Source organism: Streptomyces sp. NPDC050416 (assembly GCF_044458845.1).
GTDB lineage: Bacteria > Actinomycetota > Actinomycetes > Streptomycetales > Streptomycetaceae > Streptomyces.
The window spans coordinates 338,754-396,424 of record NZ_JBITII010000005.1 but is presented as its reverse complement, the minus strand read 5'-3'; the positions used below and the strand labels follow the sequence as shown (position 1 = coordinate 396,424).

Sequence of the window (57,671 nt, the reverse complement as noted above, 5' to 3'; positions counted from 1 at the left end):
GTCGGTCGGCTCCCCGACCGGCGCGCAGAACGCCGTCCTCCTGGGCTGCCTCCTGCTGGTGATCACCACTGTGGTGAACATCCTCGGCATCCGCCAGATGGCCGCCGCCACCAGCATCGGCGTGGCGGTCGAGATCGTCGGCGTGATCGCACTGGTGCTGGTTCTCTTCTTCCTGCCCGAGCGGGGCCCGGAGGCGGTGGCCCACACCACCGGCTGGGCCGGAGACGGCGGCTACTTCGGGGCCTTCCTCGCGTCCTCGCTGATGGCGGCGTACGTCATGGTCGGCTTCGACTCGGCGGGCGAACTGGCGGAGGAGACACACAGCCCGCGCCGGACCACTCCCCGGACCATCCTGCGGGCACTGGTCCTCTCGGGCGTCGGCGGTGCGCTGCTGATCCTCTCGGGACTGATGGCGGCGAGCAGCCTGACCGACGGGAACCTCGCCACCGGCGGCCTCTCCTGGGTGCTCACCGACCGGCTCGGAGACGTCCTGGGCCGGCTGCTGCTGTGCTGCGTCGCGGTGGCGGTGTTCGCCTGCACCCTCGCCGTGCAGACCTCCGGCGCGCGGATGATCTACTCCATGGCCCGCGAGAGCGCCCTGCCGTTCCACCGGCACCTCGGCAAGGTGTCGGCCCGTACCGGTACGCCGATCACCACGTCGGTCGTGGTGGGCGTGGGCGCCGCGATCGCGCTCGTGGTCAACCTCCGCCAGTCGGCGATCTTCACCGCCCTCGCCAGCCTCTGCATCGCCATGCTGTACCTGGCCTATCTGGGCGTGACGCTGCCGCAGTTGGTCGCCCGGATCCGGCACCGGGGGCTCCCTGCGGGCGTCGACGAGACGGGCCGGCCGCTGTTCTCGCTGGGGCGCTGGGGCCTGGCGGTCAACACGCTCGCCGTGCTCTACCAGGTCGGCATGACGGTCAACCTGATCTGGCCCCGTCCGGAGATCTACGACCTGACCGACGGCACGTGGTGGCTGCGGTGGAGCGCCCTGCTCTTCATCGGGCTCAGTCTCGCCGTCGGCGCCGCCTACTTCCTCGCCCGCCGGCTGCACCGCCGCATCGAGTTGAGGCACGTACCCCACACGCACGTCGAGCCGCCCGCCCAGGAGGCCGCAGCCGTCGCCGAGCCCGCCTGAGCCGCTCGGCGGCCCTGCGGCCCTGACGACGCGACCGGACGCACCGACGACGTAACCACGAAGGGATGACGGGACATCCATGACCACAGCCGAAGAGCCGACGGCCACCGCACCGCACGACCAGGACCCCACCGGGCAGCCGTCCGGGGACGCCACCGCCCAGGACGTCACCGGGCGGTCCTCCGCCGGAGTCCGTGATCTGCACCTGACCGACAGTGTCCGAAGTGCCCAGGACGACGCCCGCGCCCAGGGCGGGCAGGCGAGCGACTGGATGCCGTACCTTCCGGCGTCCGGCAGCCCGCACTGCCCGCCGGGGGTGGACCCGGCCGCCCTGGTGTGGGCGGAGACGGTGGCACCCGGCGGCTACACCCACAAGGTCCTCGCCCGTGGCACCCGGCTGCGCTTCGACGACCCGACCGGTGACGCCTGTGCCCACCTGCTGCTCTTCAACGCCCTGGAACCGGTCGAGCGGCTCAACGTCGCCGACACCCAGAAAATCCCCTGGCAGGCCTACCTGGGCGAGAACCACCCGCTGCTGTCCGGCGACGGCCGGATCCTGGCCGTGGTCACCGGTGACTCCTCCGGCCGGCACGACGCCTTCTGCGGCACCACCACCGACGCCTGGAACGAACGCAAATACGGTGACGCCAGCCCCCACGGGCCGTCCCCGTCCGGCCGCGGACTCTTCCTCAAGGCGGCCGCCAAGCACGGCCTGTCCCGGCGCGACCTGCCGCCCGGCCTCTCCTTCTTCCAGGGCGTCCGCGTCGAGGCCGACGGCGCCCTCGCCTGGCGGGGCAGCGCCGGCCCCGGCACGCATGTCGAACTCCTCGCGGAACTACCTCTGTTGGTGCTGGTCGCCAACGTGGCCCACCCGCTGGACCCGCGCCCCGGCTACGTCGTCGGGCCGCTGCGCGTGCACGCCTGGCGGTCCGTCGCCACCGGCCCGGGCGATGCGCGGTTCACCGCCACGCCCGAGCTGCACCGGGCGTACCTCAACACCGTCGACTACTGCGAAGCCCGGGGGCTGTGACATGGCGACCACGCAGACCGAGAGCACGTCGACCACGTACTCGACCACCTCGGGCGGCACCCTCGCCTCCACCGTCCCGGTCGGCGCGGTGTACGCCGAGGGCTCCGCCCTGGACTGGGGGGCGAGCCTGGTGGAGGGCGCCGTCGTCCTGGACGAGGAGGTGGCCCCCAACGCGCCCTGGTCGGCGGTGGTGAAGGAGGGACACGTCCTGACCATCGTCGACGTCGGCGGCAACCAGTCGGCCGACTGCCTGCTCTACAAGGCCGACGACCCCGAGGAGCGCTACAGCGTCCCCGACACCCTGGCCTGGCAGAGCAACGCCTATGTGCGCACCGGAACGGTGCTGCGCAGCAACGAGGGCCGCCCGCTGATGACCGTCGTCGCCAACGAGATCGACCGGCAGGACACCATCGGCGGCGCCTGCGGCAAGGAGTCCAACACCCTGCGCTACGGCCACCACGTGATGTTCCATCACGGCTGCCGCGAGAACTTCCTCGCCGAGGCCGGCCGGCGCGGTCTGGGGGTGCGGGACATCGTCTCCAACCTCAACTGGTTCATGAACGTGCCCATTGAGGCGGACGGCGCGCTGGGCATCGTGGACGGCATGTCCGCGCCCGGCCGCCGGGTCGCGGTGCGCGCCGAGACGGACGTCCTGGTGATGGTGTCCAACTGCCCGCAGATGAACAACCCCTGCAACGACTTCAACCCGACCCCGCTGCGGATGATCGTCGTCGACCCGCACAGCGCCGGCAGCCCGGCGAGTCCCGTCGCGGAAAGGGCCGGGTCCGCAACCACCCCGGAGGACGCCGCGTGAGTCGCCCCACCGCTGTCCTCGTCGCCAACCGCGGTGAGATAGCCCGCCGAGTCATCCGCACCGCCCGGAAGATGGGCCTGGGCACCGTCGCCGTCTTCTCCGACGCCGACCGGGCCGCCCCGCACGTCCGCGAGGCCGACCACGCCGTCCACCTGGGACCGGCGCCCGCACGCGACTCGTATCTGCGCGGCGACGCGATCATCGAGGCCGCGCTCACCCATGGCGCCGGAATCATTCACCCGGGCTACGGCTTCCTCTCCGAGAACGCCGCCTTCGCCCGTGCCGTGGAGGAGGCCGGCCTGCGTTTCGCGGGCCCGACCGCCGACCAGATCACCGCCTTCGGTGAGAAGCACACCGCCCGCGCCCTGGCCAAGGCGGCCGGAGTTCCGCTGCTGGCCGGGACGGAGCTGCTCGCGAGCGCCGAGGAGGCCGTCGCCGCGGCCGAGTCGATCGGGCTGCCCGTGATGGTCAAGGCCACGGGCGGTGGCGGCGGTATTGGCATGCGGGCCTGCGCCACCACCGACGAGGTGCGCCAGGCCTTCGCCGCCGTGGCGGCGCTCGCGGCGTCCAACTTCGGGTCGGCCGGGGTGTTCCTGGAGCGCCTGGTGCGCCCGGCCCGCCATGTCGAGGTGCAGGTCTTCGGCGACGGCACCGGCCGGATCGCCGTGTTCGGCGACCGCGACTGTTCGCTGCAGCGCCGCAACCAGAAGGTGATCGAGGAGGCCCCGGCTCCGGCCCTGCCCGGCCATGTCCGCGAGTTGCTGCGGGACTCGTCGCACCGGTTGCTCGCCTCGATCGGCTACCGCGGCGCGGGGACCGTGGAGTTCGTCTACGACCCGGTGCGTGAGGAGGCCGCCTTTCTGGAGGTCAATACCCGGCTCCAGGTCGAGCACCCGGTGACCGAGGAGGCGTACGGCGTCGACCTCGTCGCACTCATGCTCACCCTGGCCCGCGACGGCAGGGTCGACGACGCGGTGTTCGAGCGGGAGTGGACGCCCACCGGACATGCCGTGGAGGCCCGTGTCTACGCCGAGGACCCCGGCAAGGACTCGGCGCCCTCCCCGGGCCTGATCACCCGGGCGGCCTTCCCCGGCCAGGGCGCCGACGAGATGCCCGGCGTCCGCGTCGACGGCTACGCCGAGACCGGCCTGGAGGTGTCGCCGTACTACGACCCCATGCTCGCCAAGGTGATCGCCAAGGGCCCCGACCGCGACACCGCGTTCGACGTGCTCGGCCGGGCCCTGGCCGCCAGCCGGGTCGACGGCGTCGTCACCAACCTGGGCCTGCTGCGCTCGCTGGCCGTGCGGGACGAGGTGCGCGGGGCCGTGCACAGCACCAGCACCCTCGCCACCACCGCCGACCCCGAGCCGCGCATCGACGTCCTGGTGCCGGGAGCGATGACCACCGTCCAGGACCTTCCCGGCCGGCTGGGCCACTGGCATGTCGGCGTGCCACCGAGCGGGCCCTTCGATCCCGTCTCCTTCGCCGAGGCCAACCTGGCCGTCGGCAACCCGGCCGGGGCGCCCGCGCTCGAGGTCACCGCGGGCGGGCTGACCCTGCGCTTCTCGGCCGCCTGCGTGGTCGCCGTCACCGGCGCCCCCGTCCCGGTCACGGTGGACGCCACCGCGGCGGCCCTGTGGGAGCCGGTGCCGGTCCCGGCCGGTGGCACCCTGGTCCTCGGCGCCTGCCACGGCCCCGGCTTGCGCAGCTATGTGGCCGTCCGGGGCGGCCTCGACGTACCCGAATACCTGGGCAGCGCCTCGACCTTCACCCTCGGCGGCTTCGGCGGGCACGGCGGGCGTGCCCTGCTCGCCGGAGATGTCCTGCGGCCGGGGGCCGGAGCAATCGCCGGTGGCGGCCCGACCCCGCCCGAGCGCCGGCCCGCAATTCTCTCCCACTGGCGGATCGGTGTCACCGAAGGCCCGCACGCGGCACCCGAGTTCTTCACCCGCGAGGACATCGACACCCTCTACGCCACCGACTACCGGGTGCACCACAACTCGGCCCGCACCGGTATCCGACTGATCGGGCCCAAACCCCAGTGGGCCCGCCAGGACGGTGGCGAGGCCGGGTTGCACCCCTCCAACATCCACGACACGCCGTACGCGGTGGGCGCCCTCGACTTCACCGGCGACACGCCGATCATCCTGGGCCCCGACGGGCCGTCCCTCGGCGGTTTCGTCTGCCCCGCGGTGGTCGCCAGCGGCGAACTGTGGAAGCTGGGCCAGCTCCGCCCCGGCGACACCGTCCGCTTCGTACCGGTCAGGGAAGCCGAGGCCGCCGCCCTGGACGCCCGCCGTGCCTCACCAGCGCTGATCAGCGCGGGCGGAGACGGTGACGACGGCATACTCGGCCGTCTGGAGGCCACCGACGACCGCCCCAGCGTCACCTACCGCCGGGCCGGCGACGACAACGTCCTCGTCGAGTACGGCCCCATGGTGCTCGACCTCGGCCTGCGGATGCGCGTGCACGCCCTGCAGGAGGCCCTCGCCGCGCACGCGCCCGACGGGATCATCGACGTCACCCCGGGCATCCGCTCACTGCAGATCCACACCGACGCCCGCCGGCTGAAGGCCGGCGACCTCACCGCCCTGCTGCGTGAACTGGAGGACGAAGTCGCGCCCACCAGCGAGCTGGTGGTCCCCTCCCGCACGGTGCGGCTGCCACTGAGCTGGGACGATCCGGCGACCCGGCTCGCCATCGAGCGGTACATGGCGGGCGTGCGCGACGACGCCCCCTGGTGCCCGTGGAACATCGAGTTCATCCGCCGCGTCAACGGCCTGGACACCGCCGACGACGTCTACCGCACCGTCTTCGACGCCTCCTACCTGGTGCTCGGCCTCGGCGACGTCTATCTCGGCGCCCCCGTCGCCACCCCGCTCGACCCGCGGCACCGCCTGGTGACCACCAAGTACAACCCGGCACGCACCTGGACCGCGGAGAACTCCGTGGGCATCGGCGGCGCCTATCTGTGCATCTACGGCATGGAGGGTCCCGGCGGCTACCAGTTCGTCGGCCGCACGGTGCAGATCTGGAACCGGTTCCGCAAGGGCGGACTGTTCGAGGACTCGCCGTGGGCGCTGCGCTTCTTCGACCGCATCGAGTGGTATCCCGTCACCGCGGAGGAACTGCTCGAACTGCGCGCCGAGACCGACGCCGGCCGCGGCGCCTGCCAGACGGAGGAGGGGGTTTTCTCGATCGCCGAGTACGACGCCTTCCTGTCCGCCGAGGCCGACTCGATCGCCGCGTTCCGCGAACGGCAGAACGCCGCGTTCGAGGCCGAGAAGGAGCGCTGGCGGGCCGCCGGCGAGTTCGACCGGGACGACGATCCCGGACCCGCGGCCGCGAGTGCCGCCGCGGTCACCGTCCCGGATGGCGCGGTCCCGGTCACCGCGCCGTTCACCGCCACCGTCTGGCAGACCGTCGCCGAGCCGGGCGCCGTCGTCGCCGAGGGTGACCCGATCCTCTCCCTGGAGGCGATGAAGATGGAGTCGAAGGTGAGCGCCCCCGCCGCCGGCACGCTGGAGATCTACGTCAAGCCCGGTGAACAGGTCGCCCCCGGCCAGGTCCTCGCGGCGGTGAGGGCATGAGCGCCATGACACCGGCCGCACGCGTCGAGGCCGCCTACGACCGCATCGAGAGCGCCGGCCGGCCCGAGATCTGGATCCACCTCAGGCCTCGCGAGGAGGTGCTCGCCGAGGCGGCCGGGATCGACCCGGCGCTGCCGCTGGCCGGCCTGGTCGCGGCCGTCAAGGACAACATCGACGTGGCCGGCCTGCCCACGACCGCGGGCGCCCCGTCGTACGCCTACCGGCCGGGGGCCGACTCGCCCGCGGTGGCGCGGCTGCGCGCGGCCGGCGCCGTGGTGCTCGGGAAGACCAACCTGGACCAGTTCGCCACCGGCCTGGTCGGCACCCGCAGCCCCTACGGCGTGGTCCGCAACGCCTGGGACACGACCCGCATCTCCGGCGGGTCGTCCTCAGGCTCCGCCGTAGCGGTCGCGTTGGGCATCGCCGACATCGCGCTCGGCACCGACACGGCCGGTTCCGGACGGGTGCCCGCCGCCCTCAACGGCATCGTCGGGGTCAAGCCCACCAAGGGCCTGGTGCCCGTGACCGGGGTGGTCCCCGCCTGCGACACCCTCGACTGCGTGACCGTCTTCGCCCGCGACCTGCGGCTCGCCCGCATCGCCGCGGAGATCGCCGAGGGCCCCGACCCGGCCGACCCGCTCTCCCGCACCGGCCCCCAACTCCCGCCGCCACCCGCGCGCCCCAGAGTCGCCGTCCCGGCTCCAGAGCATCTGGAAGGCATGGCCGAAGGCTGGCGCGAGGCCTTCGGCGCCGCGGTCGCCCGCCTGGCGAGCACCGGAACGGAAATCGTCGAGGTCGACATCACTCCGCTGCTTCAGGCCGCAGAACTGCTGTACGGCGGCGCGTTCGTCGCCGCGCGGTACGCCGCCGTGGGCGAGCACCTGGAGAAGCACCGCGACCTGATCGGCACGGACCTGGACCCCACCGTCGCCGCCATCGTGCTGGCCGGCCGGGAGAAGACCGCCGCCGACTGGGTCGCGGACACCGCCCGGCTCGCCGCCCTCGGCGCCGCCGGACGCGCGGCCCTCGACGGCTGCGCGGCGCTCCTGACCCCGACCACCACCTGGCACCCCACCCTCGACGAGGTGGCGGCCGATCCGGTCGGTGCCAATGCCCGGATGGGGCGCTTCACCAACTTCGCCAACCTGCTGGACTACGCCTCGCTCGCCGTTGCCGCCGGGTTCGTGGACGGCCTGCCGTTCGGCGTGATGTTCACCGGCCCGGCGTTCTCCGACCGTGCCCTGGCCGTCCTGGCGGAGCGGCTCGCCGACCCGGGGCTCGACCTGTTCGTGGTGGGCGCCCACCTCACGGGACAGCCGCTCAACGCCCAGTTGGTGCAGACGGGCGGCACGCTGGTGGGCCCGGCGCGCACCGCAGGCGGCTACCGGCTGTACGCCCTGGCCACCGAACCGCCCAAGCCGGGCCTGGTCCGGGTGCCCGAGGGAGGGCAGGACGCCGGGCCGGGCCGGGGCAAGGGAGCGGACGGCGGGGCGGGACGAGGTATCGAGGGCGAGATCTGGCGGCTGCCGGCTTCGGGGTTCGGGGCGTTCACCGCCGCCGTTCCCGCGCCGATGACCATCGGCACCGTCGAGTTGGCCGACGGGCAGCAGGTCAGCGGCTTCCTCGTGGAGCCGTACGCCGTCGAAGGCGCGCCCGACATCACCCACTTCGGCGGCTGGCGGGCCTACACCGCGTCCGCGTGACCGTCGGGCGAGAGGGCCGAGCCCCCAGTGCCGAGCACGGCAGAGGTCCGCCACCCAGGTGGCAGGATGGAACCATGTCGATCACGCGTCCCCGCCAGGGCAGGCCCCGGCACACGCCGCCGTCCGACCCTGGAACCTCGGCCCGGGAACAGATCCTCGACGCCGCCGGGGCGCTCTTCGTCGAACGCGGGATCGCCAGCACCAGCACCCGGATGATCGCCGAACGCGTGGGCATCAGGCAGGCCTCGCTCTACTACCACTTCGCCACCAAGGAGGAGATCCTCGCCGAGCTGCTGGCCACCTCCGTGCGGCCCAGTCTGCAGATGGTGGAGCGGATCCAGGCACTGGTCCCCGAGCGGGCGACTCCGGCCGCGGCGCTCTACGCGGTGGCCGCGATGGACGTACACACCCTCAGCCGCACTCCGTACAACATCGGCACCCTCTATCTGCTCCCGGAGGTGCGGACCGAGCGGTTCGACGCCTTCCGGGCCGAGCGGGGCCGGCTGCAGGAGAGCTACGGCACCCTCGGCGCCCTGGCGGCGGCCGATGGTGTCGCCCGCTCACTGCCCGCCGAGCGGCTCGGCGAACTGCTGATCCAGTTGGTGGAGGTCGTCATCCAGATACGGCGTTCCCGTGAGCCGGAAGCGGCCGACACGGAAGTCATCGCGTCGTCGTGCCTGCGGCTGTGCGGGCTCGGCGAGCCGGAGGTGGCCGCCGCCAGGGACGAGTCACAGGTCCTGCTGAGCCGCTTGGAATGATGGCTCCGGCGTGTAACAGCTGCCTGACTCCAGGCAGATTCCCTTGTGCGGTCCGGTGCTGACCGGCATAGCCCTCCGACCGTCTCCGGGCCGCGCGTACTGCATGGCGGTCGACGCCGGTCGACGCCCGCGCGCCGCTCCGCCGGCATGCGGTCCACGTTCAAACGTGCGGCGACGCCGACCGCCTCGGGGGGATGCCGCGCGTTCAGCGGGGTGATCCGGGACGCGTCCGCCTGTGTCCGGGTGGCCTCCGTCGCAGCGGCGGCTCGCAGGGCTCCCTGAATTACTTCGGCCCGCCCTACAACCCTCGGTGTCCCCCGTGAGTCTCCCTAGAGCCTCCCCCCGCTTCATTTCGCAAATGCCATCCGGCATTTGGCACACTCGGAGCGTTCATAGTGATAACCGGCATCAACGGCGTACGTATCCGCAGAGCCGCAGCTGTCGCCGGCGCCGGCGCGCTGCTCGCGGGCGGCGCCCTGACCGCGCCCGCGCAGGCGGCGACCGCGCCCTCGGTCAGCGCCAAAGGCGCGTTCATGCTCAACAGCGCGACGGGCTCCACGCTGTACAGCAAGTACGCCGACACCAAGCGGCCCATGGCGAGCACCACCAAGATCATGACGGCTCGTGTCGTGCTGAGCACCCCCGACCTGAACCTCGACCGGAAGGTCACCATCAAGCAGGCTTACCGGGACTACGTCACCGCCAAGGGCGCGAGCACCGCGGATCTCAAGACCGGCGACAAGGTCACCATCCGCCAGTTGCTCCATGCGATGCTGCTGCCGTCCGGCTGCGACGCCGCGATGGCCCTCGCGGACACGTTCGGCACCGGTACGACCGTCTCGGCGCGGACCAAGTCGTTCATCAGCAAGATGAACGCCAAGGCGGACACCCTCGGCCTGACCAACACGCACTTCGACTCGTTCGACGGCAACTCGACGCAGAACACGAACTACACGACGCCGCGCGACCTCGCCAAGCTCGCGCGCAGCGCGATGAAGTACTCGACGTTCGCGGGCATCGTGAAGAAGCCGAAGACGGTCCAGTACGCGACGACCAGCACCGGCGGCACCCGCACGTACACCTGGTACAACACCAACCAGCTGCTGGGCTCATACAGCGGCGCGATCGGGGTGAAGACGGGTACCAACACGCCGTCCGGCCCCTGCCTCGTCTTCGCCGCGACCCGCAACGAGAAGACGGTCATCGGCGTGCTCCTCAACGACCAGTACCGCTACACGGACGCCGCCAAGTTGCTGGACTACGCCTTCGGCACCAGCTCGGCGAGCACCATGCGGCTGCGCACCCTGCCGACGGGCGCACAGAGAGACTGACCTGGGCTGACGGCAGTGTTCACCGTGGGGGCCGGCCCCCACGGTGAACGGGGCCGGCCGGTCGCCGGTCTGCTGAGTGACTATTTCTCCCAGATCCTGCGGTATGCCTCGCGGTAGCCCTCCGAGTCCCAGGACAGTGCGCCGCCGCTGGTGGCGGCGGTGGTGACGTGGACGGGGGCGACGTATCCGCTGGCCGGCTTGCCGGCGAAGGCACGGTTGAACTCGTCGATGATCTGCCAGCCCTGTTCGGACAGCGGTTCCGGCACGGTGGCGGCCTGGAACTCCTTGCTGTTGATGCGTTGGAAGGCCGAGGGGTCGCCGTCACCGGCTCCGATGTTGTGCGGGGCACCGTCGCCCTGCCTGCCTGCGGCACGCAGGGCGGGGGCCGCGTGGTCGAAGTACAGGTCGTTGATGGCGGCGGAGTGGGTCCACCTGTCGCCGAAGCGGGAGGCCAGGGAGGCGACCCTCTTGGTGGTGAGGCTGCCCGCCTGCGGGATGGGGACGTTCTCGTAGCTCAGCAGTTTGACGCCGGAGCAGGTGGCGAGTTCCTTCTTGATCAGATCCGACTTGCGCTTGGCGAAGGGGATCGAGGCGTCGGTGAACAGGACGACGCCCGCGCGACCGTTGGACCGGGCGATGATCCAATCGGCGCTGATCTCCGCGACTTCCTCGACCCTGGTGGTGATGTTGCTGAACAGCTTGGGATTCTCGCTGGGGCCGGGAGCCGCGACGGCGTGCCAGCCGATCAGCGGGATGCCGTCCGCGTTCGCCTGCTCGACCTGTGCGGTGATGGAGGTGGGATCGAAACCGCCGATGACGATGCCGTCGGGTTCGAGGGCCAGGGCCTCGGCGAAGGCGGCCTTGATTCCGGCGGGCGTGCCCTGGCCGTTGAGGGTGCGCACGCGCCAGTCGATGATGCCGGCGGCTTCCTGGACGCCCTTGGCGACGCCCGCCACGCCGGGATTGGTCAGGGTCTGGGCGATGTAAACGATGGTCTTGCCGGGGACGGCTCGGGGCCCGCTGGTCGGCCCGGACCAGGGGGCATTGACGTCCTCGGCCGTCTTGACGGCCCGCTTGGCCTCGGCGAGGGCGGTGGGGCATCCGGGGCTGGACGAGCCGCCGGGGGAGGCGGCGACGGATCCGCCGGTGGTGGAGGCGCTCTCGCAGCCGGTGGTGAGGGTGATGGCGGCCGAGGCGAGGAGGGCTGTGGCCGTCACGGCCGCCTTGCGGGTGGGGTGCACGGGGGGTCTCCAACACGGTTCGAGAGAGGGCATGGCCGGGTGGGGAGGCGGGGCGTGGGTCGGCGACGGTTCCCGCGCGTGGTCACAGTCGTGAGGATCAGGCCGGCGACGGGAGGAGAGGACCGCGAGGCCGGTGGGCGACGATGTCCGGCGGTGGCCCGGGTGGCGCCGGGCGGCGGCGCGTGCCCGAGCCGAGGGGCGCGTTCGACTGGCCGGTCCGCGCCAACGTCCGCACTGAGCACCGTGGATCGATCAGCGGTGTGCCGTACGACGGGCGCCTCACCGGGCGAAGCATTGCACTCGGGAGATACTTCGCAAACATTCCGTCATTGATTCTTTATGACCCAAACTTTGTCATGTCATGGTAAAAGCGGTACTCTCGCCCAGCTGGTTCCAGACACCTGGCGCGATCTCATCGTTCCTATCAGCGACGAAGACCGCGAAAGTGTCACGTCCGGTGCCGACCGGTCGGCGGTCCGTGAGCACGGCGTCCCCGTCACCGCTCAGCAACACATCGAAGGAGGCCCGGGTGTCCGCCACCACAGGGAACCCACCGCACGCGCCGGACCCGCCCAGGCATGCCCGCCGGACTCCGCGGTTTCGCCGCAGGGCGGCGACCGTTCTCGACCGGTGGCCCTTCCGGCGTAAGCTCAACGTCCTGGTGATCGCGCCCATCGCGGTCGTCGGTGTACTGCTCGGAGTCGGCGCCTACGGCCAGGTGCAGCAGGCCCGGGACGCGGGCCGGGTTGCGGACCTGGTTCGTGACAGTGAACAAGTCGCGCGGCTCATCACCGACGTGCAGGCCGAGCACCGGCAGGCGCTCCTGCTCTCCGTGCAGTACGACTCGGCCCGCCCCGGAGCCCCACTGCCGCCGACCTCCGACTACCGACGGGCACAGCGGAGCACCGACGCGCAAGCCGCCGCCGTGCGTTCGGCGTTCGCCTCCGGCCTGCCGCCTGAGGAGGCGCAGGCCCTCGACTACATCCGCGGCCTCGGTGTCCTGCGCGAGAAGCTCGAACGGGGCTATGTCCCCGCCGCCAACATCGACCCGGCGTACGCCTCCGCTGTCGAGTACCTGATCGACGGCATCGGCCTGGGGCGCTACTCCGGCGCCTCGTCGTCCTCGGTCGTGACCATCCTGGACACGGTGCTGCGCGCCGACGCCTCGCACGCGGCCTTCGAGAGCGCCGTGTTCTCCGCCCAGACCAGGGACGCCAACGCCCTCACCGAGTACAGCCGGGCGGTCGGCGCCCGCAAGCTCTACGACCACCAGTTGGACCGGTTCGAGCGCATCGCCACACCCGCGCAGGTCCTGCGCATGGACGGCATGCGGCGCAGTGCCGAACGGTACGGTGTCGAAGCCCGGTTCGCGGAGCTCCAGATCGATCCCGGGGCCCTGCAGGGCCGGACGCCGACGCAGCTGCGCAAGGCGATCGCCGATGGGACCCGGCAGTCCGAAGCCCGACTCGGCCTCACCAGGTCGCTGATCGAGCAGACCGCCGCCCGGGCCGACGCCGTCTCCGCGGATGCCTTGCGGAACGCCGTCTACCTGCTCGCTCTGACCCTGCTCGGCTTCGCCGCCTGGCTGACCTTCTGCGTCCTGATCCGGCGTTCGGTCGTGCGTCCCCTGGAAGCCCTGACCCGCTCCGCCCAGGAGGTCGTCGACGTGGCGGGCGAGGAACTCGCCCGGGTCTCCGACGACGAGTCCGCCGACAGCACCCCCCTGCGACCGAGGTCGATCCCGGTCCCGGTCCGTGACGAGATCGGCGAACTGGCCGAGGCGTTCAACCAGGTTCAGGTCACCGCCGCCCAGCTGCTGGAGCGGCAGGTGCTCAGCCGGCGCAACGTCGCCGAGATGTTCGGCAACGTCGGCCGACGGGTAAGCAATCTGACGACTCGTCAGCTCATGCTGATCGACGCCGTCGAACGCGAGGAGACCGACCCCGAACTGCTGGAACGGCTGTACAGCATCGACCACATCGCCGTACGCCTCCAGCGCAACGCCGACAGCCTGATGCTGCTCGCCGGAATCAGGGAGACCGGCGCGGAGGCCTGGCCGACCCCCCTGGCCAACGTCATCAGGGCGTCGCTCGGCCAGATCGAGGGCTACCAGCGGGTGTCTCTGCGGCCCGAGACGGAGGTCACGGTCGTGCCCGACATCGTCGGTGACCTGACGCTGATGCTCGCCGAACTGCTGGAGAACGCGGTCGCTTTCTCGCCCTCCCATACGCCCGTCGAGGTGGCCGTCCGCCCCGGGACCGACGTCACCGAGGACGGCGGGGCGCTGATCGAGGTCATCGACCACGGCCTCGGCATGAGCGCGGAGCGCCTCGCCGAGGAGAACGCCCGGCTCGTGCGCCGGGAACGGCTCGACCTCGTGCCGACCAGGGTGCTCGGCCTCTTCGCGGTCGGCAGTCTTGCCCGGCGGTGGGGCGTGCGCGTGTCGCTGAGCCGCACGCCGGGCGGCGGGGTCACCGCAACCGTCTGGATTCCCGCCTCGCTCCTGCTGACCATGAGTCCCGAGGACCGCGCGGACGCCGAGCAGCTCCTGGACGCCGATCAGCCCGCGGACGTCGAGCAGCCCGTGGGCACGGGCCCGATCGGAGCCGTGGCGGCGTTCCCGGTGAGGACCGGGCAGGAGACCGCCGCGCCCGCGCCGTCGCCCGTACCGGTCTCCGGCGCCGGGGCCACCGGGCGGTCGGCGGCCCCCTCGTCGCACGACGCGCTTCCCCGGCGCCGCCCGGCGCGCGCCACCGCGGGACCGGCCATCACGGAGCGGACCATCACGGAACGGACCGTGGAGGACGCCGGCGGGCAGCGGTCGGCGACCTCGGGCGAACGGCGTGCCGCAGAGGACTCACGGCCCCTGCGGCGGCGGGTACGGGGCGCGACACTCGCCACGACCTCGTCGCGGGGAGACCGGGGGGCGCCGACCGTGCGGCAGCCCGCCGACGCCGAGGCCGTCCGCTCGGAGCTCGACGAGTTCGAGGCGGCCGTACGCAGGGCGGAGCGGGACAGTGCTCATGCCCGGACAGAACCAGCACCATCGCACCATCAGCAATCCGAGAAGGAGTCCGGCAGTGACCACGTCGACAGCTGACAGCAGTTCCGAGCGGCCGGAACCCACCGATCTGCGCGCCGCCGCGGCCGATTTCACCTGGCTGCTGGACCGGTTCGCCACGGAGACCGCCGGCGTGGTCGACGCCATCGCCGTGTCGTCCGACGGCCTGCTGATCGCCGTCTCCCAACTGCGTGAGCACGCCGACTCCGAGCGGCTCGCCGCGATCGTGTCCGGCCTGACGAGTCTCGCCGCGGGCGCCTCCGGCAACTACGGGCTCGGCAGCCTCAACAAGGTCATCATCGATCTGGAGGGCGGCCATGTGCTGGTGTCGGCCATCGGCTGCGGCGCCGTCCTCGGAGTGGTGACCTCCAAGGAGGCGAAGCTCGGCAACATCGCCTACGAGATGACTCTCTTCGCCAACCGGGCCGGGACCGCGCTCACCCCCCAGCTGGTGCTGGAGCTGAAGAACAGTGTCGGCGCGGCCCCGGCCGGCTGACCGTCCCCCGCCCGGGGCACGGGTACAGGCACTTCGGAAAGGGAGCGTGATGGCCGTCGGCGGACCACCACACGACGCAGCGGGGCACGCCGGGGGCTCGCCGGACCCGGCCGTCGGCCGCGCCCCCGCGATCCGGCCGTTCCTGCTGACCGCAGGCCGGGTGTCGGGGGGCGGCGCGGCGTTGCCGATCCCGGTCGAGACCCAGCTGGTGTCGACCTCGGCCGGGCTCGCCGTCCTGCACTCGCTCACCTTCGAACATCACGACATCATCGCGGCCTGCCGGCGGCCGCAGTCGGTGGCGGAACTGGCCGCCGGGCTGCGACTGCACCTCAACGTGGTCCGCGTGCTGGCCGAGGACCTGCGTGCCGCAGGACATCTGGCGGTCCACCGGCCGAACGCCGGGACCGCCCAGGATCTCTCCGTACTGCGAAGGGTTATCGATGGTCTTCGTGCCGTCCCCGACTCACGGGGGACACTCCGTGACACCAGTTGAACAGCCGCCGACGCCGGTCAAACTGGTCATCGCCGGCGGCTTCGGCGTCGGCAAGACGACGACCGTGGGCTCGATCTCCGAGATACGGCCGCTCACCACGGAGGCCGCGATCACCGAGGTCGCGGCAGGAGTGGACGATCTCACGCACACTCCGGGCAAGACCACCACCACGGTCGCCATGGACTTCGGCTGCATCACCATCGACCCGACGCTCAAGCTGTACTTGTTCGGCACCCCGGGCCAGGACCGGTTCGGCTTCATGTGGGACGACCTGGTGGAGGGCGCCCTCGGCGGTCTGGTGATCGTGGACACCCGCCGACTGGACGACTGCTACGCGGCGGTGGACTACTTCGAGCACAAGGACGTCCCTTTCGCGGTCGCCGTCAACGCCTTCGACGGGGAGGTCGAGCACGACCTCGACGAGGTGCGGTGGGCACTGGACATCGCCGAGCACGTTCCGCTGATCGTCTTCGACGCACGGAAGACGGGCTCGGTCCGCGATGCGCTGCTGGTCGTATTGGAAGTCGCCCTGGCCCGGGCCGAAGCCGCCGCGGCGCCCTGAACGTGAACGCGCCCGGTGGAGTTGTGGATGGCGACCACGCACGCCACGGCTATCACCATGACGGAGACCTACCGGTCCTGTGCTCCGCGCACCGCTGGACTCCCCACCGTACGGTGGGGAGTGACCACACTGTCCCCGGACAAGCCCGTCCCCGGGCGGCCGAGGCAGACGACGGGCAGGCCCCCGGTGTGATGCGCCTTGAGACGGGAGTGGTCGGCACCGACAGACGGCACGACCACCAGGTGACACTGAGCAACCGTGTGCGGATGCCGTCGGGGCAATGGAGCGCGCTGCGACGCGGGTCGGCCAGCACCGAATCAGCACGCCACGAACCCCGTGCTGGTTCCGTGCTGACTACGAGGGCCGGAATAATAGAAGACCGCAGGTCCTAGCCTCGAACGAATGAGTTGTCGTACCACTCGATGGTGGTGCCGATGAGGCTGGCGGTCACGATGCGTTTGAGGCTGGCGGGGGGTGGGGGAGCGGTCGCGGGGGTGGACATCGGCACCACTTCCTGGCGGTTGGCGGGGACGGATTCGTGTCGCCATACCGTAGGAATGCGCAGGTCAGACGCACATGTGGCGGGGCAACATAGTTCGAGGGTTGGCTATGCGTGTGGCCACCATGCCGACTCATGGAAAGGCGGATCAGGAGGTCGACGGGGGGCGAAACGAGCGCCGCCCGGGACGCCTAGTCCAGGGCGAATTCGACGGTGCGGTGCTGACTCCCGTGCTGGGTGCGGCCCCTGTGCTCTCTCGTGGTGGCAGGGGTGGGGCCTACTCGTCGTATGGCATCAGCCACGCGCGACATTCAGCGTCGGCCGGACCTTAACGAACCGGCGATCTCACCGGCCAATGTGCTCTTCTCGCTGCGCGTGGAGTGCCTGCTGTGACCGACTTTTCGCCGTATTGGCGGGCTCCGGTCCTCGCCGGTTTCCGACTGAACGAGACCGGGGATGCCCAGCCCAGGTCGACGGCGGGGCGTTGGACCCGTCGCTGGGTTTCGTCGCGCCTGGCGCTGAGGAAGGTGAGGGTGAGGTCGATGGTTTCCGTCTCGCCGACTCAGGCGTAGAGGCGTGGGGTGCTTTCCTCTCTCAGTGTGGCTCTGTCTGAGCTCGCCTCGTACGCGCAGAAACAGGACTCCTTAACGCTTCCTGGCAGCCGAGGGTGCGGAGCTCGATGTCGGGCTGGCAGTGGGTGCAGGCGGGCAGTCCGGAGACCGGGAACCGACGGGCTTCGTCGCGGTCTACGGGGCGGCCGCGGTCGCCGGCGTGGACCTGGACGGGCGAGCGTCCGGTGCCGATGCCGAGTTGGACGATCCACTCCGGCCTTGTGGGCCGGATGCGCCGATCGTGTTCGTGCTCGGCGTCCTGACGCTGGGGATCGGCGATCTTGTTGTCGGTGCGGGCCAGCCACATCGTGTGCCGCGCCCCCAGGGTGAGCAGTCGCTCCAGTGTCAGGTGGCAGGTCGTCGAACACGTTCCGTCCCGGGGCTCTTGCCGCGTCGAGCCGCACCCTCGGTCAATTCGAATTGACAGGCTGTCGGAGGAGCCCTAGCGGCAGATCCTGGAGCAACTCGCGGAGCTCTCCTCGGTGGTGGAAATCCTGCCCGGAGTTGCGGATCCGGGACATGCCTGTGGGTCCCGGATGCATCCGGAACCCACAGGCATGTTGCTGTGTGGCGGGTTACCAGCGATACCAGCGGCCCTTGCGGCCGCCCGTGTCCGCTGAGCGCATGACGAAGCCCAGCAGCCAGACGACCAGCACGATGACGGCGATCCACCACAATGCCTTCAGCGCGAAGCCCGCGCCGAAGAGGATCAGAGCCAGCAGAAGAACGAGAAGCAGGGGAACCATAGTTATCAACCTCCGTCGCTCCTCGTGCCCGGCCCATGCAAGAACACACGGTCGATTTCCCTGGTTTCTCCACTGTTCTTGCGGGCACTGAACCCGGATTCTCCACAGTGTTCACCTCACCGCCGGGCCGGTGGGCGGCTGTCGGTTCAGTCGAGTCCCAGGCGGCGAGGCCGCAGGTACCGGCAGTCCATGACACGGCCGACGCCTTCCGTCGGCGCACGATCGACTGCTGAGCGGCGAGTTCTTCGTGCTGCGCTGACGACGCCACGCACGCCCGCCTGGAACGGGAGAACGCGCAGCTGCGGCATGCATCGACTCCCACGCGACAGTGGACCAGGCCATCGGGGTGCTCACCGCGATCCACCGGCTCGTGCCGGGCGCCGGGTTGGAGGCGCTGCGTGAGAGGTGTCCCAGCACACAAACCAACGCGACGCCGTGGCGGGGGCACGGCGTGAGTCAGGGGGCCAGGGCCTGTTCGACGGTGGAATGGCAGCCGATGACCTGGTCCAGGCCGACGAGCTCAAGGACCCGCAACACTGATGCCTTGGCACCGGCAACGCGTAGCCATCCCTGGGCGTCACTCATGCTCTGGTGGGCGGCGATGAGGACGTTGATCCCACTGGAATCCATGAAGGTCACGCCGCTGAGGTCCACCACGGTCCGCGGCCGCGTCACGCTTCCGTAGGACAGCAGGGCCTCGACGAGCTCGTTCGCGACGGCGTGGTCGATCTCGCCGCGCAGGGTGACCACCCGGATGCCGTCGGCGGCGGTGTGGTCGATTGACAGGCCGGGCCGGGGTGCTCCGTGGGTGTCTGTCACCGTTTCCTCGCCTGCGCGCTGATGGGGGGCCTCATCAAGGCCCTGCACAATGTTCGTTGGCAGCCTGCCCCGATACTACGGTGAACTCCCGTTCGGTCCTTTGTGTATCCGAGCTCAAGGGGCATGCGAGGCAGAATCCGGGGTAAGCGCACGCGGATGAACGGGGGAATGGGTGGATCCGGCGGAATCAGTCCCCGATGGTGAGGGCAGCGTGGTGCCTGGTGCCCAACCGATACAGGACACCGTTGCCCTGGACGGTGACGGATCCTGTATTGCCGAGGCACGTCACCGGGCGGTGAACTTCCTTGCGCGCGTCCAGGCTGAACACGGCCTGCCAGTGTCCGCACGCGCGATGGACCTGGCTCAGCTGGTGGTCAGTGAGCTGGTCACCAACGCCCGCAAGTACGCGCCCGGGCCGGTGCTGATGGAACTGCGCATTTCCGGCGCTGTGGTGGAAGTGGTGGTGTGGGACAGCGATCCGGTCCTGCCGGTGGCCCGGGCCGCCGATGCGGGCAGGGTCGGGCAGCACGGCCTGGAGATCGTCATGGCCGTCGCCCAGGGTTTCGAGGTCCAGCGGGAGTGGGTCGGCAAACGCATCACCGCCCGCATCGCCCTGACAGACGATTTGGACGGTGGCGTCACCGGACGCCGCCCCCAGTAGCAGCGGCGGGTTGGGGGTGCGACGACGGCAGGCGAGAGGCGGGGGTGGGCATGCGCCGACGTGCAGGGGTGTCGTCACCGGCCTGCTCTCAGTCCGCAGCCTGCGCCTACGATGACCAATGCCTCCACCCACCCGGCGGACGCATTCAGGAGTGGGTGCGGCATGAGGGGGTAGACGCTGCCTCGTCGGCCGCTTCGGCTGGCCGCGGCGGCGGGATCGATCCGGGAGGGGAACGGCATGACGCCCACGAGCATGGCGGCAGCGCGGATGCGGACGGCCGAGCTGCCGGAGGTCGCTGACCCGTCCCGCGTGGCGCCCAAGGACGCCCGCGAACTTTCGAAGTTGTTCTTCCAGCAACTGGCCGTGCTGGAGGAAGGCACCCCGGAGTACCAGTACGCGCGGAACACGCTGATCGAGATGAACATGTCCCTGGTCCGCTTCGCGGCCGGCCGGTTCCGCAGCCGCGGGCCGGAGGAGATGGAGGACATCGTCCAGGTCGGCATGATCGGGCTGATCAAGGCGATCGACCGCTTCGAGCTGTCCCGGGAGGCGGAGTTCACTTCCTTCGCCATCCCCTACATCGTCGGTGAGATCAAGCGGTTCTTCCGCGACACCACCTGGGCCGTGCACGTCCCGCGCCGACTGCAGGAAGCCCGCGTCCAGCTGGCCCGGGCCACCGAGGAACTACGCGGCCGACTGGGCCGCACCCCGACGGTCAAGGAGCTGTCGGAGCTGATGAGCCTGCCCGAGGACGAGGTTCGCGAGGCCCGTCTGGCCGCCAACGGCTACAATTCCTCTTCACTGGACGCCACGATCAACGGCAGCGAGGACGGCGAAGCGGTCCTGCAAGACTTCATCGGCGCCCCAGACACGGACCTGGAGTTGGTGGAGGACTTTCACGCCCTGGCCCCGCTGCTCGCGGAACTCGACGAGCGCGATCGGCAGATCATCCACATGCGGTTCGTCGAGGAATTCACGCAGGCCCAGATCGGCGAACGCCTGGGCGTCTCCCAGATGCACGTCTCCCGGCTCCTGTCCCGCACCCTCGCCCGACTGCGTGAAGGCATGCTCACCACCCGCTGACGCCTGACGCCTGAGAGGGAGGACGGGAGGGCGGGAGGGCGGAGACACCGGGAGACGAGGTCGACGCCGACCTCCAGCACCCACCCGTCTGAGCCCGACACGCCCCTCGTCCGTGCGGCGCCCCCCATCGCCCTGCGCACGCAGTCGCGAGGAGAACCTCTCCCGTGCTACCGCCCGCCGCGCGGACGGGCGCCGGTATGCCGGCCTACGCGGACGCCGGCCGGCTGGCCTCCGCAGTCGGGCCGGCGCCAGTACCGAGAGCGAGCTCGACGAGGTCGTCATATGGAGGGCCGGACAGGCGGGGTGCGGTCAAGCGGTGTTCGCCGACGTCGGCGTGGCCGAACGCGTTGGCGGGCCCTTGCCGGACCCGCCGCAAAAAGGTCCGACCGGTGCGAGATCGGCGGCTCCGTCACGCCGGCGAGCGCCCGCCGCCGCGCCACTGCGGGGATGAGCACCTCCGGCTGCGAAACCGAGTCCAGTACCCCTGTTCCATACGGGCATGCGCGTTCCGGCCTGTCCGTATTCCCACGCTTCCCGGCTGGGTCCGATGCTTTGTTCCGCGCCCGGAACGTGGGTTAATCTGCGGCGTATTTTTTCCTCGCGTACGTCCGTGAACTGCGGAACTGCACGCACGACGGCCGAGCCGCCGATCGGTTCGGGGGGTTCGGAGTTCTCGGTGACGAGGATTCCTGGGGATCGGAACGAGGTTGCGCATGACCAGCAACAGCGCCGTGGGCGACGAGGTCTCGCCGGGTGATCAGGAGCTGCGGCGGCTCCTGGCGGGCCTGACGGCCGTCCGGGACGGGGACTTCGGCACCCGTCTGCCGGTCGACGCCGACGGCCTCATGGGCGACATCGCCAAGGTCTTCAACGGCATGGTGGACCAGCTGTCCGTGTTCACCTCCGAAGTCACCCGGGTGGCCCGCGAGGTCGGCACCGAGGGGACGCTCGGCGGTCAGGCGGAGGTGCCTGGCGTCTCGGGCACCTGGGCCGACCTGACGGACTCGGTCAACGCCATGGCGGGCAACCTGACCACCCAGGTCCGCGACATCGCACAGGTGGCCACGGCGGTGGCCAAGGGCGACCTCTCCCAGAAGATCGACGTACCCGCCCGCGGCGAGATCCTTCAGCTGAAGGAGACCGTCAACACGATGGTCGACCAGCTCTCCGCGTTCGCGGACGAGGTCACGCGCGTGGCCCGGGAGGTCGGCAGCGAGGGGCGGCTCGGCGGACAGGCCCAGGTGCCGGGCGTCGCCGGCGTCTGGCGCGACCTGACCGACTCCGTCAACCACATGGCGGGCAACCTCACGAGCCAGGTCCGCTCCATCGCCCAGGTGACCACGGCGGTGGCCCAGGGCGATCTCTCCCAGAAGATCACCGTCGACGCGCGCGGTGAGATCCTCGAGTTGAAGAGCACGATCAACACGATGGTCGACCAACTCTCGGCATTCGCGGACGAGGTCACCCGTGTCGCCCGGGAGGTCGGCACCGAGGGCCGCCTCGGCGGGCAGGCCCAGGTGCGGGGCGTGTCGGGCACCTGGAAGGACCTCACCGACAACGTCAACGTCATGGCCTCCAACCTGACCGGCCAGGTCCGCTCCATTGCCCAGGTCGCCACCGCGGTGGCGCGCGGCGACCTGTCGCAGCGGATCACGGTCGAGGTCAAGGGCGAGGTCGCGGCGCTGGCGGACGTCATCAACACGATGGTCGACACGCTGTCGGCCTTCGCCGACGAGGTCACCCGCGTGGCCCGCGAGGTGGGCACCGAGGGCCGCCTCGGCGGGCAGGCGCACGTGCCGAACGTCGCGGGCACCTGGAAGGACCTCACTGACAACGTCAACTCGATGGCCAACAACCTCACCGGCCAGGTGCGCAATATCGCGCTCGTGACGACCGCAGTGGCCAGGGGTGACCTGTCGAAGAAGATCGACGTGGACGCCCGCGGCGAGATCCTCGAACTCAAGACGACGATCAACACGATGGTCGACCAGCTCTCGGCGTTCGCCGACGAGGTCACCCGTGTCGCCCGGGAGGTCGGCACCGAGGGACGGCTCGGTGGACAGGCCGAGGTGGAGGGCGTCTCCGGCACCTGGAAGCGCCTGACGGAGAACGTCAACGAGCTGGCGGGCAACCTGACCCGGCAGGTGCGCGCCATCGCGGAGGTCGCGAGCGCCGTCGCCGAGGGCGATCTGACGCGTTCGATCACCGTGGAGGCCTCCGGTGAGGTCGCCGAGCTCAAGGACAACATCAACTCGATGGTGGAGTCCCTGCGTGAGACCACCCGGGCAAACCAGGAACAGGACTGGCTCAAGACGAACCTCGCCCGGATCTCGGGCCTGATGCAGGGCCACCGCGACCTGCCCGTGGTCGCCGAACTGATCATGGACGAGCTGGTCCCCCTGGTGGCGGCCCAGTACGGGGCGTTCTACCTGGCCGAGGACGGCGACGACGGCCCCCGGCTGCGGCTCGTCGGTTCCTACGGCTACCCGGAGGACGACACCAGACCCACGCGCATCGCCTTCGGCCGCACCCTGGTCGGTCAGGCCGCCCGCAGCCGGCGCACCATCACGGTGGACCACGTGCCGCCGGACTACGTGACCATCTCCTCGGGGCTCGGCCAGGTGGTGCCGACGGCGCTGGTGTTGCTGCCCATCGTCGTCGAGGACCAGGTCCTCGGCGTCATCGAGCTGGCGTCGGTCACCTCCTTCACACAGGTCCAGCACGACTTCCTGGCCCAGCTGATGGAGACCATCGGCGTCAACGTCAACACCATCGTGGCCAACGCCCGTACCGACGAGCTCCTGGCCGAGTCGCAGCGCCTGACGGCCGAACTCCAGGACCGGTCGGCGGAGTTGCAGGTACAGCAGGAGGAACTCCAGCGTTCCAACGCCGACCTGGAGGAGAAGGCCTCGCTGCTGGCGGCGCAGAACCGGGACATCGAGGCGAAGAACCTGCAGATCGAACAGGCCCGGCAGGAGCTGGAGACGCGCGCCCAGCAGCTGTCGCTGGCCTCGAAGTACAAGTCGGAGTTCCTGGCGAACATGAGCCACGAGCTGCGCACCCCGCTCAACAGCCTGCTCATCCTCGCCCAGTTGCTGGCTCAGAACCCGTCCCGCAACCTCACCCCGAAGCAGGTCGAGTACGCGCAGATCATCCACTCCGCCGGCTCGGACCTGCTCCAGCTGATCAGCGACATCCTCGACCTGTCGAAGGTCGAGGCCGGGAAGATGGACGTCACGCCCGAGCGGGTGGCGCTGCGCCAGCTCATCGAGTACGTCGAGGCCACCTTCCGGCCCATGACGACGCAGAAGAGCCTGGACTTCACGGTGACGACCGCCCCCGGCGCGCCCGCGGACCTGCTCACGGACGACTCGCGGCTGCGCCAGGTGCTGCGCAACCTCCTGTCGAACGCCGTGAAGTTCACCGAGCGGGGCGGCGTGCAGCTCAGCATCGAACCGGCGGTGGACGAGGAGGTGCCCGAGGGAGTGATCCGGGGCGGCGCCGTGGTGGCCTTCCGTGTGAAGGACACCGGCATCGGCATCCCGGAGCAGCAGCTGGAGACGATCTTCGGGGCCTTCCAGCAGGCGGACGGCACGACGAGCCGCAAGTACGGCGGCACCGGTCTCGGCCTGTCCATCACCCGGGAGATCGCCCATCTGCTCGGCGGTGCCGTCACGGTGGACAGCACGCCCGGCCAGGGCAGTACGTTCACGCTCTTCCTGCCCGTGGCCCGTCCCGACTTCGAGGAACTGCTCGGCCACGGCAGCACCGCGGAGCGGGTCCCGGCCGAGCCCCTCCCCGATGGAGTGTCACGCCGGGTACCGGTGCCCCGGATCGGGCCCGGACCGCGGCCCCGGCGCCTGCTCGTCGTGGAGGAGAGGCCGCGCGGCCTGCTGACCCTCGTCGCGGAGAGCGTGGTCGCGGACCTCACGCACGGCCGTGAAGACGGTGGACAGCGGCCCGCGGTCGACATCATCACCGCTGTCGGGGCGCAGGAGGCGGCGGGCGCCCTCGCGGCCGAACCCTGCCACTGCGTCGTCCTGGAGCTCGGCACGCGGGAAGGCGAGGCCTCTCGGTTCCTCGAGGCCCTGGAGGGTGACTCGGCGCTGGCGAGTGTCCCTGTCCTGGTGCACAGCGGTCACCGCACCGACCTGGTCCTGGAGGAGACGCTGCGGTCCCGCGCGGCGGGCGGGGCGCTGGAGTTCCTGTCCAGCCTCGACGAACTGCGCGAGCGCATCGCCCTGCACCTGTCCGCCGAGGAGCCAGGGGACGTACTGTCCCTGGTCCGGCCCGAGGAACCGCGTCCTGTGGCGCCGCATCCCGTCGACGACTCACCGACGGCGGGCCGTACCGTCCTCGTCGTCGACGACGACGCGCGCAATCTCTTCGCGCTCAGCGGGATCCTGGAACTCCACGGCTTCCGGGTCCTGCACGCCGAGAACGGGCGTCAGGGCATCGAGACGCTGGTGAACAACCCTGATGTCGCGCTCGTGCTCATGGACGTGATGATGCCGGAGATGGACGGCTACACCGCGACGGCCGAGATCCGCAGAATGCCGCAGTACGCCGAGCTGCCCATCATCGCCGTCACGGCGAAGGCGATGCCCGGCGACCGGGAGAAGAGCCTCGCCTCGGGCGCCAGCGACTACGTCACCAAGCCCGTCGACACCCGCGACCTCATCGCCTGCGTCCGGCGCTGGCTGCCCGTATGAGCACGCCGGCGCCCGTCCCGCACCCGGGCGGGCCGGACGCCCCGCAGCGCCTCCCGTTCCGCGCCCCAGGGCGCTTCAGCCGAGGAGCCTTCACACCGTGAGCATGTCCGAGCGTCCGGGCGAACCGGGTCAGGACGGTGAGCCGAAGCTCGAATCCGGCACGCCCCCGGCGTCCTCCGCCCTGCCGGTGACCTCCGCCGACGGGCCGCCCGCGGATGCCGTCGGCGTCCCGCCCGCCTCACCGGTGGGCAGACTGGCGGCCACCGTCGAACGGCTCAGCCGGGAGGTGCGGGCCGCCCAGGCGGATGCCGAGGGGCGCGCCCTGATCGAACTCGCCAAGGGCATCCTGGTCGAACGGCTGACGTGCGGGCCGGCTCAGGCCGCCCGGCAGCTCGCCGAGCTGGCCGAGCAGGCCCAGGTCACGCCCCTTGAACTCGCGGTCGACATCATCAACCAGGCCGCCCGGGACCGGATGTCCGAGGTGACGGACGCGTTTCTCGCCGCCACCAGGGCGGCGGACGAGGCGAAGACCGAATCGGCCGCCGTACGTCTGCGCGCGGCGGAGAGCGGCGCGCTGGCCGCGGACGACACACAGGCAGTCGCCGAAGCCCTGCTGGAGCAGGCGCTGCGCCCGCTCGGCGCGGTGGCCGTGGCCGTCTGGGCCGCGGGTTCCGACGGTTCGCTCACCCTGGCGGGCAGCGCCGGGTTCTCCCCGGCCGAGGCCGCACGCTGGCGCTACGTCCCTCCGGATGTGGTGACGGTGGCGCGGCGCGGCCTCACCGAGCGCACGGGTCAGTGGATCACGTCCCTCGCGGAGACCGGACTGCCCAGCATCGGCCTGCACCACCATCCGCACGGCGGCAGGGCCGCCCTGCCCGCCGGCACCGGGGGCCGCATCCACGGCGTGCTGGAGATCGCCTGGCCGACGCCCCTGGCGCCGCAGCCCCCACAAATCGTCCGCCAGGTGGAGGCCCTGGCGGAGCTGTGCGGCCACACGCTGGAGACCTACACGCTGCTGCACGGTCCCGCCCAGGAGCCGCGCGTGCTGCCGGACGCCGCGGAGCTGATGGACCTGGCCGACGGGCTGCACGACCCGGCGCTGGTCCTGGTGCCGCACCTCGACGACGCCGGGCACCTGGTGGACTTCCGCATCCAACACGTCAACAACCGCTTCCTGGATCCGGCCGGCCGGCCGCGCGCGGTCGTGAACGGCGCACTGCTGCTGGAGGCATACCCGATGGCCGCGGGGGACAGCGAGCTGTTCCAGCGCATCGAGCGCGTGTACGCCACTGGTGAACCCTTCAGGGCACGCCGGATGAACCTCACCGCCCTCGTCGACCAGGTCCCCCTCTCGGCGATCGCGGACATCAGTATCAGCAGGCACGGCACCACCGTCCTGCTCATCTGGCGCATCGAGGACGAGACGGCGCGACTGGCGAGCCTGCTCCAGCACGCTCAGCGCCTCGGCCGCATCGGCGGCTTCGAGGAGAACCTGCTGACCGGGGAAATCACCTGGAACGGACAGCTGTTCGACCTCTATGGGCGCCCGCAGTCGAGCACCCCGGTGCCCCTGGAGAATCTGCCGGCCCACGCGCATCCGGACGACGGCGTCGCCATCCGCCGCTTCCTGCGCACGCTGCTGCACCACCGGCGGCCGGCCGCCGCGGCCTTCCGGCTCCAGCGGCCGGACGGGGTGACCCGCCACATCCGCGTCGTCGCCGAGCCGGTACTCGACACCGACGGCCGGCTGCTCCGCATCCGCGGCGCCTGCCAGGACATCTCGGCCCAGCACTGGACCGAGGTGGCCCTCGCCGCCACCCGCGACCAACTGGCGCACACCGAGCAGCAGGCCAGCGAACGCAACCGGCTCACCCTCCAGTTGCAGCACGCCATCATGCCGCCCGCACAGGCACCGTTGCAGGTCCCCGGCCTCCAGGTGGCCGTCCGCTACCGTCCCGCGGAGACCGAGCAGCTGGTGGGCGGCGACTGGTACGACACCGTCGTGCTGCCCTCCCGGCAGGTGCTGCTGTGCGTGGGAGACGTGGCCGGCCACGGCATCGAGGCCGCGACCAGCATGGTCGTCCTGCGCAACGCACTGCGTGGCCTGGCGGTGACCGGCGCCGGGCCTGGCCAGCTGCTGTCGTGGCTCAACATCGTGGCGCACCACCTGACGGGCGCCGTCACCGCGACGGCGGTGTGCGGGCTGTACGACCCGGCCCTGCGGACGCTGCGCTGGGCCAGGGCCGGCCACCTGCCGCCCGTGCTCGTCCAGGGCAGTGAGGCGGCTGCCCTGCCCCTGGTCAAGGGCATGCTGCTCGGAGCGCTGCCCGAGGTCGTGTACGAGGAGGCCGAGGTTCAGCTGACCGAGGGGGACACTCTGTTGATGTACACGGACGGCCTGATCGAACGCCGCGACCGGTCCGTGGAGGAGTCCCTGGTCCATCTGCTGACCACCGCCCGCACGGCGCCCAGCACACTCGATCAGCAGCTGGACCGCCTGCTGACCTACAGCAACTCGGACACCGACGACGACACGTGCATCGTGGGCATCCGGCTCGGGTGAGGCACCCTGCCGAGCCCGCTGGCACCACTGCCGAACCCGACTCGCCCTTGATGAATGACATTACGTCAGGCGCCATCCACGACTGGAGTTCCGGAAGGCCCGCTCCTCCGGAGTCCAGGAACAACGCCCCCGCCAGCAGCCCCGCGCTCCCCCTCGGGCTCCACCCGAGCGCGTGCAGGTCGGCGTCGAAGGCGTGCAGGGCCTCGCGGCCGGCCTCCGTCGCCGTACCGCCGGCGTCGAGGACCCTGTGGGCGCCGGCCTGGACGTGCCGGAGGCCGACGGGGCCCGCGGTGTGCAGGAGTTCGGTGTCCTGAAGGGTGGACATGACGGTGAGCAGGGCGTCCAGGCGGGCCTCGTTCTCATCGGCGCCGGCCGAGCGGGCGACGGCGAGAGCGTCCAACGCCCGCCGTACGTGCGGGAATCCGGCTCGTGCCTCGCCCCGCGCCCCGGCGGCGCCGTACTTCGCCGAGATCGACGAGCCGCGCGAGGGCCGTCGCGGGGCCCGTCGATCGGGGTGGGCGGCGATGCGCTTGGCGGCCGCGGCCACGTCTTTCGCCCCGGCGCGCGGGTCGAAGGCGGCCGCGGCGACCAGCAGGCTGAGCACCCACAGGGCGTTCACCGGATCGCCCTGGCTCTCCGTCCTCCTCCTCGCCGCACTCGCCGTTGTGCTGTGCGTGTGCAGTGAGGCGGACGCCTTCGTCGCCGCCTCGCTGAGCGGGTTCTCGCCGACGGCCCGGCTGGCGTTCATGGTGATCGGGCCGATGGTCGACCTGAAGCTGATCGCCTTGCAGACGGGGACGTTCGGAAAGGCATTCGCCGTGCGGTTCTCGGCCGCGACGTTCGTGGTCGCGCTGGTGAGCAGTGTGCTCCTGGGGTGGTGGTTGCTGTGAGGCGGTACGGTCCGGCGCTGGTGCTGATCCTCTGCGGCGCGGCGGTACTGCGGATCTCTCTCTTCAGCGAACTGTATCTGCGGTATGTGCAGCCGGGGCTGCGGCCCAGTCTGATCGCCTCGGGAGCGTTACTGCTGCTGCTCGGGTCGGCGGCGGTCCGGGTGGCTCGGTCGTCCGCCGACGACGACACCAGCGGAGCCGGCGATCAACCCGACTGCGAAGACGGCGAGAACGGCGCCTACCACGACCACAGCTACGGCCCCCGCGTTGCCTGGCTGCTGACCGTCCCTGCCCTCTCTCTGCTCCTCTTCCCGCCGCCCGCCCTCGGCTCGTACAGCGCCGAACGCTCCGCAGCGGAGTACGCGTCCCAGGGGATCGGCACGTTTCCCGCGCTCCTGAAGGGTGACCCCGTCGACTTGACGCTCGCGGAGTTCACGTCCCGCGCGATGTACGACAGCGGCAGGACGATGAAGGGCCGCACGATCCGGATGACCGGCTTCGTCACCAAGGACGGCGACACCTGGTACGTCACTCGCCTGCTCATCTTCTGCTGCGCGGCCGACGCACAACCCGGCAAGATCCAGATCCGCGGCATCGACGCCCCGCCCGCCGACGCCTGGGTGACGGTCACCGGGACCTGGCATCCCAAGGGCAAGCTCGGTTCGGAGGAGGCATGGCCGCCGGTCCTCGACAGCATCTCCGTGAAGCGTGTGAAGCAGCCGGAGAATCCGTACGAGAAGCGGTGACCCGGGCTGACGGCAACCTGCTGCGTCCTCTGGGAGGAAGGCGAGGGCGGCGGACGAGTCATAGGCGATATCTGACTGATCGCCTGCTCACGTCGTGTCCGTGATCGGATCGAGAGCCGGAGCAGACGCCTTCGGGCGTACGGGCCGCGGCAGCGGATCGCCACCTTGCGGCGCGTCTGAGGCACAGGACTCGCGAACCGACCCTGACGGGCCGCACGGGGACATCCGTGCGGCCCGTCGGCGTCTGCACACGCACAAGATCCGATCCGAGGTGCTCACCGTCTCCAGCCCGACCCGGACCACCTGTCACGGAACCAGAACGGCGCAACGAGTTGACTGTCTATGGACGGACCCGCACCACTGTTCCCGCGACTCGCTCCGGTCCTGTGGTCTGTGCATGTCCGTGGCCCGCTGCACGGAACTGCGCCACGATCAGCGCGGTCGTAGCCAGCGCGGCGACCCGGGGCAGATGCCGGTCCGCACGTCCAGTGCCTGTCTTCGCATCCGGCCTCGCCTCGTGCTCCGTTGACTGCCACATGGCTGGCTCCTTCATGCTCCTTGTCTTCCTCAGCGGCGCGCGGGCAGCGCCTGCGACGCGGCCGGGATGTTCACCTGGTGTCGACGCGGGCGGCCCGGAGTATGGCGACGACCTCCCAGCCGTGGACGTTCTCTCGTGGGCGGGCCTGGATATGACCGCCGAGCGCGGTGACGCGTTCGTTGAGGCCGACGAGTCCGAAGCCACCGCCCCGGGCCGCCTCGGGGAGATTGGCGCCGCCGCGGCCGTTGTCGCGTACATGCTCGCTCGGATGATGTGCGCGGCGGAGTACGGCGCGGCTCCGCTGAGTCGGGCGCTGCGGGCCGTCCAGAACCAGAGTCCGTCTTCGAAGCTGGTTCAGCCCGACCGCGTCACGGCGGACATGGCGGGTCGGGACGCGTGAGATGCGGTCAGAAGAGCGCCGTGCACGGCTGAGGACGCCGCCCGTGTGGCATAGCGAGCGGTGTCCGCAGGCCATGCGTCACGTTCCTGGTGGATCAGGAGACAAACCGCGCCGTGCACGCCCGCACACAGCAGTCTGGCGGTTTCGGTGGTGCTCTCCACCGGTACTCCGGCATCGGCACAGGCTGCGACCTTGTCCCGGAAATAGCGGAAACACGCGTCCTCGTTCTGGCGACTGGCCTCGGTGGCCTCGCCATCCATCACCAGTCGGTACTGGGAGGGATGGCCAAGCCCGAACGCGATGTAGGCGACGCAGGTTTCGTAGAGCGCCGTCACAGGGTCCGGGACCCCCCGGGACACTGCTTCCAGTTCGATGAACAGTGAACTCCACACACGCAGGCACGCGGCGTGGACGAGTTCCCTCTTCGAGGCGAAGTGGAGGTAGACGGCCGGCGGGGTGACTCCCGCGCTTGTCGCCACCGCGCGGATCGTAAGGGCGTCGGCGCCACCGTCTTCGAGCAACTGATCGGCGATGTCGAGAAGCTGGTCGCGGAGCAGGCCGCCCTGGCCCTTGGCGGCGCGAACGCGGGCGCCGGTCACAGAAGGGAGCCTTCGGGAGAGAGCGGCATCAGGATGTCTTCGGCTTGACCGCGGTGACGACCTGGGTCACCCGGGCGCACAGTTCGCCTTCGGCATCGTGCACGTCGACCTCGACGACGGTGTTGCGCCCCACACGCAGGGGACGAGCTGTCGCGACGACGTCTGTGTGTGCCGGCCGAAGGAAGTGCGTGGTCGACTCCACGGTGGCCGGTGCGGCGCCGGCCGGACCGTTGAGGGCGGCGCACACGGCGCCGCTCACATCGGCGAGTCCCATCAACGCGCCCCCATGGAGGCCACCGCCCACGGTGGAGAGCGAGAGATCGTGCGCCAGCGTGGCTCGAACGCCGGCTGCCGCCATCTCGTCGAACACGACTCCGAGGGTCTTGGCGTACGGCGCGAGCGCGTAGACGTCTTCGGCTGCGAGTGTAGGCACGGGCTGCTCCCATCTGAGTCGAGGACGATAAGTTATCGACGTTAACTCAGCTCGTCAACCAGGGACTTCGGACGGGCACCTGCATGGCGGGTCCCCGTGGTCCACACGGTGCACGACTGACGTACGACGGCTACGGGGAAGTCGCCTTGCGGAGAGCGGGTGCCGTGTCGCCGCCTGTTGTGCCGACGCGGCCCAGCGACCGGTCGGCTGCGCACAGGACCAGGAACACGGCAGCCACACCGATGAGCAACCAGGCCATGGCATGCAGTCCGGAACTGGTGGCGCCGCCGCGGAAGAACACGGCGCTCGCCGCCGCCGCGAACAGTGCGCCGCTGTACATGAACGTGCGCAGCAGTCCCGCGGACGAGCCCATGCGGGCCGGGTCCGCCTGTGCGTACAGGGCATTCTGGTTGGCCAGCCCGATCAGCCCGTGAGGGATACCGACGACCGCGCTGAGTGCGACGAGCAGCCAGACCGGACTGTCGGCACGCAGGAGCAACAACGCCCCGCAGGCGAGGCATTGGAAGAGCGCGCCGGTGACGAGTTTGCCCCGCACCCGGCTACGGCGACCCGTGAGTGCGGTGACACCGATGGCCGTCGCCGACAGCGGCAGCAGAAGCAGCCCGGCCTGCGACGCGCTGAGCCCTCGGCCCTCTTGGAGCCACTGGCTGTAGCCGTAGAAGAAGGCGTACGACGTGGTGTGGGCGAGGCACTGCCGGGTGAACGTGGCGAGCAGCGGTACGTTCCCGCCGAGGACTCGAAGATCTATGAACGGCTGGGCGATGCGCAGTTCGCGGCGGACGAACACCGCGCCCGCGGCCAGGCCGAGCACCGGCAGATACCAGTGTGCGACCGCCGGGTTCATCAGGAAGAACATGAACCCGGTCAGTGATCCCGCGAACGACAGCATGCCCGGCACATCGATACGTGTCGTCCCGCCCGAGGGCGTGGCACGTGGCAGCCACAGTGCGCCCAGGACGAGGCACATGAGGGACAGTGGCACGTTGATGCCGAAGATCAGATGCCAGCCACCCGCGCCGATCAGCAGGCCACCGAGGACCGGGCCGACGACCGCGATGACCTGGTTGGAGATCGACAGCGCGGCGAGGACGCCACTCGGGTTCTCCCGGCCGGTGCGGTCGGACTCGGCGCGCAGCAGCGACATCGACGCCGGGAAGGCCGCCGAGGTTCCGAATCCGAGGAGGACGCGGGAGGCGACCAGTACCCACAAGTCCGGAGCGAGAGTGCCGAGCAGGCCGGCCAGGCCGGCCAGCGCGGTGCCCAGCAGATAGAGCCGACGTGGACCGAACGCGTCGACAAGCCGGCCGATCACCGGCTGGCCGACGGCTGTCGCGAGGTAGAGGCCGGAGACGAGCCACGCCGTCTGCGAGGGCGGCACGCCGAAGGCGCGGCCGATGGGGACCAACGCGACCGCGAGCATCGAGGAGTTGACGGGGTTGAGGATCGAGCCCAGGATCATAGGTGCGATCAGGCGGCGGTCGAAGCCGCCCTTCTCTGCCCGACGCTGTCTGCGCGCGGCGGTCCGAGTCACGCTTGCGCCACCTTGTCGAGCCTCGCCATTGCGGTGATGACCGCCCGCACTTCCTCCTCGGGGCCGTGCTCTTGCATGGCCCGGGCGAGCCACGCCTGACGGGCGAGGCGCTCGCCCCTGCACCGTTCGTGCCCCCGGTCGGTGAGCGAGACGAAGTCGCGTTCATGGAGCCGGTCCGTCGGCGGTGCTGTCGAGGAGACCGCGGAAGGCCTCGCACCTTCGGGTCGCGGCGTCCGCCGCGGTGTCGGCGAGTGGTGCGCCATCAGCTGGGTGATCTGTGGACCGAGTCGGTGGTGGGTCACGGCTGTGGGACCTCCGGTGCACGGGGGCGAGGACGTGGACACGTGTGTTTCGAGGAACCGCTGGACCGCGGGGAGGACCGCAAAGTGGTTGTGGCCGGTGCCGGGCACGATGTCGAGGCGTGCGTCGATGCCGTGTTCGTGCCAGTTGGCGCGCAGCGCGTTGATACGTTCGATGCGGTTGGTCCCCGCGGGCACGGGCCGGCGCTCGTCGTCCGGTGCGAGTCCGGCTGCGTCGGTGTCGTTCTCGCCGATGACCGGTTGCACGGGAAGGCCGTGCAGAGCTACCGGGTCGGCGTCGGTACCGAACTGTTCCTTCATGTCGGCCGTGCCGTGCCACCACGTCGTCGTGGGGTCGAGGAGGGTGACGCGCCCGGGCGCGCCCACCGACAGGGACGCCAGTCGTGCGGGTGGAGGTAGGCGAAGCGGTGGGCGAACTGGCCTCCGCCGGAGAAGCCGTGGAGGTGGAAGCGGTCGGCGCGCACGTGCCAGCGGGCCGCGGCCTCGTCGACCATGTGGAGCAGGGCTTCGTCGGGGCGGAATCCGGCAGGGGAGAGGAGCTTGTAGCTGTCCACGTCGTTCGGGCCGGTGATTCCGGCGGGGAAGAGCGGGGAGAGGACAACGCAGTTGTGGCGGTCGGCGAAGGCATCGCGGAGTGCTTCGGCGCGGCGTCGTGTTCCGTGGACGGCGACCACCAGGGGGACGGGTGGGCCGTCGGCGGTGTGGTCGCTGGGGGGCGTAGAAGGCTGTGGGGCCGGTGAGGAAGGTGACCCCGGGCGCTGCCTCAAGCGGCTTGGGCGGAGGTGCGATGTCGGGCATGGTGAGCCCCTTGCCATATGCCATAGCGTATACGTTGTATGGTGGGCCGAGCCGCCTGCTGGCGGGCGGCTCGGTGTGTACGGACGCCCCTCTCCGAATCGTTCGCTATTTGCTATAGCTTGCGCGGGACAGGATGACCACTTCGGCGATTCTCACTGCGAGAAACGCGCCGTGAGCAGGGAGGAGCTCGACGCCCGACTGTGCGCGTTCATCAGCTCTTCCGCACGCCTGCCGTTTCCGGCGGCGATGGCGTCGTAGATGGCACGGTGCTGGTGATAGCGCGCATCCACGGCGCTGCGCCGTTCGTCGCTGACCTCGGACAGGACGCTGTCGCGTCGTTCGTCCGCGCCGAAGGCGTCGACCATGTGCAGCATCTGCAGCAGTGTGGCGTTCCCGCTGGCCTGGTCCACCAGGCTGTGGAACTGCCGCATGCGGTGCAGGATCTCCTCGATCAGCTTCCGCTCTTCGTCACTGCCGGGAGCGAGTCCGGCCGCCTGGCCGCGCAGGCGGTCGGCCTCGTCGAGGACGGCACACATCTGCCGTCTCTGTTCCGCGGTCGACTTCTCTGCGGCCAGACGTGCGGCCAGTGCGCGAAGCGAGTCCCCGATCATCGAGAACTCCCGCAGCTCCTCCTCCGCGTACTTCGCGACGCGCACCGAACGTGGGCCGGTTCGCTCCACCAGTCGGTCCTGCTCCAGACGGCGCAACGCCTCACGTACCGGTGTCGCGCTGATGTCGAGAGACTCGGCCAGCCCCCGCTCGGTCACCCTCTGACCTCGTTCGAGGACGCCCGAGACGATCGCCTCACGGATCGCCGTGTACGCCTGGTCACCCAGCGTCGCCGAGATCGTGAGCTGCGGAAGCTGTCCCATGACGCAGTACCGTATTTGCTACAGCAGAATTGTCAACCGGTTGGGGTCCGGCCGGGACGTCCAGGCCGTCGCCAGGCAACCGTCAAGGAACCCTCAGGTTCACTGCGGGCCGACCGTCAAGTGCTGTGTGAATGATGGGTCAGGTCATCCCGGTCGAGCCGAGAAGAAGGACCCGTGAACAAGGTAATTGTCGCAGGCGGGCCGTTCCTGGTGCGGGCCGCGCTCACCAAGGTGATCGATGCGAGCGGCACCATGAGGGTGGCCGGCACCGCCGCGCACGACAAGGATCTCAGAGGCCTGCTCGATGTCGGCGTCGACGCGGACGTCGTCGTGCTCGACCGCTCCATCCACACCGGGCAACCGGACGCCTTCACTGGCCTGATCACCGAGATCTGTGCCGTGGCGCGGACCGTGGTCTTCGGCGCTCCCAGTGATCAGGAGGTCGATGCCCAGGTGCGTGCCGGCGCCACGGGCGTTCTCGCCGCGGACGTCAGCGCGTCACAGCTCATCGCCGCCCTGGAAACCGTGTGCCGGGGCGGGCTTGTCGTCGCTCTGGGGACGGCCCCGGCTGTCCGCAAGGCGCCGGCACGGGTCACGCCCGCACTGACCCGGGATCTCTCCCTCCGGGAACGCGAGATCCTCACCATGCTGTCGAGCGGTCAGGACAGTGCCTCCATCGCCCGCGACCTCGGTCTGAGTCCCCTCACCGTGAAGACCCACATCACGCACATGCTCAGCAAGCTGGGAATCCGCCGGCGCGGGCATCTGATCGCCTTCGCTTATGAGAGCGGGCTCATCGTGCCGGGCATGACACCCACCAGTTTCATCGCCACCCGGCTGCAAGCGGCGTCGTAGTCCTACGTCTGAGGTTCCGGTCTTCGCGTTCGACCACCGACCGCTTCGGCTTCAGGCCGGGGTGATCTCGCCAGGGTCCACATCGCGGGCGCGGCGACGACCTCCTCGTACGACTTCCCCTCCAGGCCGTTCTCCGTGCCGTGCGTGGGGCATCACGGGCGATGGCCGCGCGGGAGCCGGACGGTGACGGTGGTTCCGACTCCCACGTCCGAGTGCACGTTCACCTGTCCGTGATGGGCGTGGACGACGGCCTCCACGATGGCCAGACCGAGACCTGAACCGCCGTAGGCGCGGCTCCGGCTGGCCTCGGCGCGCCAGAACCGCTCGAAGACACGGGGCAGGTCATCAGGGGAGATTCCCGGGCCGTTGTCGATGACACTCAGCTGTACGGTCTCACGGCTGAGGGTGACCTCGAGGCGCACGGAGGTCTGAGCCGGAGTGTGCTGGACTGCGTTGCCGACGAGATTCCTCAGGACCTGTTGCAGACGGGCGGCATCGCCGATGACGGGTGCGGGCAGTGCGGGTGCCATGGCGATGTCGCGTTGGGGGTAGATGATCTGGGCGTCCTCGATGACGCCGGCGGCCAGGACGGTGAGGTCCACGTCGTCCTGCTCGACGGGTCGGCCGGCGTCCAGGCGGGCGAGCAGCGCGAGATCCTCCACGAGCAGGCGCATACGCCCCACTTCGTTCTCGATGTGCTCGAGTGCGGTCTCCAGGCCCGGACCGGAAAGGCCGCCTTGTCGGTGCAAATCAAGCCATCCGGAGATGGTGGACAGGGGAGTACGCAGTTCGTGGGAGGTGTCGGCGGCCAGCGAGCGAACGGTCGCCTCCGCGCGGGCCTGGGCGTCGAACGCCCGGTTGACCGCCTTGGCCAGCAGGTCGGCCTCACTGCCGTTGCGGTGGGTGGGCAGCCGTTCGGTCAGGGAGCCCGCGGCGATGGCGTCGGCGCTGCGGGCCATGCGGGCGAGCGGGCGCATGCCGAGGCGCAGAACGATGACGGACAGCCCCAGCAGTACCAGCAACGCGCCGCCGATCAAAGCCAGTTGCCGTCTGATGAGCGCGTCGGTGGTGGCGTCGTCGACGGAGGTGTCGATGGTGAGGATGACGGCCGCCGGTGCCACGGTGCCTTCGGCGGGCCCGCGGTCGATGATCAGGCCGGGACTGGGGATGCGTACGGCACTGAGGTCGCCGCCCTCCAGGGTGACCACACGTCCCGTCGGTGCGGTCGCGCTGAGCGCGGCCACCTCGTCGGCGGCCCGGGACGCCGAACCGGTGCTCAGCAGAACGCCGTTGTCCTCGTCGACGGCCACCGTGCCCAGGGGCGAACCGAGAAGGGCGCCGAGTTGGTCGGCATTGGCGGTCTGCGGTCCCTGGCCGATGACCCGGGTCAAACGCTCGGCGTTGGCTTTGAGGGTGTCCTGGTTGCGCTTGTCCAGGAAGTCTTCCAGGAGAAGGGCGCTGATGACGGCGCTGACCACCAGGCCGACGACCAGGAGAACGGCCAGCCCGGCGAGCAGGCGCAGGCGGACGCTGGAGGAGGCCCAGGGAAGACGGCCGCGGAGTCTCACGTGTGGTCCTGCGCTCGGAGGGTGTAGCCGACGCCGCGGACCGTGCGCAGCAGCGGCGTACGACCGTGGTCGATCTTGCGTCGGAGGTTGGAGATGAAACGCTCGACGACCACGGAGTCCCCGCCGAAGTCGTACTGCCACACGGCCTCGAGGATCTGGGCGCGGGAGAGGACCTGCCCCTGGTGACTCAGCAGGTAGTGCAGCAGACGGTATTCGGTGGGAGAGAGTTCGACGACCTGGCCGGCTCGGCGGACTTCGTGACGGAGGTCGTCGAGCGTGAGGTCGCCACAACGCAGGCGTGTTTCCTCGGCGGTGGGGGTTGCGCCGCGGGCGCGGCGCAGCAGCGCCTGCAGGCGGGCACCGACCTCGACGACGCTGAAGGGTTTGGTGACGTAGTCGTCGCCGCCCAGGCGCAGTCCTCGGACCCGGTCTTCGACGGCGTCGCGGGCGGTGAGGAAGAGCACGGGTACGTCGATGGCGCGGGCGCGCAGCAGTTGAAGGATCTCGAAGCCGTCGGCGCCGGGGAGCATCACGTCGAGGACGATGACGTCCGGGGGGCGGCGGGCGACCTGGTCGAGGGCTTCGCTCAGGTCGCCGGCCGTGTCGACTTCGAATCCGGCGAACTGCAGTGCCGAGATCAGCAGACGCCTGATACCGGGATCATCGTCGATGACGAGGACGCGGTCTGCGGTCCCCGGCGTGTTGGCGGCGTTCATATGTGCTCCTGGTGGCGGCAGCGGCCGTCCGACGTCTGCCGTTGCCGCCGGTGCGGCGGACCGGGCGGGTGTCCGGTAGCGGCTCTGCTGATCATGGTCTCGTCACAGGCTTACTGGGGCGGATTCCTTGACGGGGGCGTGCGGGGCCGCCGGTTCGGGAGCGTGGAAGTTCTCGCCCTCGACGTCGAGATGGGGCAGCACGCGGTCAAGGCGTCGCGGCAGCCACCAGGCCCGGTCCCCGAGGAGCGCAAGGATGGCCGGCACCAGGGTCATACGGACCAGGAAGGCGTCGACCATGACTCCGAAGGCCAGGGCGAAGGCGATCGGCATGATGTCGGCGTCGCGGGAGAACAGGAAACTGACGAACACCGAGATCATGATGAGCGCGGCAGAAGTTACCACACGGGCGGCGTTGCGGGCTCCGTTGAGGATGGCCGTGCGGGCGTCGCGGTGGCGGCTGTAGTCCTCGCGCATGGCGGAGACGAGGAACACCTCGTAGTCCATGGCCAGCCCGAAGAGCACGGACATCACGATGATGGGCACGAAGCTGGCCACCGGGCCCTCGCTGGGCACGCCCAGCGGGCCGGCCAGCCATCCCCACTGGAAGACAACGACGGTGGCTCCGAAGGCGGCACCCACGGACAGCAGGAACCCGATGGTCGCCTTGACCGGGATGGCGATCGACCGGAACGCGATCATCAGCAGGAGCAGCGAGAGGCCGACGACGACGATCACGAAGGGCACGAGTGCGCCGCTGAGCTTGTCGGAGACGTCGATGCTGACCGCGGTCATACCGGTGACGGCCACATAAGAGCCGCTGGACTGTGCCAACGGCTGCAGCTGGGTGCGCAGCCGGGAGACGAGGCCGCTGGTCTCCTCGGACCGCGGTCCGGTGCCGGGGATGATCTGGATCCGTGCCGCCGTCTCGTCCTCGGCCATGTCGATACCGCTGACGTCCGCTACGCCCCGGACCCCTCGCAGCTCGTCCTCGACGGCGGCGGCCGTGGAGCTGACGGTGGCCGGATCGTCGTTCTCGACGAGCACGACGAGGGGGCCGTTGACGCCGGGACCGAAGGCGTCACTGATCACGTCGTAGGCCTGACGGCTGGAGTTGCTCGTGGCACTGGAACCCTCGTCGGTGAGTGCCAGCTTCAGCTCCACGGCGGGAACGGCCAGGGCGATCAGCGCGACCGTGCCCAGGATCAGGTTGCGTACGGGGTGGCGCAGGACGCCCTGGGTCCAGCGCACACCCATCGTGGCCGTCCGGCCGCTGTGCGGCGCCCGCCGCAGGGCGCGCCCACGGCCCAGGGGCAGGAACCTGCGGCTCCGGGCCGCGGGCCGGGGTGCCTTGGGCGTGAGCCGGTGGCCTGCCATTCCCATGAGCGCGGGCAGCAACGTCACCGCCGTGATGACGGCGACCGCGACCGCTCCGGCCGAGGCCAGACCCATGGAGGTCAGCATCGGCACACCGGCCACCGACAGACCGGACAGCGCGATGAGGACGGTGGCGCCGGCGAAGATCACGGCGCTGCCCGCGGTGGCGGTGGCCGTGGCGATGGACTCCAGCACCGGCATACCGGTACCGAGCTGGGCACGGTGCCGGGAGACGATGAACAGGGCGTAGTCGATACCGACGGCGAGCCCCAGCATGATCGCCAGGGTGGGCGCGTTGTCGGAGACGTCGAACGCCGTGGCCAGACCGATCATCGCGGCCACCGTGCCGGCGATCCCGAGCACCGCGGTGATCAGCGGCAGACCCGCCGCGAGCAGCGACCCGAAGGTGATCACCAGGATGACCAGGGCCACGCCCAGTCCGATCAGCTCACTCGGGCCCACGGGCGGATGCGAGGACTCGTACGGCTCACCGCCGTAGATGGTCCTCAGCCCCGCCTGCCGGGCTTCGGTGCCCGCGGCCTTCACCGCGTCCAACGTGCCTTCCGGCACGTCGTCCTCCTCCTTGGTGGTGAAGGTGACCTGAGCCACCGCGGTGCGTCCGTCCTCGGAGACGGTGCCGCTCTCGGAGGGGTCACCGACCTCGCTCACCCCGGAGACACGACCCGTGGCCTCCAGCGTCGCCTCCAGGGGCTTACGCAGATCCGCCTCGGTCACCTTGCGGCCGGCCGGAGCCTGAAACACGATCTGTGCCGACTGCGCATCCGGCTCGGGGAAGTGCCGTTCCATCTTCGTCAGCGCCGTCTGGGCCGGTGAGCCGGGAATCGAGCTGCTGTCCGTGAAGGACCCGGCGAAGGAAACCCCCAGACCGACCACCGCACCGAGGGCGACGAGCCACCCGATCAACATCCTTGGCCACCGGCGAGCACTCCACGCGCCCAGTCGGTACAAGAGCGTAGCCATCAAAGAGCCCCTCACTGTTGGGAAGACGACCCGCCACATCCTTCGCAGTGGACTTGACGACCGCCTCACGGGGAACTTGACGGTTCCTTGACGGTTCGGCTCCGGCACCGTCAGGTGCGCCGGTCACCAGGGAGGACTAGCCGGCGCTCCGCGTGACCGCGGACTGCTCCTTGGCATGCTGGTCCAGCCGCAGCGGGAGCCGCGCGGCGAGGTGGTCGATGAGTGCGCTGACACGTCGCGGGACATGGCCGTCCGCTTCCAGGAGGGCATAGATGTCGGCGGCCGGTGTCGACAGGTGCGGCAGGACCCGGACGAGCTCTCCGCGCTCCAGATGCGGTCTGACGTGCCACTCCGAGCGCATGATCACACCACGGCCCTCCAGGGCCCAGCCGGTCACCACGTCACCGTCATTGCTGGACAGACTGCCGTGCACCCGCACATGCCGGGGACGGTCCGCGTCCCCGAAGCGCCAGAGCGCGAAATCGCTCTCGTTCTCCCGCAGCACGATGCAGTTGTGGTGGGCCAGGTCCTCGATGCCGGCCGGCGTGCCGTGCTCGGCGAGGTAGGACGGCGCCGCGCACGGCACGCGCCGGTTCCTGGCCAGACGCCGCATGCGCAGCGAGGAGTCGGGCGGCATGCCCACGTGGACGGCCACGTCGAACTCACGCCGGTGAGGCCGTAGAGGCAGCGCGGACGTCTGCATCCGGACGTGCAAGTCAGGGTGGGCCGCGGCGAACTCGCCGAGCAGCGGCGCGATATGCGTGCGGCCGAGACCGAGCGTGGATTCGACGACCAGAGACCCGCGCAACCCCCCGGCCGTGTCGGTGATCGTGTCCTCGAGCTCGCGTACCTGGTCGAGGATCGCCTCGACGCGCGCCGCGTACAGCTCGCCTTCCGACGTCAGCACGAGCCGGCGGGCGCCGCGTTGAACGAGCCGGACATCCAGGCGGCGCTCCAGCGCGCTGAGGCGTTTGCTGACGACGGGCAGAGAGCAGCCGAGTTCCCGCGAAGCGGCCGTCAGCGTCTCGCTCGACGCGACCACGTGGAAGAACTCCAGGTCGTCCACGACTGAACGGCTCTTGGACCAGGGGCGACCAGAACGCCGAGGGCTTTCCATGGGGGAAAACGTACCTTGCCGGTAACGGGCTTGTAACGGCTGTCACCGCTGGCCAAGGTAGGACCCAGTCGCGCCGTGAGCGGAACGCCTCTGGACAGAGTGCTCGCCACCGGACTCGCGCATCGATCACGAGGACTGGGAGTGCATTCGTGCCGCAGAGTTATCGCATCGCAGCCATTCCGGGCGACGGGATCGGCCGTGAGGTCGTTCCGGAGGGGCTGAGGTGCCTGCGGGCCGCCGCCGAGGCGCACGGGTTCGAACTCGACGTCACCGAGTTCGAGTTCGCCAGCGCCGACTACTGGCTGAACCACGGCACGATGCTGCCCGGGAACTGGCGGGACGTGCTCGGCGACTTCGACGCGATCTTCTTCGGTGCGGTCGGATGGCCGGAGGTGGTCCCGGACCATGTCTCGCTGTGGGGCAGCCTGCTCCAGCTGCGGCGGGGCTTCGACCAGTACGTCAATCTGCGCCCCGTCCGGCTGCTGCGCGGCGTACGCAGTCCGCTGCGTGACCGCCGGCCGGGCGACATCGACTTCTACGTCGTGCGGGAGAACACCGAGGGCGAGTACTCCAGCATCGGCGGCCGGATCTTCGAGGGCACCGATCGTGAGACGGTGGTCCAGGAGACGGTCATGACACGGACCGGGGTCGACCGTGTCCTGCGCTACGCCTTCGAACTCGCCTCGTCCCGCCCGGACAAGCACCTGACCTGGGCGACCAAGAGCAACGGCATCTCGATCTCCATGCCCTACTGGGACGAGCGCGCGACCGAGATGGCCGCCCGGTACCCCGACGTGACCGCCGACAAGGACCACATCGACATCCTGACCGCGAAGTTCGTCCTCCAGCCCGACCGGTACGACGTGGTCGTCGCCAGCAACCTGTTCGGTGACATCCTCTCGGACCTCGGCCCGGCCTGTACCGGAACCATCGGCATCGCCCCCAGCGCCAACATCAACCCCGACCGCTCCTTCCCGAGCCTCTTCGAGCCGGTGCACGGGTCGGCGCCGGACATCGCCGGTCTGGGTGTCGCCAACCCCGTCGGGCAGATCTGGAGCGGCGCCATGATGCTCACCCACCTTGGCGAGCACGAGGCGGCCGCGCACGTTGTGGCCGCGATCGAGAGCGTGCTGGACGAGCAGCCCGATGTGGTCACCCCCGACCTCGGGGGCACGGGGACCACGGTGGGCCTGGGCAAGGCCATCGCGGCCCGGATCGCCGCGAGTTCACTCCTCGGCCACGGCCAGGGAGCGGCGGCCGGCGACCCGGCCGGCCGCGCGGTCGAAGAGGGGGTCGCGGCGTCATGATCAGACCTGTCTCCGACCCGGTCGGCCTGGAAGTGCGCTGGGACCGGCTTGCCGCCGCCACCGACGAGGCGGCCTCCACCATGCTGCGCACGGCCTTCTCCACGATCATCCGCGAGTCGAACGACTACACGGTCGTCCTGATGGACCGCGCCGGCCGCACGATGGCCGAGTCACGGGCCGGCATCCCCGCCTTCGCCGCCCTGATGAGTTCGCTGACCGCGCTGGTCCTCGAACGGTTCCCGGCGAACGAGTGGCAGGACGGCGACAGCGTCATCACGAACGACCCGTGGATCGCCACGGGGCATCTGCCCGACATCGCCCTGATCTCCCCGGTCTTCCACCGAGGACGGCTCGTCGCGTTCGCCGGCACCGTGGCGCACTCACCGGACATCGGTGGCACACCCTCGATGAGCGCCACCGAGCTGCTCTCCGAGGGCATCCTGATTCCTCCGCTGCGCCTGTTGCGGGCCGGGCGGGTCGAGCAGGGGGTCAAGGACCTGCTGCTGGCGAACGTACGACTGGCGGACCAGGTGTGGGGTGACCTGGAGGCGCAGGCCGCGACACACGCCGTATGCCGCCGACGCGCCCGGGAGTTCCTCACCGACTTCCGCGAGCCGGACTTCGAGGCGTTCGCGGACCAGGTCCACGCGGTGACGGACGGCGCGATGCGGGCGGGTGTCCGCGACGTGCCCGACGGCGTCTACCGCGCCGCCTTGGACGCGGACGGCGTCGAAGGCCACCCCACGCACATCGAGTGCGCGGTGACCGTGCGCGGCGAGGAGGCCGGGATCGACTACACCGGCAGCTCCCCCCAGGTGCCCTTCGCGACGAACTCGACGCTGAACTACACCCGCGCCTACTCCATGTATCCGCTGAAGATCCTGCTGGATCCGTCCACGCGGACCAACTGGGGCTCCTACCGCTCCATCCAGGTCACCGCGCCGGAGGGGACGATCGTCAACCCGAGATTTCCCGCGCCCGTCCTGGCACGGCACCTCACCGGCCACCTCCTGTCCTGCGCGGTGTACCGGGCACTGGCTCCGGTGCTGCCCCACCGTGTCATCGCCGACAGCGGCGGCGCCCCCGCCCTGCGGGTCCGCTTCGCGGGGGTCGACGACTCCGGCCGGCCCTTCAGCCTCATGCTCTTCGCCAACGCGGGCATGGGCGCGTCCAAGGAGTCGGACGGGCTGTCCACCACCGCCTTCCCGACCAACTCCGGCGGCGGCAGCATCGAGGTCCTGGAAGCCGCGTCTCCGCTGCACTTCCTCCGCAAGGAGTTACGTGCCGGATCGGGCGGACGGGGCCGGCGCCGCGGAGGACTCGGCCAGACCATCGAGGTCCGCAACCCGACGAGCCGACCGGTGCAGATGGTGCTGCTCGGAGACCGCGAGCGGCATCCGGCGCTCGGACTGGCCGGCGGTGAACCCGGCGCCACCGCACAGGTCGTCCTGGACTCCGGCGAGCGCGTCCCACTGAAGTCGATCTCGCAGCTGGCCCCCGGCTCGTCGGTGGTCATCTCCTTCCCCGGCGGCGGCGGGTTCGGCCGTCCCGAGGAGCGTGAGCCCGAACTCCTGATCGCCGACGAGACCGCCGGCTACACCGTCCCAGCCAGTCGGCAGAACCCGCGCACAGTTCCGACGGCGGGCGGAAGCGCACGTGAGGAGGCGGGCCGATGAGCCGCACGGTCCGGATCGGCGTCGACGTCGGCGGAACGTTCACCGATCTGCTGCTCCACGACCCGCGCCGGGGACTGATCCGGCCCGGCAAGCTGCCCACCACACCCCACGCCCCCAACGAGGCCATCACCGCGGGGATCGCCCGCCTGCTGGAGGAGACGTCCACGGCCCCCACAGACGTCGCGGGCATCGTGCACGGCACCACGCTGGTGACGAACACCCTGCTGGAACGCACCGGAGCGGTCGTCGGTCTGCTGACCACCAGCGGGTTCAGCGACTCCCTCGAAATGGGACGGGAGACGAGGTTCGACACCACCGACCTGCTCGCCCGGCCGGCTCAGCCGCTCGTGCCGCGCCGTCTGCGCCGCGGGGTACCCGGCAGGATCGCCGCGGACGGCAGTGAACTCGAACCGCTCGACGAGCGTGCCGTCCTCGCGGCTGTGCGGGATCTGGCGGACCAGGGCATCGAGGCACTGGCCGTGGCCCTGATGCACTCCTACCGCGACGCCGGGCACGAGCACCGGGTGCGGGACCTGGTCGCGCGGGCCCACCCCGACCTCCCCGTCACGCTCTCCAGCGCCGTGGCGCCGGTCATCGGCGAGTACGAGCGGGCCGGCACCGCCTGCCTGAACGCGTATGTACAGCCCCTGATGGCGCGCTACCTCGACGACCTGCGTGACGACCTGACCGCGATGGGAATCGACGCGCCCCTTCGCATCATGCTCTCCGGCGGTGGAGTCACGAACCTTGAGGACGCCAAGCGGTTCCCCGTGCGGCTGCTCGAGTCGGGCCCCGCGGCCGGTGCCATCGCCGCCGCCGCTGTCGCCCGGACGCTGGGGGAGCAGGACGTCGTCTCCTTCGACTTGGGCGGTACGACGGCGAAGATCGCTCTCGTCCAGCGGGGCAGGCCCAGGCTCAAGCACGACTTCGAGGCGGGGCGGGTCGACAAGTTCAAGCCCGGCTCGGGGCTGCCGGTGCGCCTGACCGTCGTCGACATGATCGAGATCGGTTCGGGAGGCGGCTCGATCGCGGCACCCGACGCACTCGGGCTGCTCAAGGTGGGACCGCGCAGCGCCGGTTCGGTGCCCGGCCCCGTCGCCTACGGGCGCGGAGGCGAACGCCCCACCGTTACGGACGCCGACCTCCTGCTCGGTCATCTCGACGCGGAGAACTTCCTCGGCGGCGAGATGAGGCTGCGCACGCGAGAGGCCCACAAGGCGCTGACCCGTGAGGTGGCGGGTCCCCTGGGACTCGACACCGCCGACGCTGCCGCCGGGATTGTCGAGGTGGTCACCGAAAGTATGGCCGCCGCCGCCCGCATGCACCTGTCCGAGCAGGGCAAGGACCCCGCCGGCTTCACGCTGCTGGCCTTCGGCGGAGCCGGACCCGTCCATGCCTACGGGCTGGCGAAGTCGCTGAAGATGTCCCGGGTGATCGTGCCGATGCGGGCCGGTGTGATGTCCGCCTGCGGGCTCCTCGTCGCCGCTCCCACGGTCGACGAGGTCCGCAGCCTGTCGTCGCCGCTCGCCGACGTCGACTGGGACCAAGTGGCCGCGCTGTACGACGAGATGACGGCCCGCGCCACCGAAACGCTCCAGCCGGGCAGTCCCGAGCTGGTACGGGTGCGCCGCTCGATCGACATGCGTTACCTCGGCCAGGGCTTCGAGATCGAGGTCGATGTACCCGAGCAGGACTTCGGCCCAGCCGGTCTCGGACGTATCAGGACCGCCTTCGCGTCCACGTACCGCGCCGTGTTCGGCCGGTCCCTCGACGGGGCCGTGGAAGTCGTGAACTGGCGGCTCTCCATGCAACTGCCCGGTCATGAGGTGTCGGCGGACGTCAGCCATGCGCGCGGAGGTGAGGCAAGCCGCGGTGTCCGGCCAGTGCACTTTCCGGGACACGGGCTGCTCGAAGCCACCGTCTGGAACCGCTACGAGCTCACGCCCGGAACCGAACTGACAGGTCCGGCGATCTTCGAGGAACGCGAATCGTCCTGCTCCTTCGGGCCGGACTGCCGGATCCGGGTCACCGACGACCTGACCCTCGTGGTCGAGGTGGAGTCATGACGACGGTGTCAGCAGGACAGCGCACACCCACCCGGCGCATCACGCTCCTGGTCGCTCTCGCGGTCTTCGCCCAGGAGTCGACCTGGAACTTCTACGAATCCCAGGTTCCGCCGCTCCTGCGGGAGCACCTCACCAGCGCGGCCGTCGTGGGTCTGCTGATGGGCATGGACAACCTGCTCGGCATCTTCATCCAGCCGTGGATCGGCAACCGGTCCGACCGGACGAGGACCTCCTGGGGCCGGCGGATGCCCTACCTGGTGGCCGGGATGCCGATCGCCGCGGCGCTGTTCATCCTCATCCCGCACAGCGCGGCGTCCTTGCCGCTGTTGATCGTGGTGCTGTTCTCGTACGCGCTCGCCGCCAACACCTTCAAGCCGATCGCCGAGGCGCTCGTACCGGACTTCATCGCACCCGAGCGACGAAGCCGGGCCAACGCCGCAGTCAAGATCGCCTCAAGTATCACGGCCATCGTCGCCGCGCTCATCAGCATGTTCCTGGTCGACAAGCATCTGAGCCTCGCGTTCGCGATCCCCGCGATCATCATGCTGATCTCGATCGGGGTGCTCACGGCCACCGTGCGCGACAACCGGTCCCCGGCCTACCAGGCAGCGGTGGCCGAGAGCGATGAGGAGCACAGCGCCGAGCGCACCGAGCCACGGGTCCGGGACACCTTCTCCGAGATCCTCAAGGACACCGATCGCAGCAGGCTCCTGCTGCTCCTCGCGATTCTCCTCTTCGGCAGCGCATGGGCCGCGTCCCGGTCGTTGATGACCCCGTATGGGATGGAAGCCCTGGACATGTCACGGGGAGCCGCCGGCGGTCTCACCCTGCCCAGCGGTGTCGCCTTCATCCTGGCGGCCTACCCGGCGGCCGTGCTCGCCGAGCGTTACGGACGGCTCCGGGTCATGGCCGTGGGCATGTCGGTCTTCGCCGGTGCCATGGTGCTGGGGACGATCGTCCAGACCCCGACGGGGGCCACCGTGGCCCTGTGTCTCGCGGCGGCCGGCGCGACCTGCTTCCTGGTCAACGCGGTGGTCGTCCTGTGGAACCTCGCACCCTCGGCACGGGTCTTCGGGACCTACGCCGGTATGTACACCGTCGGCTGGGCCGGCGGCGGCTTCCTGGGCCCGGCGGTGGTCGGCGGGATGGTCGACATCACCGGATGGCCCCTGATGCTCATCGACGTCGCCGTGGTCGCCTCGCTGTCCATCATCGTCGTAGCCAGGATCGGTGTGCTTCAGCGGCGCACCGCCCTGACCCTCGCCAAGTGACCAGCCAGCCCATCCCCGCGGCGCGGCGCGAGGCCGGCGCCGGACGCAGCCAGAGACGAGGAACCGTGCCCCGCATTCTGATCACCACGGACTACCTACGGCCCGGCGACGAGGTCGATCACTATCTCCGGGCGCATGGCCACACAGCGGTACACGCCCCGCTGGTCGGCCGACGCGGTCCCGAGCAACTCGTCGCCGCCCTAGGCGGGATCGACGCGGCCCTGGTCGGCCATGATCCCCTGACCGCCCAGGTCCTCTCCGAAGTTCCGAGCCTGCGCGCCATCGTGCGCACCGGCGTCGGCTACGACTCGATCGACATCGTCGCCGCGGGCAAGCTCGGCATCACCGTGAGCAACCTGCCCGGAATCAACGCGAACGCCGTGGCCGAGTACACCCTCGGTCTGCTGCTGACGGCCGCGCGGCGACTGGTGCAGAGCGCGGCGGGCGTCGCTGCCGGCCGGTGGCCGAGGGAGGACGGGCACGAGCTGCGCGGGGCGACGCTCGGCCTGATCGGATACGGGGCGGCAGCCCGCGCCGTGGTGCCGCTGGCGCGGGCCTTCGGCATGGAAGTGCTCTGCACGACCGGTGTGCCGGAAGACGAGCGGTCGGACCCGTCGGTGCGGTTCGTCGCCCTCCCCGAGCTGCTGGCGGCCTCCGACTACGTATCGGTGCACACCGCGCTGACGGACCGCACACGCGGTCTCCTGGACGCCTCCGCCTTCCGGCGGATGAAGCCGACGGCGGTGCTGGTCAACACCGCGCGGGGAGCCGTCGTCGACGAACAGGCCCTTGCCTACGCCGTGCGCACCGGCGAGATCGCCGCGGCGGCCCTCGACGTGGTGAGCGAGGAGCCGCTCCCGGCCGACAGCCCGCTGCGGGACGTCGAGGCAATCGTCGTCTTCTCCCACCTGGCGGGCCAGACCGCCGAAGCCCGTGCCGCCGCCGGCCTCGAGGGTGCGGCCGAGGTGGTGGCCGCCCTCGCGGGCCGCCCCCGGTTCGCGGTGAACGCCCACCTGCTGCCCCACGCCCCCACTGCCCGGGTCGACGGGTGACACCCGCCCGCCATGTGCCCGGTACCGACACAAGAAAGAGGAACATGGAAAACGAACGGGTCGACCAGGTCAAGGTCCTGGCACCGACCGGCATGCTCGGCGCCGGCTTTCCCGAGGCCACGATCGAGCGAGGTCTGGCGCTCGGCGCCGATGTCATCTCCGTCGACGGGGGCAGCACCGACTCCGGTCCCTACTACCTCGGCGCGTCGCAGCCCAAGACCACGCGTGCCGCGGTCGCCCGTGACCTGCGGGTCCTGCTCAAGGCGGCGGCAGGCGCCGGTATCCCACTGATCGTGGGTTCGTGCGGCACCAGCGGAACCGACTCCGGTGTCGACTGGGTCGCCGGCATCGTCGCCGACATCCTGGCGGCCGAGGGACTCCGGCTGCGGGTGGCGCGCATCTACAGCGAGCAGGCGACCGGCGCGCTCCTGAAGTGCCTGGACGAGGGCCGGATCCATGCCCTGCCTCCGCTGGGCGCACTGGAGGCGGAGACGCTGCAGAGCTGTACGCACATCGTGGGCGCCATGGGGCACGAGCCGATCGTCGCCGCCCTGGAGGCCGGTGCGCAGGTCGTGCTCGCCGGCCGCGCCACCGATACCGCCATCGCCGCCGCCTACCCGCTGATGAAGGACATGCCGGCCGGACCGACCTGGCACGCCTCCAAGATCATCGAGTGCGGTGGGCAATGCACCAGCAACCCGCGCTCCGGTGGGGTGCTGGCCACCATCGACGCCGACGGCTTCACCATCGAGCCGCTCGATCCGACGGTCGCCTGCACACCGATCCTGGTCGCCGCTCACATGCTCTACGAGACGGTGGACCCGTTCCGGATGCGCGAGCCGGACGGCACCCTGGACGTCCGTGAGGCCGTCTACACCGCCCTGGACGACCGCACAGTGCGGGTCGAGGGCTCGCGGTTCCATGTCGCCGACCAGCACACCGTCAAGCTCGAAGGCGCCCGGATCACCGGCTACGAGACCATGTCGTTCAGCGCGATCCGGGATCCGCACATCCTTGCGAACATCGACGACTGGGCCGGTCTCATGCGCACGATGATCAGGCAGCGGGTGGAGCAGACGATCGGCATCGGCGACGACAAGTACGCCTTCGACCTGCGCCTCTACGGGCACAACGCCATTCTGGGGGATCTGGATCCGGCAGTGGGTCCGCCTCGCGAGGTGGGAGTCATGCTCCTCGTCAACGCACCGGACCAGAGCACCGCCACCGCCGTCGCGAAGATCGCCAACCCCTTGATGCTCCACCTGCCGACGGCCGACATGGACCACCTGCCGAGCCTGGCGTTCGCCACCTCACCGGCCGAGGTCGAGCGCGGTCCGGCGTACGAGTTCGTGCTCAACCACGTGGTCGACACCCTCACCCCCACCGACATGTTCCGCACCGAGTTCGAGGAGGCCTCCCACCATGGCTGAGACCGCCCCCACCACCCTGGGCGACCTGGCGTACGAGGTCCGGTCCAAGAACGCCGGGCCGTTCTGGGTCACCATGGAGCTGTTCATGCGTGACGCGGACGGCTATCGCATCGCCGCCGACGAGACGTTCCTCAACGAGGGCACGGTCGCCCGGCTCTACGGACTCGACGAGGCCGACGTGCTGATGTTCCGCATCCCGTCGCTGAACGTCGTCAAGATCTCGTTCCCGCGTCCCGTCAGCCAGGCGTCGCTGCGTGACCGTGACGTCCACTCCGGTCAGCACCACGTGCCGCTGGCGGTTCTGCCCGTACCCGCGACCTGACCCCGAACGCGCCCGCCGGACCCGGTCGTTCACCAGCTCACCCCCGAAAGCACATGAAGGAGCAGCTCCTTGATCACACCTGCCGTGCCCGAATCCGGTAGCCGTCCCCAGGCCCGCGGACGCCGTTCGGCGTTGACGGCACTGCTCGCGGCCGCGGTCGTCGGCACGCTCGGCATCGCACCGGCCGCCCCGGCCGACACCACGCGCCCCAACGTCGCCACCTGCCCGGGCCACCTGGCGGAGAAGGCAGACTGCTACACCGGCCGGGACGCCAACGGCGCCTACTACACCATGGCCGTCCCCGAGGACTGGAACGGCTCCCTCGTCGTCCACGCCCACGGCGGTCCCGACTTCTCCTACGACGAGTCCACCACCAACGAGGACCTGGAACGCTGGGCGGTGATGGTCGACGAGGGCTATGCCTGGGTGGGCTCCTCGTACCGACGCGGCGGTTACGGGGTCAGCATGGCCGCCGCCGACACGGAGAACGTACGCCGCCTGTTCGTCAGCCACTTCGGCCGCCCCGACCGCACCTACCTGCATGGCCAGTCCTGGGGCGGCAACGTCGCCGCCAAGGTCACCGAGACCTACGGCGGGAAGCGTGGCGCTTACGACGGAGTCCTGCTGACCAACGGCTTCCTGGCCGGCGGCTCGCGCGGCTACGACACGCGCGTGGACCTGCGGACGGTCTACCAGTACTACTGCCGCAACCTGCCCCGTCCCACCGAACCGCAGTACCCGCTGTGGCAAGGACTGCCCGCGGACTCCCCGATGACACCCGACGAGGTCCACGGCCGACTCCAGGAGTGCACCGGCATCGAGTCCGACCCGGCCGACCGGACCGCCAAGCAGCAGCGCGACCTCGACGACATCCTGGCCGTCACCCGCATCCCGGAACGCTCCCTGGCCACGAACATGCAGTACGCGGCCTTCCTCGTCCGGGACATCGTGTCCAACCGGCTCGACGGCCGTAACCCGTTCAGCAACCGTGGCGTCCGCTACGACGGTTCGCACGACGACAAGGCGCTCAACGCCGGCGTGGCGCGCTTCTCGGCCGACCCCACCGCGCGCCGCGACCTTTCCTACGACAGCGACCTCACCGGACGGATCGCACTCCCGGTCCTCACGCTGCACGCGATCGACGACCCACAGGTCTTCGTCGAGCACGAGGCGGCCTATCGCGCCACGGTCCAGGCCGCCGACCGAGGCGAGAACCTCGTCCAGACTTTCACGAGGGAGAGCGATCACAGCGCGCTCAGCAACGCCGAGTACGCCAACTCCCTGGCGGCTCTGGACACATGGGCACGCACCGGCCGGAAGCCCACCCCCACCTCGATCGCGCGTTCGTGCAGCGCGTTCGACACCACCTACGGTGGTGGCTGCCACTACGATCCGGCGTTCCGCCCCGCCCCGTTCGCCACCCAGGTCCGCCCCCGGCCCGGCGGCTTCCACTGGCCCGCCATGTCCGCCGCGCAGGAACAGGCGTGGAGCCGTATCGAGGGCGTGGGCATCGCACCCTGAAGCCGGCCCGCAGCCCTTTCTCTCCGCCCAACACTCGGGAGAGCCCCATGTCCCTGGCCGAAGAACTCAGTTCGTACGCCGTGTCCCTGCTGGGCCGCGCTGGCCGTGCGGGAAGTGACGCTCCTCCGCACGAAAGACGTGAGGAAGCCCATGAGGTTGGCCGACGTCAGTGAGCCCTGTCTCACCTGGGCAGCGCCCCTTGGCTATGCAACGAGTTGCATATGAGGATCGAGGCATGGCGCTCGAACACGCGATCCTCGTCTCCCTGCTGGAGAAGCCGGGCTCCGGTTATGAGCTGGCCCGGCGGTTCGAGCGGTCCATCGGATACTTCTGGACCGCCACGCACCAGCAGATCTACCGCGTTCTCAAGCGCATGGAGAGCGAGGGCCTGCTGGCCGTCCGTGAGCTGTCGCAGCAGAGCCGGCCGGACAAGAAGGAGTACTCCGTCGTGGGCCCCGGCCGCGCCGCCCTCTCTCAGTGGCTGCACGAATCGATCCAACCCGAGAGCATGCGGCACGAACTCGCCGTGAAGATCCGCGGCGCGGCCTTCGACGACCCGTCCGCGCTGATCCGTGAGGTCGAACGGCACCGCCAGGTGCACATCGACCGGCTCGCGCACTATCTGGCCGGGGAGCTGCGCGACTTCACCGGCCCGGCGGCTCCCACCCCGCTCGACGCCGGTCAGGAACTGCAGCATGTCGTGCTGCGCGGCGGCATCGCGTACGAGCGGATGACGATCGCCTGGCTCGACGACGTACTCGCCACCCTCCGCCGGCTCGGCACGTCACCCCCGCATGCCTGACCCGCAGGCCACCGCCGCCCGCACCCCGAGACCTTCAGACCTGCACCCTCCCCCCTCAACCCTCAACCCTCAACCCTCGGAAGGCGGACCCTCCATGGCCGACCCCCTCCTCTTCAACCCCCGTACCTACGACCCGGCGCAGTTCGACCCCGAAACCCGCAGGTTGCTGCGTGCCACCGTCGACTGGTTCGAGGACCGCGGCAAGCGCAGGCTCATCGAGGACTACCGCTCCCGCGCCTGGCTGGCGGACTTCCTCGCCTTCGCGGCCAAGGAGGGGCTGTTCGCCACCTTCCTCACCCCGGCGTCCGCCGCCGGACACGAGGACCAGCGCTGGGACACGGCCCGGATCGCCGCCCTCAACGAGATCTTCGGGTTCTACGGTCTCGACTACTGGTACGCATGGCAGGTGACCATCCTCGGCCTCGGACCGGTCTGGCAGAGCGACAACGCCGCAGCGCGTACCCGTGCGGCGGAACTCCTCGCCCAGGGTGAGGTGTTCGCCTTCGGTCTCTCCGAGAAGACCCATGGCGCCGACATCTACTCCACCGACATGCTGCTGACACCGGACGGCAACGGCGGCTTCAGGGCGACGGGCTCCAAGTACTACATCGGCAACGGCAATGCCGCCGGGCTCGTCTCGGTCTTCGGCCGACGCGCCGACATCGAGGGTCCGGACGGCTACGTCTTCTTCGCCGTCGACAGCCGCCACCCGGCCTATCACCTCGTCAAGAACGTCGTGGACTCCTCGAAGTACGTCAGCGAGTTCCGCCTCGAGGACTACCCGGTGGGCCCGGACGACGTCCTGCACACGGGCCGCGCCGCCTTCGACGCCGCCCTCAACACCGTCAACGTCGGCAAGTTCAACCTCTGCACCGCCTCCATCGGCATCTGCGAGCACGCGATGTACGAGGCGGTGACCCACGCGCACAACCGCATCCTGTACGGCCGCCCCGTCACCGCCTTCCCGCACGTGCGCCGCGAGCTGGCCGACGCGTACGTCCGCCTGGTCGGCATGAAGCTGTTCAGCGACCGCGCCGTCGACTACTTCCGCTCCGCCTCGCCGGACGACCGCCGTTACCTGCTCTTCAACCCGATGACGAAGATGAAGGTGACCACGGAGGGCGAGAAGGTCATCGACCTGATGTGGGACGTGATCGCCGCCAAGGGCTTCGAGAAGGACACCTATTTCGCCCAGGCCGCCGTCGAGATCCGGGGGCTGCCCAAGCTCGAAGGCACGGTCCACGTCAACCTCGCGCTGATCCTCAAGTTCATGCGCAACCACCTCCTGCACCCGGCCGAGTTCGCGCCCGTGCCGACCCGCCTCGACGTGGCCGACGACACGTTCCTCTTCCAGCAGGGACCGGCCCGTGGCCTCGGTTCCGTACGCTTCCACGACTGGCGCCCCGCCTACGACGCATACGCCGGCGTGCCGAACGTCGCCCGCTTCCGGGAGCAGGCCGACGCCCTGTGCGAGTTCGTCGCCACCGCGGCCCCCGACGAGGAGCAGAGCCGCGACCTCGATCTTCTTCTCGCCGTCGGCCAGCTGTTCGCGCTGGTGGTGCACGGCCAGCTGATCCTGGAGCAGGCCCGTCTGACGGACCTGGACGAGGATGTGCTCGACGAGCTGTTCTCCGTCCTCGTCCGCGACTTCTCGGCCTTCGCCGTCGACCTGCACGGCAAGGACTCCGCCACGGTGGACCAGCAGCGCTGGGCGCTCGGTGCCGTCCGGCGTCCCGTCGTCGACGAAGGGCGTTCGGGACGCGTCTGGGAGCGTGTGGAGGCACTGTCCGGGGCGTACGAGATGGCGCCGTGACAGTCCGCCCAGGGGGCTCGTCGACATGTGACGGGCAGGGCCCCCGGGAGCCGTGACGCTCGCACCCTGCTCAGGGATTTCGGCTGGCCTCGGGCAGGGCCTGCTCGGCCCAGATCACCTTGCCCTGCGGGGTGTACCGGGTGCCCCAGCGCTCAGCCATCTGCGACACCAGGAACAGGCCCCGGCCTCCCTCGTCCGTCGTCGCGGCGTACCGCAGATGCGGTGAGGTGCTGCTGCCGTCGGCCACCTCGCAGATCAGCGCGCGGTCGCGGATCAGTCGTACGTGGATCGGCCCGGCGCTGTAGCGGATGGCGTTGGTGATGAGCTCGCTCAGGATCAGCTCCATGGTGAAGCCCAACTCTGACAGGCCCCAAGCTTCGAGCCTTCGGGACACAGCGTCGCGCATGCCCGAGACGGCGGCCGGGTCCGCTGGTACGTCCCAGTCGGCGATGCGGTCGCGCGGCAGTACCCGAGTGCGGGCGACGAGCAGGGCGACGTCGTCCTTGGGACGATCGGGGAGCAGATTGTCCAGCACGTCCTGGCAAGTCTCCTCGGGCGGCCGGCCGGCGTGGCCCGTCAGCGTGTCGCGCAGAATCTCCATTCCCACGTCCAGGTCGCGTCTGCGGTCCTCGATGAGTCCGTCGGTGTACAGGACGAGCTGGGTCCCCTCCGCGAGGCACAGCTCCGCGGTCCGGAACGGCATGCCGCCGAGACCCAGGGGCGGACCGGCCGGCACGTCAGGGAAGGTGACGGTTCCGTCAGGCCGCACCAGCGCCGGCGCCAGATGCCCCGCACGCGCCATGACGTAGTGGCGCGTCACGGGGTCGTAGATCCCGTACAGGCAGGTGGCGCCCACGACGCCCGCCGCGCTCTCCGCCGTCTCGTTCAGGTCGATGCGCCCGACCAGGTCGTCCAGATGGCTCAGCAGCTCGTCGGGTGGCAGATCGAGGGCGGAGAAGTTGTGCACCGCGGTCCGCAGCCGTCCCATCGTGGCGGCGGCGTGCAGACCGTGGCCGACCACATCGCCGACGGCGAGTGCCACCCGGCTCCCCGGCAGGGGAATCACGTCGAACCAGTCTCCGCCCACGCCCGACTGGGCGGGGAGGTAGCGGTAGGCGATGTCGAGGGCGTTCTGCTCCGGCACGGCCTGGGGCAGCAGGCTGCGCTGGAGGGTGACTGCCAGAGCGTGCTCGCGGGTGTAACGGCGGGCGTTGTCGATGCTTATCGCGGCACGGGCCACCAGCTCCTCCGCCAGCGACAGATCCTCTTCGTCGAAGGGATCGTGCGGGTGCGCGCGCCAGAAATTGGCCATGCCCAGCACGACGCCCCGGGCCTGGATGGGGGCGCTGATGAGGGAGTGGATGCCGTGGTCGATGATCGCCTTGGCGCGCTCGGGGTCCTGCACGCGCCAGCCCGTGGCGGTCGGCAGATCGCTCACCAGCTGGGCCCGGCCGCTGCCGTAGCCGCGCGCCTGGGGCGTGGCGGGAAGGTAGTCGAAAAGCCGGCCCTGTTCGGAGAGCGGATGGTCGTCGTGAATGCCGCACACGGCCGCGCGTCGCATGTCCGTCGCCGTGAGGGCCGGCTCCTCGCCTTGCAGGACCGCGTCGGCCAGGTCCACGGTGACGAAGTCCGCGAAGCGGGGAATCGGGACCTGCGCCAATTCCTCGGCGGCGCGCAGCACGTCCAGGGTGGTACCGATGCGGAGTCCGGCGTCGTACAGCAGCCTGAGCCGCTCCCGTGCCACCTCCGCCCTGCCGGTCACCGCCTGCAGCTCGGTGGAGTCGCGCAGTGTCACCACCGTGCCCTCGGGGCCTGACCCGAAGTCCGTGGGCCTCTGGTTGACCGCGAGCAGCCGCTCGCCCGCGAGGTGCACCTCGTCGGTGGCCTCGCGCCCGGAGACGAGCAGCGCCTTCATCTCGGGATCGAGGCCCGGCAGCTCCGGGACGAGCTGCCCCTCGACGTCGGGGGGCAGCTCCAGCAGGCGTCTGGCTTCGTCGTTCGCCAGCATCAGCTGCCCGTCCGCGGCCACGATCAGTACCCCTTCCCGAACGGAGTGGAGCACCGTGTCGTGGTGCTCGTACATCAGGGTCATCTCGTCCGGGGCCAGGCTGTGTGTCTGGCGTCGCAGCCGCTTGCCCACCAGCGCCGTCACACCGGTGGACAGCGCGAGCGCCGCGGCCCCGGCGCCCAGGATGATCGGTAGTTGCCGGGCCAGCTGGCTTTCGACGTTCTCGACCTTCATCCCGGCCGAGACCAGGGCCACCACCTGGCTGTCGGTGTCCTCGACCGGGACCGTGGCCTGCACCTCGCGACCGAGCGGGCCGTCGACGCTCTCCACGTAGACCTTCCCCGCCAGCGGCGGCCCGATCTCGCCCACGAACCGCTTTCCGATGCGGTCCGGCAGGGGATGCGTGTACCGGATGCCCTCGGTGTCCATGACCACGATGAAGTCGACGCCGGCGGCCCGGCGTGCCGCCTCGGTGAGCGGCTGGAGAATCCTGCTCGGATCCGGGGTCCGCAATGCCGCCAGGACGCCTGGTGAGTGCGCGTAGGTCTGTGCCACGGCCGTGGAGCGTCGCCTGGCCTCGGCGCTGGAGTCCCGCTCCGACTGCAGGATGAGAGCGAAGACGCCGCAGGCCACGAGCAGCACCACCAGAGCCACCTGGAAAACGAGCACCTGTCCGGCCACGCTCCGCGTGCCCTTGCTGAGGAGGCGCTTGACCGACAGGTGTCGAAAACGG

At 70.3% G+C, this 57,671-nt stretch carries 42 protein-coding genes and 3 pseudogenes (2 of these 45 cut by a window edge); 29 read left to right on the top strand and 16 right to left on the bottom strand.

Annotated features, from left to right (window positions below; all coding sequences use genetic code 11):
- The 7 genes from ACIBL4_RS18450 to ACIBL4_RS18420 all read left to right on the top strand — a co-directional run.
- Positions 1 to 1,138 carry the 3' portion of an amino acid permease gene (locus tag ACIBL4_RS18450; protein ID WP_399411206.1) on the top strand. 461 nt of this gene lie to the left of the window's left edge, so 1,138 of the gene's 1,599 nt are visible here — the last part of the coding sequence; the start codon falls outside the window, past its left edge; its stop codon occupies positions 1,136 to 1,138.
- A gap of 79 nt (positions 1,139 to 1,217) precedes the next feature.
- A complete protein-coding gene (locus ACIBL4_RS18445; RefSeq protein WP_399411204.1) occupies positions 1,218 to 2,168 on the top strand; it encodes an urea amidolyase associated protein UAAP1 in 951 nt (316 codons plus the stop codon).
- A gap of 1 nt (position 2,169) precedes the next feature.
- The gene (locus tag ACIBL4_RS18440) at positions 2,170 to 2,982 is read left to right on the top strand and encodes an urea amidolyase associated protein UAAP2 (protein ID WP_399411202.1); all 813 of its coding nucleotides are present in this window, start codon (positions 2,170 to 2,172) and stop codon (positions 2,980 to 2,982) included.
- The gene (gene uca, locus ACIBL4_RS18435) at positions 2,979 to 6,572 is read left to right on the top strand and encodes an urea carboxylase (RefSeq protein ID WP_399411200.1); all 3,594 of its coding nucleotides are present in this window, start codon (positions 2,979 to 2,981) and stop codon (positions 6,570 to 6,572) included. The genes ACIBL4_RS18440 and uca overlap by 4 nt, the downstream gene beginning before the upstream one ends.
- Positions 6,573 to 6,577: 5 nt before the next feature.
- On the top strand, positions 6,578 to 8,275 hold the full coding sequence (locus ACIBL4_RS18430; protein WP_399411577.1) for an allophanate hydrolase: 1,698 nt from the start codon (positions 6,578 to 6,580) through the stop codon (positions 8,273 to 8,275).
- 74 nt (positions 8,276 to 8,349) lie between these two features.
- Positions 8,350 to 9,033, top strand: coding sequence for a TetR/AcrR family transcriptional regulator (locus ACIBL4_RS18425; protein ID WP_399411198.1), 684 nt, complete (start codon positions 8,350 to 8,352; stop codon positions 9,031 to 9,033).
- Positions 9,034 to 9,428: 395 nt separating this feature from the next.
- On the top strand, positions 9,429 to 10,364 hold the full coding sequence (locus tag ACIBL4_RS18420; RefSeq protein WP_399411196.1) for a D-alanyl-D-alanine carboxypeptidase family protein: 936 nt from the start codon (positions 9,429 to 9,431) through the stop codon (positions 10,362 to 10,364).
- Positions 10,365 to 10,444: 80 nt separating this feature from the next.
- Here the strand turns inward: ACIBL4_RS18420 and ACIBL4_RS18415 are convergent, their stop codons facing one another.
- Positions 10,445 to 11,605 (bottom strand): substrate-binding domain-containing protein, encoded by a 1,161-nt coding sequence (locus tag ACIBL4_RS18415; RefSeq protein ID WP_399411194.1) that lies wholly within the window; start codon positions 11,603 to 11,605, stop codon positions 10,445 to 10,447.
- 529 nt (positions 11,606 to 12,134) lie between these two features.
- Here ACIBL4_RS18415 and ACIBL4_RS18410 point away from each other — a divergent pair.
- Genes ACIBL4_RS18410 through ACIBL4_RS18395 form a run of 4 tightly spaced genes read left to right on the top strand, consistent with a single transcriptional unit; the run spans position 12,135 to position 16,217 of the window.
- Positions 12,135 to 14,705 carry an ATP-binding protein gene (locus ACIBL4_RS18410; RefSeq protein ID WP_399411192.1) on the top strand — a complete coding sequence of 857 codons (2,571 nt, stop codon included), beginning with the start codon at positions 12,135 to 12,137 and terminating at the stop codon, positions 14,703 to 14,705.
- Positions 14,686 to 15,162 (top strand): roadblock/LC7 domain-containing protein, encoded by a 477-nt coding sequence (locus tag ACIBL4_RS18405; protein ID WP_399411190.1) that lies wholly within the window; start codon positions 14,686 to 14,688, stop codon positions 15,160 to 15,162. Before ACIBL4_RS18410 ends, ACIBL4_RS18405 begins: the two co-directional genes overlap by 20 nt.
- Positions 15,163 to 15,211: 49 nt before the next feature.
- Positions 15,212 to 15,655, top strand: coding sequence for a DUF742 domain-containing protein (locus ACIBL4_RS18400; protein WP_399411188.1), 444 nt, complete (start codon positions 15,212 to 15,214; stop codon positions 15,653 to 15,655).
- A complete protein-coding gene (locus ACIBL4_RS18395; RefSeq protein ID WP_184980574.1) occupies positions 15,603 to 16,217 on the top strand; it encodes an ATP/GTP-binding protein in 615 nt (204 codons plus the stop codon). Before ACIBL4_RS18400 ends, ACIBL4_RS18395 begins: the two co-directional genes overlap by 53 nt.
- A gap of 1,093 nt (positions 16,218 to 17,310) precedes the next feature.
- Here ACIBL4_RS18395 and ACIBL4_RS18390 read toward each other — a convergent pair.
- The 3 genes from ACIBL4_RS18390 to ACIBL4_RS18380 all read right to left on the bottom strand — a co-directional run bounded on the left by ACIBL4_RS18390 (position 17,311) and on the right by ACIBL4_RS18380 (position 18,892).
- Positions 17,311 to 17,634, bottom strand: coding sequence for a DUF6233 domain-containing protein (locus ACIBL4_RS18390; protein ID WP_399411185.1), 324 nt, complete (start codon positions 17,632 to 17,634; stop codon positions 17,311 to 17,313).
- A gap of 268 nt (positions 17,635 to 17,902) precedes the next feature.
- Positions 17,903 to 18,073, bottom strand: a complete 171-nt coding sequence (locus ACIBL4_RS18385; protein ID WP_030933194.1) for a DUF5670 family protein — start codon at positions 18,071 to 18,073, stop codon at positions 17,903 to 17,905.
- Between the two features lie 456 nt (positions 18,074 to 18,529).
- Positions 18,530 to 18,892, bottom strand: a complete 363-nt coding sequence (locus ACIBL4_RS18380) for an STAS domain-containing protein (RefSeq protein ID WP_399411183.1) — start codon at positions 18,890 to 18,892, stop codon at positions 18,530 to 18,532.
- Between the two features lie 172 nt (positions 18,893 to 19,064).
- Between ACIBL4_RS18380 and ACIBL4_RS18375 the strand changes: the two genes are divergently transcribed.
- The 4 genes from ACIBL4_RS18375 (at position 19,065) to ACIBL4_RS18360 (ending at position 27,911) form a co-directional block, all read left to right on the top strand.
- Positions 19,065 to 19,553, top strand: coding sequence for an ATP-binding protein (locus ACIBL4_RS18375; protein ID WP_399411181.1), 489 nt, complete (start codon positions 19,065 to 19,067; stop codon positions 19,551 to 19,553).
- A 237-nt stretch (positions 19,554 to 19,790) separates the two neighbouring features.
- Positions 19,791 to 20,636, top strand: coding sequence for an RNA polymerase sigma factor SigF (locus tag ACIBL4_RS18370; RefSeq protein WP_399411179.1), 846 nt, complete (start codon positions 19,791 to 19,793; stop codon positions 20,634 to 20,636).
- A gap of 713 nt (positions 20,637 to 21,349) precedes the next feature.
- Positions 21,350 to 25,348 (top strand): HAMP domain-containing protein, encoded by a 3,999-nt coding sequence (locus ACIBL4_RS18365; RefSeq protein ID WP_399411177.1) that lies wholly within the window; start codon positions 21,350 to 21,352, stop codon positions 25,346 to 25,348.
- Between the two features lie 97 nt (positions 25,349 to 25,445).
- On the top strand, positions 25,446 to 27,911 hold the full coding sequence (locus ACIBL4_RS18360; RefSeq protein ID WP_399411175.1) for a SpoIIE family protein phosphatase: 2,466 nt from the start codon (positions 25,446 to 25,448) through the stop codon (positions 27,909 to 27,911).
- 109 nt (positions 27,912 to 28,020) lie between these two features.
- On the opposite strand, the pseudogene ACIBL4_RS18355 reads toward ACIBL4_RS18360, so the two are convergent.
- Positions 28,021 to 28,527: pseudogene (locus ACIBL4_RS18355) on the bottom strand (triphosphoribosyl-dephospho-CoA synthase); the annotation flags it as partial.
- Between ACIBL4_RS18355 and ACIBL4_RS18350 the strand changes: the two are divergent.
- A pseudogene (locus ACIBL4_RS18350) lies at positions 28,526 to 28,801 on the top strand (permease); the annotation flags it as partial. The pseudogenes ACIBL4_RS18355 and ACIBL4_RS18350 overlap by 2 nt on opposite strands.
- A complete protein-coding gene (locus ACIBL4_RS18345) occupies positions 28,798 to 29,547 on the top strand; it encodes a TIGR03943 family putative permease subunit (RefSeq protein WP_399411173.1) in 750 nt (249 codons plus the stop codon). The pseudogene ACIBL4_RS18350 and the gene ACIBL4_RS18345, both read left to right, overlap by 4 nt.
- Positions 29,548 to 30,155: 608 nt before the next feature.
- Here the strand turns inward: ACIBL4_RS18345 and ACIBL4_RS18340 are convergent.
- The 5 genes and pseudogenes from ACIBL4_RS18340 to ACIBL4_RS18320 all read right to left on the bottom strand — a co-directional run.
- Positions 30,156 to 30,341: pseudogene (locus ACIBL4_RS18340) on the bottom strand (sensor histidine kinase); the annotation flags it as partial.
- A gap of 98 nt (positions 30,342 to 30,439) precedes the next feature.
- On the bottom strand, positions 30,440 to 31,084 hold the full coding sequence (locus ACIBL4_RS18335) for a TetR/AcrR family transcriptional regulator (RefSeq protein ID WP_399411171.1): 645 nt from the start codon (positions 31,082 to 31,084) through the stop codon (positions 30,440 to 30,442).
- A gap of 28 nt (positions 31,085 to 31,112) precedes the next feature.
- Positions 31,113 to 31,517: a PaaI family thioesterase gene (locus ACIBL4_RS18330; protein WP_399411169.1), complete on the bottom strand. Its 405-nt coding sequence runs from the start codon at positions 31,515 to 31,517 to the stop codon at positions 31,113 to 31,115.
- A gap of 130 nt (positions 31,518 to 31,647) precedes the next feature.
- Complete coding sequence (locus ACIBL4_RS18325; RefSeq protein ID WP_399411575.1) at positions 31,648 to 32,997, bottom strand: MFS transporter; 1,350 nt, start codon at positions 32,995 to 32,997, stop codon at positions 31,648 to 31,650.
- Positions 32,998 to 33,065: 68 nt separating this feature from the next.
- On the bottom strand, positions 33,066 to 33,755 hold the full coding sequence (locus ACIBL4_RS18320) for a hypothetical protein (protein ID WP_399411167.1): 690 nt from the start codon (positions 33,753 to 33,755) through the stop codon (positions 33,066 to 33,068).
- A gap of 17 nt (positions 33,756 to 33,772) precedes the next feature.
- Between ACIBL4_RS18320 and ACIBL4_RS18315 the strand changes: the two genes are divergently transcribed.
- The gene (locus ACIBL4_RS18315; protein WP_399411165.1) at positions 33,773 to 34,129 is read left to right on the top strand and encodes a hypothetical protein; all 357 of its coding nucleotides are present in this window, start codon (positions 33,773 to 33,775) and stop codon (positions 34,127 to 34,129) included.
- A 210-nt stretch (positions 34,130 to 34,339) separates the two neighbouring features.
- Here ACIBL4_RS18315 and ACIBL4_RS18310 read toward each other — a convergent pair whose 3' ends face one another.
- On the bottom strand, positions 34,340 to 35,059 hold the full coding sequence (locus ACIBL4_RS18310) for a GntR family transcriptional regulator (protein WP_399411163.1): 720 nt from the start codon (positions 35,057 to 35,059) through the stop codon (positions 34,340 to 34,342).
- 210 nt (positions 35,060 to 35,269) lie between these two features.
- Between ACIBL4_RS18310 and ACIBL4_RS18305 the strand changes: the two genes are divergently transcribed.
- Complete coding sequence (locus ACIBL4_RS18305; protein ID WP_399411161.1) at positions 35,270 to 35,914, top strand: response regulator transcription factor; 645 nt, start codon at positions 35,270 to 35,272, stop codon at positions 35,912 to 35,914.
- 152 nt (positions 35,915 to 36,066) lie between these two features.
- Here the strand turns inward: ACIBL4_RS18305 and ACIBL4_RS18300 are convergent, their stop codons facing one another.
- The 4 genes from ACIBL4_RS18300 to ACIBL4_RS18285 all read right to left on the bottom strand — a co-directional run bounded on the left by ACIBL4_RS18300 (position 36,067) and on the right by ACIBL4_RS18285 (position 41,619).
- Positions 36,067 to 37,482 carry an ATP-binding protein gene (locus ACIBL4_RS18300; RefSeq protein ID WP_399411159.1) on the bottom strand — a complete coding sequence of 472 codons (1,416 nt, stop codon included), beginning with the start codon at positions 37,480 to 37,482 and terminating at the stop codon, positions 36,067 to 36,069.
- Positions 37,479 to 38,198 carry a response regulator transcription factor gene (locus ACIBL4_RS18295; protein ID WP_399411157.1) on the bottom strand — a complete coding sequence of 240 codons (720 nt, stop codon included), beginning with the start codon at positions 38,196 to 38,198 and terminating at the stop codon, positions 37,479 to 37,481. Before ACIBL4_RS18295 ends, ACIBL4_RS18300 begins: the two co-directional genes overlap by 4 nt.
- A 102-nt stretch (positions 38,199 to 38,300) precedes the next feature.
- On the bottom strand, positions 38,301 to 40,499 hold the full coding sequence (locus ACIBL4_RS18290) for an MMPL family transporter (RefSeq protein WP_399411155.1): 2,199 nt from the start codon (positions 40,497 to 40,499) through the stop codon (positions 38,301 to 38,303).
- A gap of 190 nt (positions 40,500 to 40,689) precedes the next feature.
- Complete coding sequence (locus ACIBL4_RS18285) at positions 40,690 to 41,619, bottom strand: LysR family transcriptional regulator (protein WP_399411152.1); 930 nt, start codon at positions 41,617 to 41,619, stop codon at positions 40,690 to 40,692.
- Positions 41,620 to 41,819: 200 nt separating this feature from the next.
- Between ACIBL4_RS18285 and ACIBL4_RS18280 the strand changes: the two genes are divergently transcribed.
- The 10 genes from ACIBL4_RS18280 to ACIBL4_RS18235 all read left to right on the top strand — a co-directional run bounded on the left by ACIBL4_RS18280 (position 41,820) and on the right by ACIBL4_RS18235 (position 54,930).
- Positions 41,820 to 42,977, top strand: coding sequence for a tartrate dehydrogenase (locus ACIBL4_RS18280; protein ID WP_399411150.1), 1,158 nt, complete (start codon positions 41,820 to 41,822; stop codon positions 42,975 to 42,977).
- Positions 42,974 to 44,653 carry a hydantoinase B/oxoprolinase family protein gene (locus ACIBL4_RS18275; RefSeq protein ID WP_399411148.1) on the top strand — a complete coding sequence of 560 codons (1,680 nt, stop codon included), beginning with the start codon at positions 42,974 to 42,976 and terminating at the stop codon, positions 44,651 to 44,653. Before ACIBL4_RS18280 ends, ACIBL4_RS18275 begins: the two co-directional genes overlap by 4 nt.
- On the top strand, positions 44,650 to 46,719 hold the full coding sequence (locus ACIBL4_RS18270; RefSeq protein ID WP_399411146.1) for a hydantoinase/oxoprolinase family protein: 2,070 nt from the start codon (positions 44,650 to 44,652) through the stop codon (positions 46,717 to 46,719). The genes ACIBL4_RS18275 and ACIBL4_RS18270 overlap by 4 nt, the downstream gene beginning before the upstream one ends.
- Positions 46,716 to 47,990: an MFS transporter gene (locus tag ACIBL4_RS18265; RefSeq protein WP_399411144.1), complete on the top strand. Its 1,275-nt coding sequence runs from the start codon at positions 46,716 to 46,718 to the stop codon at positions 47,988 to 47,990. The genes ACIBL4_RS18270 and ACIBL4_RS18265 overlap by 4 nt, the downstream gene beginning before the upstream one ends.
- Positions 47,987 to 49,042, top strand: a complete 1,056-nt coding sequence (locus ACIBL4_RS18260) for a phosphoglycerate dehydrogenase (protein ID WP_399411142.1) — start codon at positions 47,987 to 47,989, stop codon at positions 49,040 to 49,042. Before ACIBL4_RS18265 ends, ACIBL4_RS18260 begins: the two co-directional genes overlap by 4 nt.
- Before the next feature lie 44 nt (positions 49,043 to 49,086).
- The gene (locus tag ACIBL4_RS18255) at positions 49,087 to 50,472 is read left to right on the top strand and encodes an acyclic terpene utilization AtuA family protein (RefSeq protein WP_399411140.1); all 1,386 of its coding nucleotides are present in this window, start codon (positions 49,087 to 49,089) and stop codon (positions 50,470 to 50,472) included.
- Complete coding sequence (locus ACIBL4_RS18250) at positions 50,465 to 50,794, top strand: DUF4387 domain-containing protein (RefSeq protein ID WP_399411138.1); 330 nt, start codon at positions 50,465 to 50,467, stop codon at positions 50,792 to 50,794. The genes ACIBL4_RS18255 and ACIBL4_RS18250 overlap by 8 nt, the downstream gene beginning before the upstream one ends.
- 69 nt (positions 50,795 to 50,863) lie before the next feature.
- The gene (locus tag ACIBL4_RS18245; protein WP_399411136.1) at positions 50,864 to 52,315 is read left to right on the top strand and encodes an alpha/beta hydrolase family protein; all 1,452 of its coding nucleotides are present in this window, start codon (positions 50,864 to 50,866) and stop codon (positions 52,313 to 52,315) included.
- Between the two features lie 235 nt (positions 52,316 to 52,550).
- Positions 52,551 to 53,117, top strand: a complete 567-nt coding sequence (locus ACIBL4_RS18240) for a PadR family transcriptional regulator (protein WP_399411134.1) — start codon at positions 52,551 to 52,553, stop codon at positions 53,115 to 53,117.
- 94 nt (positions 53,118 to 53,211) lie between these two features.
- A complete protein-coding gene (locus ACIBL4_RS18235) occupies positions 53,212 to 54,930 on the top strand; it encodes an acyl-CoA dehydrogenase family protein (protein WP_399411132.1) in 1,719 nt (572 codons plus the stop codon).
- 70 nt (positions 54,931 to 55,000) lie between these two features.
- Here the strand turns inward: ACIBL4_RS18235 and ACIBL4_RS18230 are convergent, their stop codons facing one another.
- A protein-coding gene (locus tag ACIBL4_RS18230; RefSeq protein WP_399411130.1) for a SpoIIE family protein phosphatase crosses the window boundary here: on the bottom strand, positions 55,001 to 57,671 show its 3' portion. 17 nt of this gene lie beyond the right edge of the window; the window shows 2,671 of its 2,688 coding nt (coding positions 18-2,688); its start codon lies off the right edge, out of view — the gene reads right to left on this strand; its stop codon occupies positions 55,001 to 55,003.

Excerpts from the sequence above, each read along its gene's own strand:
- ACIBL4_RS18390 (WP_399411185.1), bottom strand. The coding sequence starts at position 17,634 with ATGTGGCTGGCCCGCACCGACAACAAGATCGCCGATCCCCAGCGTCAG.
- ACIBL4_RS18275 (WP_399411148.1), top strand. The coding sequence starts at position 42,974 with ATGATCAGACCTGTCTCCGACCCGGTCGGCCTGGAAGTGCGCTGGGAC.
- ACIBL4_RS18240 (WP_399411134.1), top strand. The coding sequence starts at position 52,551 with ATGGCGCTCGAACACGCGATCCTCGTCTCCCTGCTGGAGAAGCCGGGC.
- ACIBL4_RS18440 (WP_399411202.1), top strand. The coding sequence starts at position 2,170 with ATGGCGACCACGCAGACCGAGAGCACGTCGACCACGTACTCGACCACC.
- ACIBL4_RS18425 (WP_399411198.1), top strand. The coding sequence starts at position 8,350 with ATGTCGATCACGCGTCCCCGCCAGGGCAGGCCCCGGCACACGCCGCCG.
- ACIBL4_RS18430 (WP_399411577.1), top strand. The coding sequence starts at position 6,578 with ATGACACCGGCCGCACGCGTCGAGGCCGCCTACGACCGCATCGAGAGC.
- ACIBL4_RS18295 (WP_399411157.1), bottom strand. The coding sequence starts at position 38,198 with ATGAACGCCGCCAACACGCCGGGGACCGCAGACCGCGTCCTCGTCATC.
- ACIBL4_RS18395 (WP_184980574.1), top strand. The coding sequence starts at position 15,603 with ATGGTCTTCGTGCCGTCCCCGACTCACGGGGGACACTCCGTGACACCA.
- ACIBL4_RS18310 (WP_399411163.1), bottom strand. The coding sequence starts at position 35,059 with ATGGGACAGCTTCCGCAGCTCACGATCTCGGCGACGCTGGGTGACCAG.
- ACIBL4_RS18265 (WP_399411144.1), top strand. The coding sequence starts at position 46,716 with ATGACGACGGTGTCAGCAGGACAGCGCACACCCACCCGGCGCATCACG.
- ACIBL4_RS18235 (WP_399411132.1), top strand. The coding sequence starts at position 53,212 with ATGGCCGACCCCCTCCTCTTCAACCCCCGTACCTACGACCCGGCGCAG.
- ACIBL4_RS18250 (WP_399411138.1), top strand. The coding sequence starts at position 50,465 with ATGGCTGAGACCGCCCCCACCACCCTGGGCGACCTGGCGTACGAGGTC.
- ACIBL4_RS18385 (WP_030933194.1), bottom strand. The coding sequence starts at position 18,073 with ATGGTTCCCCTGCTTCTCGTTCTTCTGCTGGCTCTGATCCTCTTCGGC.
- ACIBL4_RS18290 (WP_399411155.1), bottom strand. The coding sequence starts at position 40,499 with ATGTTGATCGGGTGGCTCGTCGCCCTCGGTGCGGTGGTCGGTCTGGGG.
- ACIBL4_RS18270 (WP_399411146.1), top strand. The coding sequence starts at position 44,650 with ATGAGCCGCACGGTCCGGATCGGCGTCGACGTCGGCGGAACGTTCACC.
- ACIBL4_RS18255 (WP_399411140.1), top strand. The coding sequence starts at position 49,087 with ATGGAAAACGAACGGGTCGACCAGGTCAAGGTCCTGGCACCGACCGGC.
- ACIBL4_RS18445 (WP_399411204.1), top strand. The coding sequence starts at position 1,218 with ATGACCACAGCCGAAGAGCCGACGGCCACCGCACCGCACGACCAGGAC.
- ACIBL4_RS18365 (WP_399411177.1), top strand. The coding sequence starts at position 21,350 with ATGACCAGCAACAGCGCCGTGGGCGACGAGGTCTCGCCGGGTGATCAG.
- ACIBL4_RS18400 (WP_399411188.1), top strand. The coding sequence starts at position 15,212 with ATGGCCGTCGGCGGACCACCACACGACGCAGCGGGGCACGCCGGGGGC.
- ACIBL4_RS18325 (WP_399411575.1), bottom strand. The coding sequence starts at position 32,997 with ATGATCCTGGGCTCGATCCTCAACCCCGTCAACTCCTCGATGCTCGCG.
- ACIBL4_RS18370 (WP_399411179.1), top strand. The coding sequence starts at position 19,791 with ATGACGCCCACGAGCATGGCGGCAGCGCGGATGCGGACGGCCGAGCTG.